The sequence below is a fragment of the Mangrovimonas sp. YM274 genome, assembly GCF_030908385.1.
Taxonomy (GTDB): domain Bacteria; phylum Bacteroidota; class Bacteroidia; order Flavobacteriales; family Flavobacteriaceae; genus Mangrovimonas_A.
Window position 1 is genome coordinate 2,652,844 of the sequence record NZ_CP133091.1, and the last position, 57,671, is coordinate 2,710,514.

53 protein-coding genes and 1 tRNA gene (2 of these 54 only partly in view) are annotated in these 57,671 nt (G+C 39.1%); 36 read left to right on the top strand and 18 right to left on the bottom strand.

Annotated elements, in window-relative coordinates; all coding sequences use genetic code 11:
* The 3 genes from RBH95_RS11405 to RBH95_RS11415 all read right to left on the bottom strand — a co-directional run.
* A protein-coding gene (locus RBH95_RS11405; protein ID WP_307899715.1) for a tetratricopeptide repeat protein crosses the window boundary here: on the bottom strand, positions 1–128 show its beginning. Its footprint begins 1,696 nt before the window's first position; 128 of the gene's 1,824 nt are visible here — the first part of the coding sequence; it begins with the start codon at positions 126–128; the stop codon falls past the left edge of the window.
* 141 nt (positions 129–269) lie between these two features.
* Positions 270–2,198, bottom strand: coding sequence for a RagB/SusD family nutrient uptake outer membrane protein (locus tag RBH95_RS11410; protein ID WP_374047831.1), 1,929 nt, complete (start codon positions 2,196–2,198; stop codon positions 270–272).
* A 10-nt stretch (positions 2,199–2,208) separates the two neighbouring features.
* Entirely contained in the window at positions 2,209–5,322 is a 3,114-nt protein-coding gene (locus RBH95_RS11415; RefSeq protein WP_307899717.1) for a TonB-dependent receptor, read from the bottom strand.
* A gap of 286 nt (positions 5,323–5,608) precedes the next feature.
* Here RBH95_RS11415 and RBH95_RS11420 point away from each other — a divergent pair, with 286 nt between their 5' ends.
* A complete protein-coding gene (locus RBH95_RS11420; protein WP_307899718.1) occupies positions 5,609–6,091 on the top strand; it encodes a hypothetical protein in 483 nt (160 codons plus the stop codon).
* Between the two features lie 450 nt (positions 6,092–6,541).
* The gene (locus RBH95_RS11425; protein WP_307899719.1) at positions 6,542–8,104 is read left to right on the top strand and encodes an arylsulfatase; all 1,563 of its coding nucleotides are present in this window, start codon (positions 6,542–6,544) and stop codon (positions 8,102–8,104) included.
* An 87-nt stretch (positions 8,105–8,191) separates the two neighbouring features.
* On the opposite strand, the gene RBH95_RS11430 is transcribed toward RBH95_RS11425, so the two are convergent.
* From RBH95_RS11430 to RBH95_RS11455, 6 genes are all read right to left on the bottom strand, one after another.
* The gene (locus RBH95_RS11430) at positions 8,192–8,632 is read right to left on the bottom strand and encodes a heavy-metal-associated domain-containing protein (protein WP_307899720.1); all 441 of its coding nucleotides are present in this window, start codon (positions 8,630–8,632) and stop codon (positions 8,192–8,194) included.
* 34 nt (positions 8,633–8,666) lie between these two features.
* Positions 8,667–10,439, bottom strand: a complete 1,773-nt coding sequence (locus tag RBH95_RS11435; RefSeq protein WP_307899721.1) for an efflux RND transporter periplasmic adaptor subunit — start codon at positions 10,437–10,439, stop codon at positions 8,667–8,669.
* A 61-nt stretch (positions 10,440–10,500) separates the two neighbouring features.
* A complete protein-coding gene (locus RBH95_RS11440) occupies positions 10,501–10,674 on the bottom strand; it encodes a heavy metal-associated domain-containing protein (RefSeq protein ID WP_307899722.1) in 174 nt (57 codons plus the stop codon).
* A gap of 3 nt (positions 10,675–10,677) precedes the next feature.
* Complete coding sequence (locus tag RBH95_RS11445; protein ID WP_307899723.1) at positions 10,678–11,913, bottom strand: TolC family protein; 1,236 nt, start codon at positions 11,911–11,913, stop codon at positions 10,678–10,680.
* A complete protein-coding gene (locus tag RBH95_RS11450) occupies positions 11,910–15,617 on the bottom strand; it encodes an efflux RND transporter permease subunit (protein ID WP_307899724.1) in 3,708 nt (1,235 codons plus the stop codon). The genes RBH95_RS11445 and RBH95_RS11450 overlap by 4 nt, the downstream gene beginning before the upstream one ends.
* 105 nt (positions 15,618–15,722) lie before the next feature.
* Positions 15,723–16,136, bottom strand: a complete 414-nt coding sequence (locus tag RBH95_RS11455; protein WP_307899725.1) for a hypothetical protein — start codon at positions 16,134–16,136, stop codon at positions 15,723–15,725.
* 303 nt (positions 16,137–16,439) lie between these two features.
* On the opposite strand from RBH95_RS11455, the gene RBH95_RS11460 reads away from it, so the two are divergent.
* From RBH95_RS11460 to RBH95_RS11490, 7 genes are all read left to right on the top strand, one after another.
* Positions 16,440–17,489, top strand: a complete 1,050-nt coding sequence (locus RBH95_RS11460; protein ID WP_307899726.1) for a serine hydrolase — start codon at positions 16,440–16,442, stop codon at positions 17,487–17,489.
* A gap of 84 nt (positions 17,490–17,573) precedes the next feature.
* Positions 17,574–18,242: a response regulator transcription factor gene (locus tag RBH95_RS11465; RefSeq protein ID WP_307899727.1), complete on the top strand. Its 669-nt coding sequence runs from the start codon at positions 17,574–17,576 to the stop codon at positions 18,240–18,242.
* The gene (locus tag RBH95_RS11470) at positions 18,239–19,609 is read left to right on the top strand and encodes a cell wall metabolism sensor histidine kinase WalK (RefSeq protein ID WP_307899728.1); all 1,371 of its coding nucleotides are present in this window, start codon (positions 18,239–18,241) and stop codon (positions 19,607–19,609) included. The genes RBH95_RS11465 and RBH95_RS11470 overlap by 4 nt, the downstream gene beginning before the upstream one ends.
* Before the next feature lie 137 nt (positions 19,610–19,746).
* The gene (locus tag RBH95_RS11475) at positions 19,747–24,075 is read left to right on the top strand and encodes a CusA/CzcA family heavy metal efflux RND transporter (RefSeq protein WP_307899729.1); all 4,329 of its coding nucleotides are present in this window, start codon (positions 19,747–19,749) and stop codon (positions 24,073–24,075) included.
* A 25-nt stretch (positions 24,076–24,100) separates the two neighbouring features.
* On the top strand, positions 24,101–25,249 hold the full coding sequence (locus RBH95_RS11480) for an efflux RND transporter periplasmic adaptor subunit (RefSeq protein ID WP_307899730.1): 1,149 nt from the start codon (positions 24,101–24,103) through the stop codon (positions 25,247–25,249).
* A 2-nt stretch (positions 25,250–25,251) separates the two neighbouring features.
* A complete protein-coding gene (locus RBH95_RS11485) occupies positions 25,252–25,731 on the top strand; it encodes a hypothetical protein (RefSeq protein WP_307899731.1) in 480 nt (159 codons plus the stop codon).
* A 78-nt stretch (positions 25,732–25,809) separates the two neighbouring features.
* A complete protein-coding gene (locus tag RBH95_RS11490; RefSeq protein WP_307899732.1) occupies positions 25,810–26,562 on the top strand; it encodes a phosphatase PAP2 family protein in 753 nt (250 codons plus the stop codon).
* A 291-nt stretch (positions 26,563–26,853) separates the two neighbouring features.
* Here the strand turns inward: RBH95_RS11490 and RBH95_RS11495 are convergent, their stop codons facing one another.
* The gene (locus RBH95_RS11495; protein ID WP_307899733.1) at positions 26,854–27,021 is read right to left on the bottom strand and encodes a hypothetical protein; all 168 of its coding nucleotides are present in this window, start codon (positions 27,019–27,021) and stop codon (positions 26,854–26,856) included.
* 17 nt (positions 27,022–27,038) lie between these two features.
* Complete coding sequence (locus RBH95_RS11500; RefSeq protein ID WP_307899734.1) at positions 27,039–27,896, bottom strand: VOC family protein; 858 nt, start codon at positions 27,894–27,896, stop codon at positions 27,039–27,041.
* Between the two features lie 251 nt (positions 27,897–28,147).
* Between RBH95_RS11500 and RBH95_RS11505 the strand changes: the two genes are divergently transcribed.
* The 4 genes from RBH95_RS11505 (at position 28,148) to RBH95_RS11520 (ending at position 30,686) form a co-directional block, all read left to right on the top strand.
* Positions 28,148–28,453 (top strand): helix-turn-helix transcriptional regulator, encoded by a 306-nt coding sequence (locus RBH95_RS11505; RefSeq protein ID WP_307899735.1) that lies wholly within the window; start codon positions 28,148–28,150, stop codon positions 28,451–28,453.
* Positions 28,454–28,538: 85 nt separating this feature from the next.
* Positions 28,539–28,775 carry a thioredoxin family protein gene (locus RBH95_RS11510; RefSeq protein WP_307899736.1) on the top strand — a complete coding sequence of 79 codons (237 nt, stop codon included), beginning with the start codon at positions 28,539–28,541 and terminating at the stop codon, positions 28,773–28,775.
* Positions 28,776–28,843: 68 nt separating this feature from the next.
* The gene (locus RBH95_RS11515) at positions 28,844–29,818 is read left to right on the top strand and encodes a permease (RefSeq protein ID WP_307899737.1); all 975 of its coding nucleotides are present in this window, start codon (positions 28,844–28,846) and stop codon (positions 29,816–29,818) included.
* A 355-nt stretch (positions 29,819–30,173) separates the two neighbouring features.
* Positions 30,174–30,686 (top strand): hypothetical protein, encoded by a 513-nt coding sequence (locus tag RBH95_RS11520; protein ID WP_307899738.1) that lies wholly within the window; start codon positions 30,174–30,176, stop codon positions 30,684–30,686.
* A 33-nt stretch (positions 30,687–30,719) separates the two neighbouring features.
* Here RBH95_RS11520 and RBH95_RS11525 read toward each other — a convergent pair whose 3' ends face one another.
* Positions 30,720–31,418, bottom strand: coding sequence for a DsbA family protein (locus tag RBH95_RS11525; RefSeq protein ID WP_307899739.1), 699 nt, complete (start codon positions 31,416–31,418; stop codon positions 30,720–30,722).
* A gap of 456 nt (positions 31,419–31,874) precedes the next feature.
* Here RBH95_RS11525 and RBH95_RS11530 point away from each other — a divergent pair, with 456 nt between their 5' ends.
* Entirely contained in the window at positions 31,875–32,858 is a 984-nt protein-coding gene (locus tag RBH95_RS11530; protein WP_307899740.1) for an AraC family transcriptional regulator, read from the top strand.
* Positions 32,859–32,924: 66 nt separating this feature from the next.
* On the opposite strand, the gene RBH95_RS11535 is transcribed toward RBH95_RS11530, so the two are convergent.
* The 3 genes from RBH95_RS11535 to RBH95_RS11545 are packed head-to-tail and all read right to left on the bottom strand — an operon-like array spanning position 32,925 to position 34,281.
* Entirely contained in the window at positions 32,925–33,224 is a 300-nt protein-coding gene (locus RBH95_RS11535; RefSeq protein ID WP_307899741.1) for a DUF1330 domain-containing protein, read from the bottom strand.
* Between the two features lie 44 nt (positions 33,225–33,268).
* Complete coding sequence (locus RBH95_RS11540; RefSeq protein ID WP_307899742.1) at positions 33,269–34,117, bottom strand: DJ-1/PfpI family protein; 849 nt, start codon at positions 34,115–34,117, stop codon at positions 33,269–33,271.
* Complete coding sequence (locus RBH95_RS11545) at positions 34,114–34,281, bottom strand: hypothetical protein (RefSeq protein WP_307899743.1); 168 nt, start codon at positions 34,279–34,281, stop codon at positions 34,114–34,116. Before RBH95_RS11545 ends, RBH95_RS11540 begins: the two co-directional genes overlap by 4 nt.
* 240 nt (positions 34,282–34,521) lie before the next feature.
* Between RBH95_RS11545 and RBH95_RS11550 the strand changes: the two genes are divergently transcribed.
* The 8 genes from RBH95_RS11550 (at position 34,522) to RBH95_RS11585 (ending at position 43,855) form a co-directional block, all read left to right on the top strand.
* Positions 34,522–34,980, top strand: a complete 459-nt coding sequence (locus RBH95_RS11550; RefSeq protein WP_307899744.1) for an SRPBCC domain-containing protein — start codon at positions 34,522–34,524, stop codon at positions 34,978–34,980.
* 22 nt (positions 34,981–35,002) lie between these two features.
* Positions 35,003–35,380, top strand: coding sequence for a DUF1428 domain-containing protein (locus RBH95_RS11555; RefSeq protein WP_307899745.1), 378 nt, complete (start codon positions 35,003–35,005; stop codon positions 35,378–35,380).
* Positions 35,381–35,631: 251 nt separating this feature from the next.
* Complete coding sequence (locus RBH95_RS11560) at positions 35,632–36,420, top strand: DUF6090 family protein (protein ID WP_307899746.1); 789 nt, start codon at positions 35,632–35,634, stop codon at positions 36,418–36,420.
* A 274-nt stretch (positions 36,421–36,694) separates the two neighbouring features.
* Positions 36,695–37,861: a glycoside hydrolase family 105 protein gene (locus RBH95_RS11565; protein ID WP_307899747.1), complete on the top strand. Its 1,167-nt coding sequence runs from the start codon at positions 36,695–36,697 to the stop codon at positions 37,859–37,861.
* A gap of 314 nt (positions 37,862–38,175) precedes the next feature.
* Positions 38,176–39,084: a hypothetical protein gene (locus tag RBH95_RS11570; protein WP_307899748.1), complete on the top strand. Its 909-nt coding sequence runs from the start codon at positions 38,176–38,178 to the stop codon at positions 39,082–39,084.
* A gap of 114 nt (positions 39,085–39,198) precedes the next feature.
* Positions 39,199–40,635: a hypothetical protein gene (locus RBH95_RS11575; RefSeq protein ID WP_307899749.1), complete on the top strand. Its 1,437-nt coding sequence runs from the start codon at positions 39,199–39,201 to the stop codon at positions 40,633–40,635.
* A gap of 868 nt (positions 40,636–41,503) precedes the next feature.
* On the top strand, positions 41,504–42,463 hold the full coding sequence (locus RBH95_RS11580) for a hypothetical protein (RefSeq protein WP_307899750.1): 960 nt from the start codon (positions 41,504–41,506) through the stop codon (positions 42,461–42,463).
* A 246-nt stretch (positions 42,464–42,709) separates the two neighbouring features.
* The gene (locus tag RBH95_RS11585; protein ID WP_307899751.1) at positions 42,710–43,855 is read left to right on the top strand and encodes an erythromycin esterase family protein; all 1,146 of its coding nucleotides are present in this window, start codon (positions 42,710–42,712) and stop codon (positions 43,853–43,855) included.
* A 161-nt stretch (positions 43,856–44,016) separates the two neighbouring features.
* Here RBH95_RS11585 and RBH95_RS11590 read toward each other — a convergent pair.
* Positions 44,017–44,091: transfer RNA gene (locus RBH95_RS11590), tRNA-Pro, on the bottom strand.
* A 122-nt stretch (positions 44,092–44,213) separates the two neighbouring features.
* On the opposite strand from RBH95_RS11590, the gene RBH95_RS11595 reads away from it, so the two are divergent.
* The 14 genes from RBH95_RS11595 to RBH95_RS11660 all read left to right on the top strand — a co-directional run bounded on the left by RBH95_RS11595 (position 44,214) and on the right by RBH95_RS11660 (position 56,653).
* On the top strand, positions 44,214–45,323 hold the full coding sequence (locus tag RBH95_RS11595) for a PQQ-dependent sugar dehydrogenase (RefSeq protein WP_307899752.1): 1,110 nt from the start codon (positions 44,214–44,216) through the stop codon (positions 45,321–45,323).
* Between the two features lie 17 nt (positions 45,324–45,340).
* Complete coding sequence (locus RBH95_RS11600; protein ID WP_307899753.1) at positions 45,341–45,727, top strand: cytochrome c; 387 nt, start codon at positions 45,341–45,343, stop codon at positions 45,725–45,727.
* A gap of 47 nt (positions 45,728–45,774) precedes the next feature.
* Positions 45,775–46,380, top strand: coding sequence for a uridine kinase (udk, locus tag RBH95_RS11605; protein ID WP_307899754.1), 606 nt, complete (start codon positions 45,775–45,777; stop codon positions 46,378–46,380).
* A 50-nt stretch (positions 46,381–46,430) separates the two neighbouring features.
* On the top strand, positions 46,431–46,709 hold the full coding sequence (locus RBH95_RS11610) for a septum formation initiator family protein (protein ID WP_307899755.1): 279 nt from the start codon (positions 46,431–46,433) through the stop codon (positions 46,707–46,709).
* Positions 46,702–48,054, top strand: coding sequence for a methylmalonyl-CoA mutase subunit beta (locus RBH95_RS11615; RefSeq protein WP_307899756.1), 1,353 nt, complete (start codon positions 46,702–46,704; stop codon positions 48,052–48,054). Before RBH95_RS11610 ends, RBH95_RS11615 begins: the two co-directional genes overlap by 8 nt.
* A 17-nt stretch (positions 48,055–48,071) precedes the next feature.
* The gene (locus tag RBH95_RS11620; protein WP_307899757.1) at positions 48,072–48,734 is read left to right on the top strand and encodes a hypothetical protein; all 663 of its coding nucleotides are present in this window, start codon (positions 48,072–48,074) and stop codon (positions 48,732–48,734) included.
* Between the two features lie 97 nt (positions 48,735–48,831).
* Positions 48,832–50,958, top strand: coding sequence for a methylmalonyl-CoA mutase (gene scpA, locus RBH95_RS11625; RefSeq protein WP_307899758.1), 2,127 nt, complete (start codon positions 48,832–48,834; stop codon positions 50,956–50,958).
* Between the two features lie 144 nt (positions 50,959–51,102).
* Entirely contained in the window at positions 51,103–51,867 is a 765-nt protein-coding gene (locus tag RBH95_RS11630) for a ParA family protein (RefSeq protein WP_307899759.1), read from the top strand.
* Entirely contained in the window at positions 51,867–52,778 is a 912-nt protein-coding gene (locus tag RBH95_RS11635; protein WP_307899760.1) for a ParB/RepB/Spo0J family partition protein, read from the top strand. The genes RBH95_RS11630 and RBH95_RS11635 overlap by 1 nt, the downstream gene beginning before the upstream one ends.
* Positions 52,768–53,382 carry a DUF5683 domain-containing protein gene (locus tag RBH95_RS11640; RefSeq protein ID WP_307899761.1) on the top strand — a complete coding sequence of 205 codons (615 nt, stop codon included), beginning with the start codon at positions 52,768–52,770 and terminating at the stop codon, positions 53,380–53,382. The genes RBH95_RS11635 and RBH95_RS11640 overlap by 11 nt, the downstream gene beginning before the upstream one ends.
* A gap of 3 nt (positions 53,383–53,385) precedes the next feature.
* Positions 53,386–54,090 (top strand): 4-hydroxy-tetrahydrodipicolinate reductase, encoded by a 705-nt coding sequence (gene dapB / locus RBH95_RS11645; protein WP_307899762.1) that lies wholly within the window; start codon positions 53,386–53,388, stop codon positions 54,088–54,090.
* A 55-nt stretch (positions 54,091–54,145) separates the two neighbouring features.
* Positions 54,146–55,687 (top strand): signal peptidase I, encoded by a 1,542-nt coding sequence (gene lepB, locus RBH95_RS11650; RefSeq protein WP_307899763.1) that lies wholly within the window; start codon positions 54,146–54,148, stop codon positions 55,685–55,687.
* A gap of 34 nt (positions 55,688–55,721) precedes the next feature.
* Positions 55,722–56,345: a WbqC family protein gene (locus RBH95_RS11655; protein ID WP_307899764.1), complete on the top strand. Its 624-nt coding sequence runs from the start codon at positions 55,722–55,724 to the stop codon at positions 56,343–56,345.
* A complete protein-coding gene (locus RBH95_RS11660; RefSeq protein ID WP_307899765.1) occupies positions 56,345–56,653 on the top strand; it encodes a DUF6122 family protein in 309 nt (102 codons plus the stop codon). The genes RBH95_RS11655 and RBH95_RS11660 overlap by 1 nt, the downstream gene beginning before the upstream one ends.
* On the opposite strand, the gene RBH95_RS11665 is transcribed toward RBH95_RS11660, so the two are convergent.
* A complete protein-coding gene (locus RBH95_RS11665; protein ID WP_307899766.1) occupies positions 56,642–57,664 on the bottom strand; it encodes an endonuclease/exonuclease/phosphatase family protein in 1,023 nt (340 codons plus the stop codon). The two genes, RBH95_RS11660 and RBH95_RS11665, sit on opposite strands and share 12 nt — an antisense overlap.
* A gap of 6 nt (positions 57,665–57,670) precedes the next feature.
* Position 57,671: a 1-nt sliver of a rhomboid family intramembrane serine protease gene (locus RBH95_RS11670; protein ID WP_307899767.1), read on the bottom strand. The gene runs 863 nt beyond the window's last position; just 1 of its 864 coding nucleotides falls inside the window; the start codon falls outside the window, past its right edge; only part of the stop codon is in view: it crosses the right edge, with 1 base visible at position 57,671.

The window sequence follows — 57,671 nt, forward strand, 5'->3', positions numbered from 1 at the left end:
ATCGACACTCTATGGAATAGTTGATAATCTTCACCATAGCCGGCTATCCTCAATAGCATTTCGATAATCAAAATGAAAATAACCGGTAAAAACACAGCAGTAAATTTAAAGATGGTCTTTTTTTTCATAATCGATAAAAATATCTTAAAGCTTATTTTTTTGTGTTTGTAAACGCAATAATAAAAGTATATAAAAAAAACTGCCCATTGTTTTAGATTCTAAAACAGTAGACAGTTTTTTACTTAAAACTAATTCAAAAATTTAATATTCTAATAGCCAGGATTCTGGTAAGCTGCTTTGTCTGCTTCAGACATATCCAAATTATCCAATTGACCTTGAGGTATTGGTCTTAAATAATGATGAGGCTGAATACTTCTGGTTGTTACTGCTGGTTGGTGATCTGCAGCATCATTACCTCCAATTTCATAAGAGTCTGCCAATTCGTTCCATTTTTGAGTACGAACTAAATCATACCAACGTTGGCACTCTCCAAAATATTCTCGCGAACGCTCAGCTAAAATATAGTCTACATCAATAGTTGCAGGGGTTGCAGCCATCATAGCAGAGCTATTATCTTCCATACGTTCTTGCTGCTCTCCATTATCAAATCTCCATTTTCCAGCACGTGCACGAATCACGTTTACCAAATCTCGTGCAGTATAACTTCCAGATGCCCCTTTAACAGCAGCTTCTGCAGCCACTAAGTACAGTTCTGAAAACTTTGCGATAGGAAAAGGACGGGTTAATGCGCCATTAGGAGACCCTAAACCACTGGTATGGTCGGTACGATAAGTTCCTAACTTCCACAAACCAGGATAAAATCTTCTGTTTATCTCATTTAAATTAATTACGTAATCTGATCTTCCAGGAATTTGTCCTCCTCCAATATTTCCGCCGTTAACACTATAATCAACAGAAGGATCATAATCATCCAAAAATGAAACAACGGGATCTCCAGGAGCTATTTCCATTCCATTAGCTGCTGTTATGGTTGGTGTTGTATCACCACCTTTATCCCAGTTACCTCTATAACTGGTTACAAAAGTACCGTCATAGCGAGAATCAAGTTCTTTTTCGGCAAACGTTTCTGTAAACACTTTAACAGGTGGTGCCATACGGGTCCACGGTCTTCCATAGCTTTGTGCCGCCTCACGTTGTACAGCCGAAACATCATCAACAGAAATAGTTGTATAGTTTGATGTTACCATCCAAACAGCTGTATTAGGACCACGACCATCCGTTGGTCCAGACCATCCTAAATCTGCGCCTCCATTATAAATTTGACTATCCTCAGTATGATCGGCATACAGCATCATTTCACTGTGACGATCATTAGAGGCAAGGTGAACATCATAAAAGTATTCCTGTAAAGAATAAGGACCAGGGTTATCGATTCCCTCAACTGCCATATCATAAGCTTCCTGAAAGTAATAGGAAGCACTGTTACCATCTGGATCTGTTCTAGATGTTTCAGGATACGTAGGAATTCCATTAGGATTCTCCAACCACCATCCATAAGTTAAATAGGCTTTAGCTAAATACAATCGAGCCGTATTTTTGGTTACCGCTCCTGTTACCCTTTGGTTATCAGGTAAATCATTAACAGCTATTATTAAGTCTGGGATAATTGCTTTTGTATAAACTTCGGCTACCGTATTACGTACAGAAGTTCTAACTGCAGATTGATTAAACACCAATTCTCCTGACCCCAAATCCAATGGTACACCTCCATAAGTTTGCACCAACAAGAAATAGTAAAAAGCCCTAAAGAATCTAGCTTCGGCAATTAGAGAATTATCAAGGCCAACGGCTTCTGCATTCTCAATGATGCCGCTTGCTGTATTGATGGCAGGAAAAGCAGACGACCAAACTTGACCAACTATATAACCACTATCAGGAGTTAAACTACCTTGGCCTGCAAAATCCAAATCATAAAAGTTATTATTGGCACTCTGGGCAGGCACATATTCGTCTGTTCCTGTTTCTGCGGTACTCATAAAGTATGCAAACCCGTATATGGACCTTAAGTTTTCATACAAATAAGTCAACCCTCCTTGAACCCCCAATTCAGATTCAAAAAACTCAGGGGTAAATTTCCCTCTTGGCTCTTCTTCCAATATATCATTTGAACAAGAACCTAGCAATAATGCGAGAGATAGCATTGCTACTGATATATATTTTATTTCAATCTTTCTCATCATAATTATTTTAAAATGTTACGTTTAATCCAAGCATAAAGTTTCTTGTTGTAGGAACATTGGTTCCAATTGTCGGTATTCCTCTAGAAATATTGGTCGTATTTACTGCTACGTTTTGACGCGTTCCATTATTATTAACTCCTGAATTGGTTTCTGGATCCATCCCAGATTCGTCATGAAAATCTGAAAATAATACAAATGGGTTTTGTACCGTTGCATATAGGCGAAGTCTTTCGAACCCAGCTCTTTTAAATGCGTCCTGTTCAAAATTATATCCCAATGTCATGGCGCGCACTTTTAAATAAGACCCGTCAAAATACCCTAAAGTACTAGCATATTTTTGGTTATCCCCACTTTGTATTCCTCCCGGCGCCGGATATTTGGCATCGGTATTGGTAGGTGTCCAATAATCAACATCCACATTATTTGTTCTACCCGTTAATAAATTAAGATAACCATTACCAGAATATAAGGTACTTACAAGAATACCGCCGCTTTGGAAAGCTCCTACCATACTAAAATCTAAATTCTTATAAGCAAAACGGGTACTGAAACCACCTTGAAAATCTGGGGTAGGGTCTATAATTTTTCTATCATCTGGACCAATTTCCCTTACAGGAGATCCATCCTCATTATACTCTCCAGTATAGCGCACTTTAATCATACCGGCATTACCACCTGGCTCTAAAGTTTGTAGATATTGATAATCTGGGTCAGATTCATTCCAAAGCCCTATATACTCATAATCATAAATCACATTAATTGGAGACCCCACAAACCAAAGAGCGCCTTCGTTTTCAGTTTGGCCTGTAGTCAATGAAACAATTTCGTTTTCATTGCGATAAAGGTTGAACCCTACATCCCATGAAAAATCTTCATTTTGTATAATGGTACCATTAAGCGCTATTTCAAAACCTTTGTTTTGAGTCTCCGCAAGATTACTGGTTACACTGGATACACCAGAGGTGTTAGGCAGAGGAAGGCTATATAAAATATCGCTGGTATCTGTAATATAGTATTCAAACGAACCTGATAAACGGTTTCTAAACAAATCAAAATCCAAACCAAAGTTATAGGTTTCTGAAAACTCCCAACCTAAACCTGGATTAGGCAATTGGGTTACATAGTAACCTGTAGCATATACGTCATCAAAGTTGTAATTTACTGTACTTAAAGTACCCTGAACTGAATAAGGCTCCACGGCCTGATTAGAAGTCTCTCCATAACCCGCACGCAGTTTAAGTAAGTTTACCCACTCCACATTTTCCATAAAAGCTTCATTACCTATGTTCCATCCTACGGAAACTGCCGGATACGTAAACCACTTATAACCAGGAGCCAATCTAGAAGAACCATCTGTACGCACAGTAGCCGTAATCATATAACGTCTGTCGTATTGGTACATAGCTCTGGCCATGTAAGATAACAACCCATTAACACTGTAACCGGTGCCATAGCTTGTAATATCTTCAGAAAGTGCTGAATCCAAATTATACCATAAGGAATACTCATCTGGAATATTTCGAACCGTTAGGCCTACATTGTCATATTGCGTTTCTTGTGACGAGAACAATCCAACAAAATTAACCTCATGCTTTTCAGCAAATGTTCTATCAAAAATTAATTGGTTTTCTATTACATAATCTCTTGTAATTGAGCTATTGTAGCTTGCAGAAGAAGGATTTTCTGGGTTATAGTTAAACACTCCCTCACCTGTAAAGTTACCATCTCTACTGGTGCGAAAATTCAATCCAACATTTAAACGATATTTTAAACCTTCAAGCCAAGGAATCTTAACTTCCCCATAGATATTGTTGTAAGAACCAAAATCCAGCTGCTCATTAGCTCTACCGTCGCCAATTCGGTTAATTTCATTCCTCGTAGGAATCCATAATTGGTCGGCCTCCGTTTGAAGGCGAACAGATTCAAGAAAATTCCCGTTTTCATCATAAGGACTTAAAAGCGGTGATGCACCTAATGAAATACCAACATAACTACTAGCTTTATTGTAGTTTGTTACCGAATTTAAACCGAAACGGAATAACGTACCAACCTCCTGGTCAATCTGAGCCCGCAAGGAATACCTTTGAAAATCATCTCCTGGCACAACAGAGGTTTCTTTAAAATACCCTAAACCAACATTATAAGACCCCTTTTCGGTTCCTCCCTGCACACTTATATCATGTGAAGTTTGAAGCCCCGTACCATATAACAAATCTTGCCAATCTGTATCATTAGAAAGGGCCTCATCCCCTCCCATGTTAAATAGAGGAGTTCCATTATTGTTAGCTGCAACATCTGCCCGTAATTGAATTAATTGAGCGGCATTCATCATCGGGTATTTAGCAAAAACCTCTTTTGTTGCATAATAGGTATTGTATGAAAACCTTGCTTTTTGCCCTTTAGAACCAGACTTTGTGGTTATCAAAATAACACCATTTGCTCCCCTTGAACCATAAATGGCTGTAGCGGAAGCATCTTTCAAGATGTCCAGACTTGCAATGTCGTTGGGATTAATGTCACTAAGCCCTCCAGAAAAAGGAATCCCATTAAGAACAATTAATGGATCATTGTTTCCCGAAAGTGAACGCACACCACGAATACGGATTTGTGGCGAGGCACCTGGTCTGGTACTGGTATTGGAAATTTGAACCCCAGCAGCACGTCCTTGAAGCGCATCCTGAAAATTAGCCGTTTGTACTTGGTTTAAGTCTTCCCCTTTAATGGAAACCATAGACCCGGTAACAGCTTCTTTTTTCTGAGTACCATATCCTACTACAACAACTTCCTCTAGTTGAGCAAGATCTTCTTGTAAGGTAACATTAATGGTACGCTGTCCATCAACAGCAATTTCCTGAGTAACATATCCAAGATAACTAAAAACTAAGGTCGCATTAGAACCAACATTATTTAGGGTATAGTTACCATCAAAATCGGTAGCGGTTCCTGTTGAAGTTCCTTTTACAATAATACTAACGCCTATCAAAGGGCCATTGGCATCGGCAACCTTTCCCGAAACACTCACCGTTTGTGCGTTTGCTGCCAAAGCAAAGGCCATGAGCAGCAATGTTAATAACCCCTTTTGGAGTTTGTTCCTGTAATTACTTTTGATTTGATCGGTCATTTTGTCAAAATATTAATTTAAGGTCTGTTAATTTAAGGTTATGGTATTTTTAACCTAGTATAATTTTGTTTTTGATAAATATACGCAAATATTTCATTTACTCAATCGGTTGCGTTATTTTTTTGTTAATTTTTTACAACAACGCAATGCATATCAATAATTCAAGCGGAATTAAATTACGATATTCGCATAAAAATCAGTATTTTTACATATGTTAACAGTTGCTGATTTTATCATTTTCTTCTAATTCGTTAACCTTAGTTCAACTTTTTTAAAGCGTTCCGTCATGAAAAAACTACTTTCCTTATTAGCAATTTCTATGTTTATTGTGGCCTGTAACAACTCAAAATCCTCCAAAGTCACGGAAGCTATGGAGCCTTTAAAAAAAGACAACCTAGTCCCAAAAAAATCTTTGGAAGGAGCTTGGGAATTGGTTAGTTTTTATAATTATGAAGACAACAAAATAGTAGACTCCTTTCAAACCCGTGAAGGCTATAGACAGGTAAAAATGTATACCAAAACCAAAGTCATGTGGTGTAAAAATGTGCCCTCAGATTCCTCGGAATGGTTTGGTTATGGCCGTTACGAAATTAATGGAGATACACTCACCGAAGTGCTAGACTATGGCTCTAGAGTCATGACCAAAATTATCGATTTAAAAACCGCATTCAACAACGAACTACATTTGGGAGAAGACAGCTTTACCCAAATTGAGATTGACGATGAAGGAAATCGTATTTATTCAGAAAACTACCGACGTATCGAGTAAATGGTCATATTGACCTCTACCCCTTTAATTTACCCTACAAAAATGTTTGAACCTTAAATACATCGGTTTGACCTTACCCACCTTATTTCTATTTCAAAAAATAACTCTAGGCTTACATTCCTTTTGATTATGCCTTCCAAAAGAAACGCCTTCAAAACCAACATCCCAACACCCTCTTAACAAACACATTATAAGATACTTGAAAATATTAACACATGTTATCAAGTATACTTTTTTAAAATTTTGCAACATAAGCCATTCAAACTAAAAAATTCACAAATAATTCCGATTAAACCAAAAACAACTTCACAATAAGCTAATTATCAACACTTTGCGATAAAAATTTAACTTGATTTGTTTATATTAGACACAGATTACCAGTCCCACTACCATTCTCCCCCCCTACTTTACAGCTATTAATCAATAACCTTTTAATTAATCCCAAAAATCATGAAACAACAACTTCACCCACTAAAGTTGTTTTTATTGTTGTTACTGATGCCTTTATGCTCTTTCAGTCAGGAAAAACCAAACATTTTGGTTATCTGGGGCGACGATATTGGTACCTGGAACATTAGTCACAACAACCGCGGTATGATGGGCTACAAAACCCCAAACATCGACCGAATTGCTAAAGAAGGCCTTGCCTTCACCGATTATTATGCACAGCAAAGTTGTACCGCCGGTCGGGCAGCTTTTATTGGCGGCAATGTGCCCGTAAGAACAGGAATGACCAAAGTAGGACTGCCAGGAGCTGCCCAGGGTTGGCAAAAAACAGATGTCACCATGGCAACCGTTTTAAAAAGTCAAGGTTATGTCACTGGACAATTTGGAAAAAATCACCAAGGTGATTTAGACGAACACCTTCCTACCATGCATGGCTTTGATGAATTTTTAGGAAATCTATACCACCTAAATGCCGAAGAAGAACCTGAAAATTTTGATTATCCAAGAGATATGAAAATGAAAGACGGCAAAACCTTTTTGGAAAAATATGGACCAAGAGGAGTGCTTCATTGTTTGGCCGATGGCAAAGGAGGCCAACGTATTGAAGATACTGGACCTTTGACAAAAAAACGCATGGAAACCATTGATGACGAAACCGTAGCGGCAGCTAAAGATTTTATCAGAAAAGCGGTAAAAGACGGCAAGCGCTTTTTTGTCTGGTGGAATGGTACCCGTATGCACTTCCGAACCCATGTTAGGGAAGAACATCGCCATCCATGCAATGATGAATATACCGATGGTATGATAGAACACGACGGCAACGTTGGAGAGCTCTTGGATTTATTGGATGAATTGGGCATTACTAACAATACGGTGGTGATGTACTCCACAGACAATGGTCCTCACTACAACACTTGGCCGGATGCGGGGACCACACCTTTTAGAGGCGAGAAAAACTCCAACTGGGAAGGCGCTTACCGTGTACCAGCCTTTATTAAATGGCCCGGACATTTCCCTGCTGATAAAACTTTAAACGGGATTGTTTCCCATGAAGACTGGCTACCAACATTTGCAGCCATTGCAGGCGCTACAGACATTAAGGACAAACTAAAAAAAGGTGTCTCCTTAAATGGCAGAAGCTATAAAAATTATATCGATGGCTATAACATGGTTGATTATCTCTCCGGTAAAACAGAAGAGTGTCCTCGCCACGAATTCTGGTATGTGAACGATGATGGACAAATTGTTGCCGCACGATATGATGATTGGAAAATTGTCTTCCTTGAAAATCGTGGTGAAAAATTTGGCGTTTGGATGGAACCATGGGTGGAACTCCGTGTCCCACTAGTTGAAAACCTTAGACGAGACCCTTTTGAAAAAGCTCAACACAATTCCAACACCTATTACGATTGGCTTTTGGACCGCGCTTATGTACTGGTTCCTGTTCAAGGTTTGGCTGCCAATTTCTTAATGACTATGAAGGACTATCCGCCTAGTCAAACTCCAGGCTCCTTCAATTTAAGTTCTGTTGAAGAAAAACTGAAACAAACCATAGGCGGCAATTAAAATGATTTTTAAGAGAGAACTATTCCAGTAACTTCTATTTAACATATCGTTACTGTCAAAAAAAAAGAGCCTTTAAGGCTCTTTTTTTTAGTGATGCATCTCAGAATGCTCTTCTGCTTTCACTTCCCCTGATTGGTTCATTGCCATACTATGGTCGTATTGGCAACAACCTGGCAAATTTTTGTAAGCCTCTTCATCCCCTGATACTTGCTCCGTATCATATCCGGAAGCTGCAATAACTTGATGAATAGCCATTACATCGGTTTTAGAACCATCAAAAGACACATCTATTTTCTTTTTATCCACATCCCAATTGGCACTGGATACCCCATCCACCTTGTTCACCGCCGTTTCAATGGTGGTTTTACACATTCCGCAATTACCTCGCACGCCAAAAGACACATCGGTCATGGCGATGTCTTTGGATACTTCAGTTGTTGTTACTTCAGCCTCTTGTTTGGCCTCTTGCTTACAACTTGTCAATCCCAATGCCACTATAGCGGCAACACTTAAAATTACTTTTTGCATTGTTTAAAATTTATTGATTATTACTTAAGTTAATTTATTCTATGATTTCAGTGACTTCACCACAACTTAGCATGGCATTTCCAAAATAAGGGTTAATGACCCTTTCTTCCTTGCTCAACCAATAACCTCCTTTATTGTCATCAGCCATTGGACAAAATTCCACATACACTTTTTCAGTTACCCCAAAAAGCTGAACGGTATGGATGAGCTGCTGTGATAAATACTTGAAATGATCCCTTTGCGTTTTTAAATCCTTAGATTTTGAAATGGACAAGGCCGAAGAATTCAAAGTCTTTTCCAATGACATCCATTGCGTATGGGCGTTTCCTTTAACCAAACTCATATCTACACCTTCCAATTCATTCAACATAGTTTTCGAGGCAAGGGTAATATATTTTGCATCCTCCTTAACCAAAGCATTTTTAAGGTCAATATAAGCATCGTACACCTGCTGTAACTGTTGCTGAAATTCCTTAGAAACAGTCAATCGTTTGTAGGTCGCCATTTCATTTTCAGGAGTACTTTCTTTATCGCGTTCCAATCCCCCATGACCTCCATGCCCCGTGGGGACCTTTCCTCCTGCCGCATTCATCATGGATTTCTTCCCCTGCAATTGTGCCGCAGCATCCACCGTAAAGGTACCATTGCTTACAATTTCGTTACCTGAATACAGACCTTCCAATACTTCAAATTGGTCTCCACTACGATTGCCCAAAACCACCTCTCGCATTTCAAAAACAGGTTGATTCGGGTTGGTTTTCACATACACCACTGAACGTTTTCCTGTCCAAAGAACGGCAGAAGCTGGGATACTTAAGGAAGTTTTGCCTTCTGCTACTTTATGAATTTGCGCCTCAACAAACATCCCCGGTTTCAGTAGTTTGTCTTCATTATTCAAAACGACTCTTAAGCCAACCGTCCTTGTTTGGCTATTCAAAACAGGATCGATAAAATCTACAGTACCTTGAAATTCTTTATTGGGATAGGCATTACTGCCAATCATCACTTCCTGCCCGTTTTTAAATAAATCCACCTGATTTTCGTACACGTCAAAATTTGCCCAAACCGTTTGGAGATTGGCTATTTTCAATAAAGGCTGCCCTTGTTTGATGTAATCGCCTTGACTTACCAATTTTTCAGTCACCGTACCAGATACGGTAGCATAGACCGGAATATGTTCCTGAACGTTTCCTGAAGTTTCAATGGCATCAATTTGCTTCTCTGAAAGTTTCCATAGTTTCAGCTTATTCCGAACCGCCTGGTACAATGCCGGTTGTGATGCTTTTAAAGACGCTGCCGTGAGAAGTTCCTGTTGGGCAGCATACAATTCAGGTGAATAAATAGTAGCCAACAATTGCCCTTTTTGCACGGTTTCTCCCGTAAAATTTACATTAAGGCGCTCAATGCGCCCCGACACATAAGACACTTGTACGGCATTGGCCGCTTCATTTTCAACAATCCTACCTGATAATTTAGTGGTTCTTCCTTTTCCAGTTCCTTCACCAACAACACTGGTTTGAATATTAGCCAAGGCCATAGCATTATCCGTAAGCTTAAATTGGTCTGCTGTGAGTCCGTCTGCCCCTGCCTCGGCAGGAATTAAATCCATACCACAAATAGGGCAATCCCCTGGTTCTGGTTGCATGATTTGAGGATGCATGGAACAGGTCCACATTTGAGTATTCGCCTGATGTTCTTCTTGACTTGGCTGAGTAAGCTCTTTCGAGCTTCCGCCAAACAAGAGCCAGCCCAACAGTACCCCAGTCAAGAGCACCACAACATATAAGAACAGTTTATTAGTTTTCATTTGATTTTTTTTTAGTATTAATACTAGCCTTCCTCAATTTGATACCTTTCGCCAATAGCTTTTAAGGCCGTTTGAAATAGCTCAACAGAATAGGTTTCTCCATTTCAATTGCGGCCTGTGCTGCTTCCAGATCCACAACAACCTGTACTACCCCATCCACTTTGGAGAGGATTGTTGCCACATGACTGCTGCAACCGCTACAGGTCATTCCTTGTATAGAATATATTTGTTTCATGAGTTACTGAATTAAATAATTGATGATACTGCTTTGTATATAATAACTTCTAACCACCTCTATTTGGGCCATTTGAAACTTTAATTGCAATTCCTGAATATCCAACACATCCTTAAAATCTATCGTCCCCGTTTCATAATTTTTTATAAGAATAGTTTCAGCATCCTTGGCCTGTTGTAAGTTTTTTGATTGTGTCCCATAACTGATTCGCGCTGAAGCCCGTTCAGTAAGGACTTTATCCAACAAGGTTTCCAAAGTATTGAGACGGGCTTCTTGTTCAAATTGAAGCTCCTGTTGTTGCAAGGCATTCTGTTTGGACACAGAAGCATGCTTTCTATTGAAAATAGGAATGGATAGTGAAACCATGGGCATGAAAATATCCTTTCCATTATCGCTAAAATCCATATCCGGACGCTTCTCCACATTGATATAATCCAAACCAAAACCAATCATGGGACTGCGCTCCTTTTGATTCAATAAATTGGACTGCTCAACAGATTGATAAAGCTTTTCAAACTTCAACAATTCCGGGTGCACTTTTAAATCTTCCGCAGATACTTCAAAATCTTCCGACGGAATGTACAATTCATCAACAACCGTAATAGGAACCTCCTGTTCTCTGTTAAGCAAATTGTTTATGTTGCTTTGCTCTGCTATAAATTGTTGCTGCAAAATATCCTTTAACTGCTGTAAATCATTCTGGCGCATTTGCAAACGCAGCACATCCACAGCAGAAGCTTTCCCAACTTCAACGGAGGTCAAGGCCATCGTTTCATAACTCTCCAACAACTGTATTTGCTCCTGTAACACAGCTTGCTTCGCTTGATTGGCGTACAAATTGTAATAGGATTGCGATACCGAAGCCATCAATTTTCTTTTTGCAATAACAATATCCTCATAATTGGCATCGGCCAAAGAGGCGACGTATTGTTCACGAGATGCAATGGAGCCAAACCAAGGCAGCATTTGCTTTACGGACACTTTAAAACGTTGGGCTCCCGTTCTAGTTTCTGGCTCGCTCACAAAGTAACCTGCTCCAAATTCGGTATTAGGCAATGTGTTCACCTCATTCACCTTTTCTGAAACCCTTTGATACTGCAACTCAAATTTTTGAATTTCGGGGCTATTGGCTAGGGCTTCATCAATAAGCGATTGCAATTGTTGTGCATTTGCAAAGAGACTCAGGAAAAAAGCACCAAGAGTCAAGGCGATTTTTATGGATACTACTCTGTATGTCATTTTACTGTTCTTTTAAGTTGAAGTTCCGCTTTCCAGCAATACAATACGGGGACCACAAACAAGGTAATTAAAGCTATCAGCATCCCCCCAAAACTTGGAATGGCCATGGGAATCATGATATCGCTCCCTCTCCCTGTAGAGGTCAAAACCGGCAACAGAGCCAATAAGGTAGTAGCCGTGGTCATAAGGCATGGACGGATCCGTTTTTCTCCAGCTTCCACCACAGAAGTCCGTATTTCCTCTATATTATCTGGGGTATTTCTATGAAACGTCTGGGTTAAATAGGTGGCCATGACCACACCGTCATCCGTAGCAATACCAAATAGGGCAATAAACCCAACCCATACGGCCACACTTAAATTAATAGGGTGCATTTGAAACAAATCCCGAAGGTTTTCGCCAAAAACAGTAAAGTTTAAAAACCATGTTTGACCATACAGCCAAATCATGATAAAGCCACCGGCAAAAGCCACAGCAATCCCTGTAAATACCATTAAGGATGTCCCCACCGAACGAAACTGAAAATACAGTATCAAAAAGATAATAGCGAGAGCCAAAGGCACCACTACCGACAAGGTTTTTTCGGCACGCAATTGGTTTTCATAACTTCCCGTAAATTGAAAATTAATCCCTTTAGGCACTACCAACGTTCCTGAATCAATAGCTTTTTGAATCACATCTTGTGCATTTTCAACCACATTCACTTCGGCATAACCATCTAATTTGTCAAACAAGACATAGCCTACCAAAAAGGTATCTTCACTCTTAATCACTTGCGGTCCCTGTTCGTACCTGATACTAGCCAACTCACTTAAAGGAACAGGACTCCCTGAAGCAACGGGCACATAAATCTGTTCCAAATCTCCTGGGTTTGCCCTCAATTCCCTAGGATAACGTACCCGTACCCCATAGCGTTCCCGACCTTCCACAGTTTGAGTCAATTCCATACCACCTACGGCTACTTTCAATACATTCTGTACCTCTTCAATACTCACACCATAACGGGCCAATTGCTCTCTATCAATATCAATCAACAGGTAAGGTTTCCCTACAATCCTATCGGCAAAGACAGCTTCAGTTTTGACACCGTCCGCCTGTTTGAGAAGGGTTTCCAATTGCATCCCAAAAGCTTCTATTTGTTTCAGCTCCTGGCCTTTTATTTTAATTCCCATGGGAGCACGCATCCCTGTTTGCAACATGACCAATCGGGTTTCTATAGGTTGTAGTTTTGGAGCAGAAGTCACCCCTGGCAATTTGGTCACCCTCACAATTTCATCCCAAATAGCATCTGCCGATTGAATGCTCGGTCTCCAGTTACGGTAATAAAGGCCATCCTCGTCCGGAATAAGTTGAGATCTATCGACCTTCGTTAAAACAGCATTTTCCGAAGTATTCGGATTGGCTATCCAACCACCTTCCTTGAGTTCAAACAAACCTTCCTCATTCACTTTATAGCGTTGGCGCTCGCCGTGTTCATTCAACATATATTCAGGTTTGTATTGAATGATATTTTCATACATAGACAACGGTGCTGGATCTAAGGCGGACTCTGTTCTTCCTGCCTTACCTACCACCGTTTCAATTTCCGGAATGTTGGCCACAGCCATGTCCAATTGCTGTAAAACGCGCTTGTTTTCCGCAACGCCGGAATGCGGCATCGAGGTGGGCATTAACAAAAAGGAACCTTCATTTAAAGAGGGCATAAATTCTTTTCCAGTATGTTTCATAATGAAAACGCCCGCAACAATAATGGCTGTAGGAATACTTAAAAACAATAATTTATGATGTAAGCACCACCTTAAAATACGCGTATAATACCTTAAGAATAGGGTAAACACCCCTAACAATCCAAAACAGATAATCCCGACAAAAACAAGGTTCATTATGAAGCTTTCACCAACACCTAACGGACGCCAATATTCAGCCAACAAAAACACGATGGCTGTTGCTGAAATGAAAACATTTACGAGTTGCTGTTGACGACTATCGATTTTACCTTGCAGATGCAACAAGCTTATAGCCCCAAATGCTATTAACATCAAGCCCAACCAATACCCATAGAAGACAGACGCCAACCCCAAAACGATTAACAGACCATTGAAAAAGTATTTCAATTGTGTTTTAGCTCCTTTTTTTCTAAATAAAAATGCAGCAAAAGGAGGAATTAAAAACAGTGCGACAATAATGGAGGCTGTCAAAGCAAAAGTTTTAGTAAAAGCCAAGGGCCTAAACAGTTTTCCTTCTGCGCCAACCATCGTAAACACAGGGATAAAACTAATAATGGTGGTCATGACTGCCGTAACAATAGCACCGGACACTTCCGATGTGGCATTATACACCACTTGGTTTATGGAAAGCCCTTCCTTATTTTCATCCAAATGCCTTATGATATTTTCCGACAAAATGACCCCTACATCCACCATGGTTCCAATAGCAATGGCAATCCCCGATAGGGCGACAATATTGGCATCTACCCCGAAAAATTTCATAGCTATAAACACCATCAATACAGCCACAGGTAATAGCCCTGAAATCAGTACCGATGCACGTAAATTAAAGACCATTACGATTATTACCAGAACGGTAATCAAAATTTCCAAGGTCAAGGCCTCGTTGAGCGTTCCCAGGGTTTCTTGGATAAGCTCTGTGCGATCATAAAAAGGTACGATAGTTACTTGTGAGGTTCGGCCATCGGCCAAAACCTTGGAAGGCAAACCAGCACTCAACTCCTTAATTTTATCCTTGACCTTAGTGATAACTTCCATAGGGTTGGCTCCATAGCGTGCCACGACCACACCACCAACCACCTCGGCACCTTCCTTATCCAATAAACCTCTTCTAGCGGCTGGCCCCACAGATACTTTGGCGATGTCCTTTATCGTAATTGGTGTAAAATCTTCTGAAGTAACAACCGCATTTTCGATATCTGAAATGCCTTTTACATATCCCAATCCTCGAACCAAATATTCGGCTTGATTAATTTCAAGGGTCTGCGCTCCAATATCTTTATTGCTCTCCTTAACAGCCTTTACAATTTGCCCTAAGCCAATCCCATATTGGCGCATCAATTCTGGATCCACATCAATTTGATATTCCTGAACGTAACCCCCAATGGACGCCACTTCAGACACGCCACTTGCAGACGACAAAGCATATTTAACATAGTAATCTTGTATGCTTCGCAGTTCCTGTAAATCCCATCCCCCAGTAACCTTACCCTGCTCATCGCGTCCTTCTAAAGTGTACCAGAAGATCTGGCCCAATCCAGTGGCATCTGGTCCCAAAGCAGGACTTACGCCTTCCGGCAACAAACCGCTTGGCAATGAATTGAGTTTTTCGAGAATGCGACTTCTACTCCAGTAAAATTCTACATCCTCTTCAAAAATGATATAAATACTGGAAAAGCCAAACATAGAGGAACTACGGATGGTCTTAACCCCCGGTATTCCCAATAACGAGGTGGTTAGCGGATAAGTAATTTGGTCTTCAATATCCTGCGGAGACCGCCCGTCCCATTTGGTAAAAACAATTTGCTGGTTTTCTCCAATATCGGGTATGGCATCTACCGCTACAGGGTTTCGAGGCAACACCCCCAGATCCCAATGAAAAGGTGCATTAACCATTCCCCACCCTATAAATAGAGCCAATAACAAAACGGCTACGAGTTTGTTTTCTATTAGAAATTTGATGCTTTTATTGAGCATTGCTGATAATTAAACAATTAGACATGCGTGTTAAGAAAACACCGGATACAACAAATTATCCGCAAAACATAAAGCTTCGGGATAACAAAGTTTCTCGTTTAAAAATCAAATTAAATAAGTCTCGTCTAGCTTATAGAGTTGCCTTATGACGAGTGGAGGTTTATAATCTTGATAGGAAGTTTCCTGATTCGTGTCCTCGTCAAACAGACTGAGGTATGTAAAAACCAAAGTGGTGATAAACACCTGTTGTTCAAATGAAATTTTATCAACGGACGTATGGAGGGTATCCTGTCCATCCACAACCACCTGTTGATCCTCACAGCAATTTTTTTTGGTGACAGAACAACTTTCCGTACCAAGTTGTTGCATTTCCATTCCACAGCCCTTAGCCTTATGGAACAGAGCAGTTTCTACCAAGGTATCCCCACAATAATGCATGTTTATAGTGAAGGACATTGTAGAAAATAGAACTACAAAGGCCATCAACAAAGACACAGTTTTATGGAATACGCTTTTCATATGTTAAACAAATGTATAAAATTTCGAGAAACCTTATGGTTGTTTAACAGAAGTTTAAAAAGAGTAGACATTTAATTTAATGAGCATTCTGGTTAGAATACCTTTGTATTTTAAGACTTACAGCAACAATTGCAGCACCAGTACGCTCACCACACTATTTGGTACCAACAATACTTTAGACCATTGAACTGGGAGTTTTTGCAAGACAATAAACAGAGGTTAATCAATTCTCTTTAACTATCTTTAAACCAACAATCGCACAATGCTATTTTTCATATAAAACTGACACGTATCACACGCACAATGAACAAGAAAACCATTATTCACATCTTAAGAATCGTAATGCCTACCATTGCCTTGATATGTATCATTACTTTACCACCTTGGATATTGTTAAGAGCCTGGATAGCTCCATTGCCCACAACCGTACAAGAGCAATTGGAAGATGGAATCGATTATGGATTGGATGGAATGATTGTTTATGTAGATCAAGCTGGGAAACCTCCGGTACACTACGCCTCGGGATGGCACAACAGAGAACATGAAATCCCAGCAAATCCGCAAGCCTTGTTTAAAATTGCCAGTATCAGCAAATTATATGTCGCAGCTGCCGTCACAAAATTGGTATCTGAAAAGCGTTTAGCTTTAGATGAAACTCTCGCCTACCATTTCCCTGAACTTACCAACAGAATAGAAAATGCCAACCATATTACTTTACGGTTCATGATACAACACCGTAGCGGCATTCCCAATCTTACCGACAATCCAAATTATCCTTGGGACAAGCCCCCAAAGAGCAGTCGTGAGGCCCTCGAATATGCCTTGGATCAACCTGCAAATTTTGCTCCTAATGAGGACTATGCCTACTCCAACACCAACTACCTATTACTTACTGAAATTATGGACAAGGTTTTAGGCTATAGTCATCAGCAATACATTAAGGAACAAATTTTAACACCTCTTCATTTAACCCACACATTTGGCTCGCTTAACGACGTTGATCCTAATGAGGTCATGAGTGGCTATTATGTTGGATGGGAACCCGACATTAAAATGAACAACCACGGGTCTATGTTGGCGACAGCAGAAGATGTTGGCATATTTTTGCGCGCACTCAATGACGGCTCCCTGTTTACAAATGAGGAGCAAGCCATTTATGCCTCTGTCTATTTTTACGAACATACAGGATTGGTACCTGGCTACCAAAGTATTGCCAAATACCATAAAGATATTGATACCGTAGTCATTCAGTTTGTAAATACCAGCGGTGGTGACATGTGGACCCTTTCAGAAATTCTTTATGACCGTATTGTAAACATATTAGAAACCAAAAAAAACAACGAAACTAAATAGCACTCAACAAGGAATTTGCACATTTTAAGCAAATCTTAAGACAGTCCTAATGAACACTTTAAAAACTCAAAGCATCTTTGTATTATGAGAATACTAGTAGTGGAAGACGAACCTGGCATTGCCTCCTTTTTAAAGCAAGGTTTAGAAGAAGAAGCCTTTGCGGTAGATGTCGCCAATAATGGCAAAGAAGGATTGGATCTAGCACTAACAGGTGAATACGATTTGTTATTGTTGGATTGGATGCTTCCCGGGGTTAGCGGCATTGAAATTTGCAGACAATACCGTAAAGAATCTACAGACACGCCTATCATTCTGCTAACGGCAAAAGACACCCTAGATGAAACCATTTTCGGGCTGCAGTCTGGTGCTAACGACTACATAAAAAAACCTTTTCATTTTGAAGAGCTTTTAGAACGTATCAGGGTGCAACTAAGGCCAAAATCGGGGAGCCATGCCGTATTTACACTTGGCCCTATAAAACTCAACATAGACACCCACCAAGTGTTTAAAAATGAAGAAGAAATCACCCTTACACAAAAGGAATTCGCCCTGTTGGAATTCCTATTGAGAAATAAAGGCAAAGTATGCAGAAGAACCCGCATAATTGAAAGTGTTTGGGACATCCATTTCGACTACAATACCGGAGTTATAGATGTCTACATTAACGCCCTCAGAAAAAAGCTTCTTTTATCCGAAGATGAAAACTACATTCAAACCGTACGAGGGGTTGGCTATATTGCAAAAGAGCTATGAATTTGAATTTCAAAAATAGAATTGCCCTTCATTATATGGTCGCCACCGCGTCCATAATGATTGTAATGTTCAGTACCATTTTCTTTGTGGTAAGGAGTGCTGTATTTAATAATCTCGATAGCGACCTATCCTATGAAGCCGAAAAACATGCCGGTGAAATCAAAACAATTGGAGACAGCATTCATTTTATCAATAAAGCCGAATGGGAAGAACGCGAACATCGTGAATTGCAAGTCAATCCCGTCTTCATTCAATTAATCAATAAAGAAGGGGGCGTGATGGATAAGTCACCCAACCTTAAAGAAGCCAAACTTCCATTTAAAAACATTGAGTTTGGAGGCCATTTCAATACGCAACTCAACGATAGAAGAATTAGACAGGTACAGATACCGGTTGAAAAAAACGGAAAAATCCACGGCTATATCTTGGCCGCCATGTCTTCTGAAGCCGCCTACTCCGTTATCCAACAATTAAGAAACATTTTATTGGTGTCCTTTGTTATTGTCTTAATTGGAATTTACTTTACGTCAAGGTTTTTGGCTGGGAGAAGCATTATTCCCGTCCAGGAAATCACTAAAACCATTACCCATATTTCTAAGGACAACTTGAAGGAACGAGTATCCCTACCCCAAAACCAAGATGAACTCTACATGCTGGCAACAGGTTTCAATGCCCTGCTTGAACGCATTGAAAATGCCTTGGAAAGGGAAAAACAGTTCACATCCGATGCCTCCCACGAACTGAGGACTCCCTTGGCAACCCTTAGAGGAACTTTGGAAGTGCTGATTAGAAAACCTAGAACCCAGGAGGAATATGAAGAAAAAATCAAGTTTAGCCTTAAAGAAATAGAAAGGATTACTTCCACCTTGGAGCAACTGCTTCATATTGCCCGATTGGAGACCTCCACTACCCAACAACGTACGGATGTAGTAGAGCTCATCAGTTTAATTAACGAATCCGTACTTAAATACAAAGCCGATATTACTGCTAAAAACATCCAAATTAATTTGGAAGCAGATACCTCCAACAAATTATTGGTGCCTCAGTATTACAGTAAAATCATCCTTGATAACATTTTAAGCAATGCAGTAAAATATTCTCATCAAGATGCTACGGTAAACATTAAGGCCAACATAACTCAAGAAAGGGTAACCTGTACCATTATCGATCACGGAGTTGGTATTAAAAAAGAAGATTTAAACAAAGCTTTCGACAGTTTTTTCAGATCAGAAGCCCTTAACCACAAACAAATTTCCGGTAATGGATTGGGACTTTCCATAGCCAAAAAATGTGCCGATGCCATTCAGGCTCAACTAAATATTGAAAGTGAGGCTGGCAAAGGGACTTCGGTTACCATTCTTTTCTAAAAAGATCTTCCTAAAACCCCACATCTTCAATCATAAACCTGCAGATTATCAAAATCTTAAGACAATCTTAAGAAAGCCCTCAGACAAGCTTTAGGTTCCTCCTCTACATTTACATTGCAAAAAAATAAAGCACATAAATGTTAGAGAAAATTATTCAATACAGCATTCACCATAAATTAATCATTCTACTGTTTTCTGCGGGAATCATTGGCTTTGGAATCTATTCCCTTACGGAAATCCCTATTGGAGCCGTACCAGACATCACCAATAACCAGGTGCAAATCATTACTACTTCCCGCAACTTGGCCACAGAAGATGTCGAAAAATTCCTGACCTACCCTGTAGAACTGGAAATGGCCAATTTACCGGATGTCAAAGAAATTAGATCCATTTCAAAATTTGGTCTTTCGGTAGTTACGGTAGTGTTTAAAGACAAAATAGGCACCTATCTGCCCAGACAACTTATCGCAGAAAAACTAATGGCTGCTGAAGAAAAAATTCCTGCAGGCTTCGGCAAACCTTTTATGGGCCCCATAACCACCGGTTTGGGAGAAATTTATCAATATGTTATCGATATAGACCCTGCCTATAAAGACCAATATACCCTCACAGACATAAGAACCATCCAAGACTGGGTGGTCAAGCGGCAACTATCGGGTATCCCCGGTGTGGTAGAAGTAAACACTTGGGGCGGTTACCTAAAACAATACGAAGTAGCTATCAACCCCGAAAAATTAAGAAGCTTAAACATTTCTCTATCTCAAACATTTACGGCTCTTGAAAAAAACAACAGTGTTGCTGGTGGCGGCTATATAGAAAAGACCAATCAAACCTACTTTGTGCGTGGGGAAGGGTTGATAGGATCCTTGGAAGATATAGAACATATTGTGATCGAAAACCGCCATGGCACCCCTATTTTCATAAGGGACGTCGCCACTGTAAAATTTGGGCATGCCACCCGATTTGGAGCCATCACGGGAAATGGTGAAGGCGAAAAAGTTTTGGGCCAAGTCATGATGTTAAAAGGTGCCAATTCCAAGGCAGTAATTGAAGCCGTGAAAGACCGTGTGGACCAAATTGCCCACTCCTTGCCTCCAGGAATCCGCATCAATCCCTTTTTGGAAAGAAGTGAACTTATTGGCAAAACCACTTTTACCATTGCTGAAAACCTCATCTTAGGCTGTTTAATTGTCATTTTCGTGGTAGTCCTATTGCTAGGTAATATCCGTTCAGGCTTAGTAGTGACCTCGGTCATCCCTATGTGTTTGCTCTTTGCCTTATCCCTTATGTATATTTTTGAGGTAGATGCCAACTTAATGAGTCTAGGGGCTATCGATTTTGGAATTATCATCGATGGAGCCGTTATTATCGTAGAGTACATTGCCTTTAAAATCACAGCAGAACGCAGCAAGCTTTTAGCGCTTCCTGCTTCCAAAAAGCAAAACTTCATCGATAACATTACCTACTTGGGAGCCAGCAAAATGATGCATTCGGCCGTCTTTGGGCAACTCATCATCATAATTGTATTCATCCCTATTTTATCCTTAGTTGGTGTTGAAGGTAAAATGTTCCGGCCAATGGCTTTGGTATTTTGTTTCGCCCTAATTGGTGCCATGCTGCTCTGCTTCACCTATGTACCAGTAATGGCCTCCTTGTTCATCAAACCAACAGATCCTAATAAATCTACCATTTCTTCCAAATTGGTAAATTTCTTGGAAAATAAATACAAGCCAACCATGGCTTGGGCCCTTAAAAGAAAGCAACTCGTGCTGGGCCTAGCGTTCTCCCTACTAATAGGTGCCGCCCTATTGTTTTCCCAAATGGGAGGCGAATTTGTCCCTACTCTAGATGAAGGTGATTTTGTGATTCAACCGGTTCTAAAAACAGGAACTTCACTGAGTAATACAACCCAAATTACCACACGATTGGAGAAGATTTTAAAAACCTTCCCTGAAGTGGAACAGGTAGTAAGCAGGATTGGTGCTGCCGAAGTACCTACCGACCCAATGTCTATGGAAGAAAGCGATGTCATCATCAAACTCATCCCGAAATCCGATTGGGTCTCTGCCGATTCTAAAGATGAATTGGCCGATAAATTTAAAGAAGCTCTATCGGAAATACCGGGAGTGGACTTTGAATTCACACAACCCATCGAAATGCGCTTTAACGAATTGATTACAGGGGTTCGGGCTGACCTGGCAATTAAAATTTTTGGGGAAGATTTGGATATTCTGTACAGAAAAGCTTTGGAAGTGGAAAAAGCCATCAAACATATTGATGGAGCGGCAGACATTACCGTTGAAAAAGTCGCGGGACTTCCACAAATGTCGGTTACATACGATAGAATGAAAATAGCAAAATACGGCCTCAACGTAGCCGATTTAAATAATATTGTCACTACTGGTTTTGCAGGCACCCCAGCTGGAACCGTTTTTGAAGGCGAAAAACAGTTTGATTTAGTAGTTCGTTTTGATCAAGACCACCATAAAGATATTCAAGATATTGAATCGGCCACTATTTTATTGCCCAATGGGAATCAGTTGCCCCTGAGTGAATTTGCCAGCATCCAATACACCAAGGGACCGGCCAAAATTTCACGTGATAATACCAAACGCCGCATCGTTGTGGGCGTTAATGTAAGAAATAGAGACCTTGAATCGGTTGTAGAGGATGTCCAAAAGGTGATTAATAGTCAAGTGAAACTACCTGTAGGCTATACCATTGAGTACGGTGGGCAGTTTGAAAATTTAAGAACAGCCAGAGAACGTCTTATGATTGCCGTTCCCATTGCCCTGATCCTCATTTTTGTATTGTTATACTTCGCCTTCGATTCGGTAAAAGAAGCCCTTATTATTTATAGTGCCATTCCAATGTCTGCCATTGGAGGGATCATATTACTCTACATCCGTGACCTTCCCTTTAGTATCTCGGCAGGAGTTGGGTTTATTGCCCTCTTTGGAATTGCCGTACTCAACGGAATTGTACTTATTGAAGAGTTCAAGGAACTTAAGGCACATGGTATTACCAAAATCAACGATCGCATCCTTATGGGAACAAAAAACAGATTACGCCCTGTATTGCTTACGGCTTCAGCTGCAGCCTTAGGGTTTCTTCCAATGGCCATTTCCAAATCGGCCGGTGCAGAAGTTCAAAAACCCTTGGCCACCGTGGTTGTTGGGGGCTTAATATCTGCCACGGCTTTAACCCTTATTGTACTGCCTGTACTCTATGCTCTATTCGACAGAAAGGGACACTTTACGAAACCAAAAACCAATACCATTGCCATAATAGCCTTGTGTATTGGGTTATGGCCTCAGGTATCAAACAGTCAAAATACCGAGTTGTCACCACAAGAAGCAGTAAGCATTGCTTTGGAAAATAACAAAGGCCTACAAGCCTCTGCCCTCAAGGTAGACCAAAGCGACCGGTTAATAGGTAGTGCCATTGATATAGGAAAAACCGAAATTTATTACAATAAAGACAATAATAATATTGCTGCCAACAACCTTCCCCTACACGTTTGGGGGATTAGCCAATCCATACAATTTCCTACGGTATACGGGGCTCAACGCAATGTTATGAAAAGTCAATACCAATTGACAGAAGACCAATACAAGATAGATCAATACGTTTTGAGCAAGGAAGTTTTAAAAACCTATTATGAAATTGCCTACTGGCAACATATGAAGCAAAACTTCACGTATCTAGACAGTCTGTACACGGCCTTTGAATATGCAGCTAACAGAAAGTTTGAGTTAGGAGAATCTAACTATTTGGAAAAGCTAACGGCCGAAACCAAAAAGAAAGAAATTGCGCTACAGTTGCAACAAGCCCAAGAGAATATTGTTAAAGCCAACATGGTTTTGGGCCAATGGCTTCAAACCGATACTACCTACACCATACCGTCATCGGCTTTGGTAAAGCTAGAATTAAAACCTATGGACACGCTCAATAATCCCGCATTGCAATATTACAGGGATGCCGCAGAACTCAGCCATTCGCAGCTGCAACTGGAAAAACAAAAATTACTGCCCGATCTGAGTGTTTCAGTTTTTAATGGGACCAACAATGGCCCAGATGCCAAATCTTATTCTGGTTTTCAAGTAGGGGTCGCCATTCCGGTTTGGTTTGGTTCGCAACGCTCTAAAATACGTGCCGCCCATACAGCCAATGACATTTTAAGCGCTCAAAGAGCCAATCAAAAAATACACTTGGCTTCTAAATTCCAATCGCTGCAATCTGACCTTAAAACATTCGAACAAAATCTTAGCTATTATGAGGAATCTGGCAAAGAGCTGTCACAACAAACGGTATTCCATGCTGTTCAAGCCTTTCAAAATGGAGAGATTAACTTTTTACAGTACATCCAGTTACTCGAAAATGCCAAGACTATAGAAACCAATTATCTAACCGCCCTCTTCCAATACAACATCACCGTTTTGGAAGCCAATTATTTGATCCCTTAGAATGAATACCCATAAAAACGCAATCATGAAAACCAAATTCACATACATCCTTTATACAACGGCCTTTTTAGTATTAGCGTCTTGTAATTCCAATAAAAACCAAACTGTAGAGGAAGAGACCGTTCCCGATATTGGAAACGACACCATTCAATTGTCTAAGGTACAATTTGAATCTTCCAATATGGTACTTGGCACTTTGCAATCGCTACCCTTCCAACAATATGTAAAAACCATGGGGATGATTGACGTTCCACCTGAAAATAAAGCCTCCATTAGCAGCTACTTTGAAGGCACGGTAAAGAACCTTAAATTACTTCCTGGCGAATATGTAAAACGCAACCAAACCTTGTTCACCTTGGAAAATCCTGAGTATGTACAAATCCAACAGGAATATCTCGAGGCCAAAGGACAACTTACCTATTTGAAATCTGATTACGAACGTCAAAAAACACTGGCTAAAGAAAAGGTTACCTCCCAAAAAACATTTCTCAAAGCCGAATCAGACTATTTGGTAACCAAAGCTAGGTTTGAGTCTATTGGCAAAAAACTTTTGTTGATGAACATTAATCCAGCAACCCTTTCCTTGGACAATATCCGTACGACCATTGCAATAACCTCTCCTATCGATGGTTATGTCACTAATGTAAATATTAGCACTGGAGCCTATTTAAATCCAACGGAAGTAGCGGCAACTGTGGTCAATACCGAGCATTTGCACCTAGAGCTCAATGTTTTTGAAAAAGACCTTCAAAAAATACAAATAGGTCAGCCTATCCTGTTCAAAATTCAAAATGACAACGAAGCCATTTATAATGCCAAAGTACATATCATCAATAAAGCTGTAGACCCAGAAAAACGCACTATTGGTATTCACGGTCACCTCTCTGAAGAGGCCGAAAAAATAGGTCTTGCCCCAGGCATGTATGCAGAAGCCAGTATTGTAACCAATTCGGTTTCCAAACAAGCCCTACCCTCTGAAGCCATTGTAGAAATGGATGGTAAAAATATGGTCTTGGTGCTTCAGGAAAAAACAGATTCAGGTTTTAGCTTCCTTCAGAAAGAGGTGCTTTTGGGTGATACGCACGACAACCAAACTGAAATTTTAAATGTTCAGGATTTTAATGGCAATACGCAATTTTTAGTGAGAGGCGCTTTTAATTTAATTACAGAATAATTATGAACTCGGCACAGTTACACTTGGCCTTGACCCACTTACCTTTAGTAGGCATACTTTTGGGAATAATGGTATTGCTAACTGGCATGATCCTTAAAAAAAACACCCTAAAAATTACAGCATATGCCATGTTCGCTTTTAGTGCTTTGGCTTGTGCTGCCGCATATTTTACAGGTGAAGGTGCCAAAATCGTCGTAGACAATACGTCCCAGGTTAGCGAAACCCTCATCCATAGACATGAGGAATATGCCGAAGTTTTTCTGGTCGCCACACTACTATTAGGATTACTCTCCTTATTAGCTTGCCCTGTAACTGTAAAATTCCCACAATATGCTAAAATAATCTTAGTATGTATCTTGCTACTAGCCATTATAAACGGCATTTTGGCCGCCTATGTTGGAAGTAGCGGCCATGCTATAAGACATTCGGAAATTAGAACCCACACCAAAGTAATTCCCTTAGAAATGGATAACTACCAATAAACTAAACATTGTCAAAATTCACATAAAAAGTAAAAACCATAGTAACCTATCTTCCATTTCATAATAAGTTTTAGCCACATGCCCCCTCTAAAAACCCTGATATTTATTCTTGCAACGCTACACATTAAGGCACAGACGCAAACACAAACTTCAGACAGTCTACAAAACAGTAAAAACTTAAAATTTAAATATGAGTCATTAATCATTCCTACAGCCTTAATTAGCTATGGCGTGATTGGTCTGGAAAGCCGTTCTATAAAACAACTCAATAGCACTACCAAAAACGAATTGACCGAACATATAGACTCTAAACTCACTATTGACGATTTTTCCCAATATGCGCCCTTTCTATCTGTTTATGGACTTAATGCCGCTGGGATAAAAGGTAAAAACAACTTCAAGGACCGTACAGTTATTTTGGCCACGGCTTATCTAATTATGGGTGGTACAGTAAACATTTTAAAAAACACGGGGAATGTAGTAAGGCCCGATGGTTCTTCCAAAAATTCTTTCCCCTCCGGACATACCGCAACCGCCTTTATGGGTGCCGAATTCTTATACCAGGAATATAAAGATGTGTCTCCGTGGTACGGAATTTCAGGTTACTTGGTTGCCTCCGGAACTGGAATTTTTAGAATGTACAACGATCGGCATTGGCTTACCGATGTAGCCGCCGGTGCCGGCATTGGCATATTGAGTACCAAAATTGCCTATTGGATTCACCCTCTGATCAAAAAAACCTTTCTAAAGGATAGCGAACAGGTCAGTGGCATTTTAATGCCGTTTTACAATGGGAAGGACTACGGACTTGCCTTTTCCATGACATTCTAAAAACATATTACATTGAAGTAAGCTATTTATTTATCCATAGTCATTTCAACGAACACCTATTCTATTATAAAAGAAAGCGCCTAATTAGGCGCTTTCTTTTATATCGCATATATAAACATGACTGTTTTGCTTTTCCAAAGCAATTGATTTCCTTGTTTTGGATATTGCAATAACAATCTGTCTTTTTTTAAACTTCTTCCAGTAACAGTCCTAGATGGTGATTCTCTCTTCAGTCATGGACCTATTGGCTTTAAACATACCATCTACTTTTGTTATAAAAGTCTCCTTGCTTTAATGGCGCCCTCCGCCATAAAAATCGACACCTACATGGGGAGACACATGAGGTCCATTAGGACCGAATCGCATATCAACCCCCACATTGGTATGGGCAGAGCCACAAGCCACTAAAAGAAAAAATAAAAAAACAACGAGTACGGAAAGGATTCTTTTTATGTTCATTTTAAGATGATTTAAATTTATTTATTCCAAATTTGAATGGCAAAAGGTGCCCCATTGGGATCTTGGATGATGGCTACAGAACCATTTCTAATGTTGTTCTGAGGTTCAAGCATTATTTTGGCTCCTAGGGAAGCTGCCTTTGTAGAAATGCTCTCTACATCAGACACTTTAATATAGGGCAACCAGGCCGATCGCATATTGGCAACCGGGTTTTTCATAACACCACACAATTTCTCATCTCCCGATTTTAACATAAAATAAGGTACCTTTTCTTCATTGTTTTCCACAGCTGCGTAAGGAGCTACACCCTTATAATAGTCCAGAGAACCTGACACATCGTTGGTCCAAAGTTCGTTCCATAGCCAGGAGTTATTGTAAGCTTGAAAATTAGGATCGCCACTTTCCGAGTGGACATAAGCAACGTAGGCGCCCTGTGGATCTTGAACAAGAGCTGAACGCCCTCTCCCCTTGAAATTGGAAGGCTTAAACAAGGTTTTCCCTCCTTTTGCAGTATTATAAGCAACCGCCTTATCCACATCGGCAACAGAAACAGAACTCAGCCATTCCCCAGAAGGATGGGTTGTTACATTTAAAGGAATAATCCCTCCAATAGCATGGCCACCACTAAATATAACATGGTAGGCCATATCATCCGTACCCAAAGACTTGTAGGTCCAGCCAAAAAGATCTGAATAGAAACTCATGGCCTGTTTCGGGTTAGGTGTGATCAAATCATGCCAAACAATCTGACCGTGATTGTATTGAATTGAATCAGTTGAGGACAAAGTAGGGTACTCCGTCTGATCGCATGAAAAAGTAAACAATAAAAAGAACAAGGCAATTAACTTGGGGACCAAATTTCGACTAATTTCCATATTTACAGAGTTTTACAATGAATATTTACACATATAAAGATAAGGATTTTGTTACAACAATTAAACGCGAATAAGATTAAAAGATTGATGGTGCCAAATTCAATGGAAAAGACAATTTTGCCTAGTAAAAAACTACGGGGTTACTATTCTGTAGAATTGAAACTATACATTGGAAATAAAACTATTAAGAACCCCTCAACAAAAAATATTTCGCAATGTTCGTATATTAGCGAATAAAACCACTCACAAGCATGCCGAACATACCTAAAAAGGAATACTTCTCAGCAGAACAAGAACTCACGGCAAGATTTGCCAAGGCATTGGCACACCCCGTAAGGATTGCCATTTTGGAATTGTTACATTCCCAAGCCTGCTGCTACCACGGTGATATGGCCGAAGAGCTTCCTATTGCCAAATCTACCCTTTCACAGCATTTAAAGGAGCTCAAAGGGGCTGGACTTATTCAAGGCGACATTACACCACCTTCTACCAAGTACTGCATACACAAAGAAAATTTTGCACTAGCCAAGTCCCTTCTCAACAAAGTCTTTGCCTAAACTTTTCCGAAAAATCTGTTCGTATTATTACGAATTATCGAACATTGTTCGTATCTTTACGAATAGAACCATTTTTAATAACAAAATGACCCATATAAAAGTCTTAGGTCCTGGTTGTGCCAAATGCAAAACCACCTATAACAATGTTCTGGAAGCCCTTAAACAAACCAATAGGGAAGCCCAGGTAGAAAAAATTGAAGACATTGAAGAGATGATGAAATACAATGTCATGACAACGCCAGTGCTAATAATTGACGATGAAATAAAAGTTAAAGGAAGAGTGCCGCTATCCAGTGAGATAGTTGACATTTTAAAAAATTAATTCCCTTTTCCAGAGTAAGAAGGGACACTAGATCTTTGTATGAATAGCGAAGATACAATACATTGCCCATGTTCCATTGGATACAACAGTTAGCGGACTGGCTCATTTATGCCGTTTTTGGCTTGACACCTGAAACGCATTTGGCAAAGGCTCTCAACTTCTTTGTCTACGACACCTTAAAGATTTTGATACTGTTGTTCCTAATGGTATTCTTAATGGGAGTTATTAATGCCTATTTCCCTGTAGAACGGCTAAAAAACTACCTTACCCAAAATAAACTCTTTGGCCTAGAATATATGTTTGCGTCCTTTTTTGGGGCCATTACACCATTTTGCTCCTGCTCTTCGGTGCCTTTGTTTATAGGATTTGTACAAGGAGGAATCCCATTAAGCGTTACCTTAGCCTTTCTCATCACATCCCCATTGGTAAATGAAGTGGCTGTAGCCATGTTTCTTGGCATGTTTGGTCTAAAAACCACCCTCATTTATGTAACATCTGGAATTCTATTGGGCACCATTGGCGGTTGGATTTTAGGAAAATTTCATTTAGAGCCTTTGCTCACAGATTGGGTAAAAAAACTAGTCGCCCAGAACCAACAACACATCCCATACCAAGAAGAAAAAACAAGCTTTAAGCAACGTTTGCCAAACATAACCAGAGGTGCTTGGCAGATTGTTAAAAGTGTAATGGTCTATGTTATATTGGGCATTGCCATTGGAGCCGCCATGCACGGCTACGTACCTGAAAACTTTTTCGAACACCATTTAGGTGGGGCTCAATGGTGGACAGTACCATTGGCCGTCCTACTCGCCGTACCCATGTATGCCAATGCAGCAGGTATTGTTCCGGTCATTCAAGTATTTGTGGCCAAAGGCATTCCCCTAGGCACTGCAATTGCCTTTATGATGGCTACCGTGGGCCTCTCCATTCCAGAGGCTACCTTACTCAAAAAAGTAATGAGTACAAAACTTATTGCTATCTATTTTGGCACGGTAACGCTGTTCATTATTGTATCTGGATTTTTGTTTAATGTCTTGCTATAAATATTTTTCCTGTTCATTTATATGGATTTCACTTGAACAATTCCAAACAATATAGCCACTGTTACAAATCCAATTATTTGTCGTCTTATAATCATGGAAACAAATAAGATGGCATTTTCAACAGAACAATTCTTATAATCCGGGAAAGATATTGAATATTCCAAAAAATGACTACATCTTATGTCAATTTGGCCTCTCGAAAAAAGTGTTTTTTACCAAGAAAAGTGCGGTTAGGCATTTTGCAATCGATTTAAAGGAAATAAAGAGAACAAATCACTTCAAGAAGCATCATTTTCTTATATTTAATCATGTCTTTTATTAAAACTTTTACCAACATTACTAAACCAACCTTTATATGAAACCTCAGTTTAACGAGCATCAAAAATTCACCCAATGGTGGCTTTGGCTTATTTTAATCCCCATAGGTGCCCTGCCCTTAGTGGGCATTTACAAACAAATTATACTTAATGAACCTTTTGGAGACAAACCCATATCTAACCTTGGTCTTATAGGGTTTGCTTGTTTCACATTCGCTTTACTTACTCTCTTTTTTGTCATGAAATTGACAACCAAAATCAACAAAGACGGTATTGAAATGCGTTTCTTTCCTTTTGTAAAGAAGACTACCAAATGGAGCGATATTAAAACAGCCGAGCTAATCAATTACGGATTTGTAGGTGGCTGGGGCATTAGGCTTTGGACTAAATACGGAACCGTCTACAATATGAAAGGCAACAAAGGCTTGGCAATTGAGCTATTAAATGGCAAAAAATTCCTTATTGGCACACAAAAGGAAACGGAATTAAAGGAAGTTCTAAAAAAACTTAAATTAAGTTTAATATCTCATAAACAGGAAAGCTCATTGTAAAAAACAACCGCCTTCCTGTTCTCTATAATATAATTACTTACAATTACCATCTGTATCGCAAGAAGCGCTATCATTAGCAATTACATGTATTTCATTTTGATGCTTCTCCCAACTTTCTTTAAGTGCACGTGTAAATACGTCTGCTGGTTGCGCTCCAGAAACACCATATTTGCCATCTATAACAAAAAACGGCACTGATGAAATCCCCAGGTTTCTAGCCTCCATTTCATCTTGTCTCACATCATATTTAAAATCATCAGATGCCAGCATTTGGTTAACCTGATTGACGTCCAAACCTAAAGATTTTGAAATGTCACTAAGTACATTGGTATCGTCTATATTTTTACCTTCACAAAGATGCGCTTTAAGCAAAGCTTCTTTGGTTTCGTTGGCAAGCCCTTGTTGTTTTGCTAAATGCAACAATCTATGGGCATTTAATGAATTAGCAGGAATGGATTGCTCTAAATTAAAATCAAGACCTGTGTTAGCCGCCATTGCCGTTACCTGATCAAACATTTGTTGGGCACGGTCTCTGTCTATGCCTTTGCTTTCAACAAAATGACTTAGCGCATCTGTGTGTGCTGCGGTTTGTAGTTTAGGATCCAACTCAAAGCTTTTCCATTCAATAGTGATACTGTCTTTATGAGGGAAACTATTTAAAGCCGTTTCAAAATGTTTTTTTCCAATATAGCAAAACGGGCAACGTATATCGGACCAAATTTTTATTTGCATATTTTTTTATTTCAAACGTTGGACGTAGGTTCTTTTTAAAACTTTCAGTAAAAACTGATAATTTTCCTTTCAGTTTTAGAATATAAAATTCAATTACAAGCTGGGCAAAACTAACATTTGTCGAAAAAACATAAAAACATCTCTTTCTGAAAGCAATAAATAACATAGAAATTAGGGCAATTTATGTAGGTTGTATTGAATTAAAACACATCTATCCTTACTAGTAATTATAATTTCGGAGCAAATTCTTCAGGTAATTATGAACTGAAATTCAAATCAAGTTATATGGTTAATTTGAGTATGGATTAAAACTTTAAAACAACATACAACACGTGTCTCTATAAACATAAATCAAAAAGTAAATTTCCTTTAACTATCTTTACCCTTTCCTAGAAACAAAATTAGCATTAACATTAGACCTTAAAAACAACCAAAAACCAAAATGGTCTTTTTAGCATGGAAACAAAAGCACCTTCAACAATTTCTTATCCGTTTCTAGTACCAGCAGAATGGTACTCGTTTCTGGAAAACCAACATCTAGGGGCATTTCAGCAGGAGACCTTTGAACTATACCCAACAATTGGGAAGGGGTATTTGCAATACCTAGAGTTCCAAAAAGGATTTTGGGCCCAGCAAATGAACTTTAGGCTTCAAAACGCATTGCCCTTAATCCAGACTCCCAGTAAAATAAACGACCTATTTATCATCAATTTTTACCTTACCAGCACATCTATTCATCAAAAAACCAACAAAAACCGGTTTGAATTTAATTTCGACAACATAAGTGTGATGCTAAGTTCGTCCGCTGCTGTTTTTCATTACAACATTCCAGCCAAGGAAGACGTGAAAATATTTCAGATAGGATTTACTAGAGAATGGCTACTTACCAACGCCTTTGAAGAGGTCTCTTCCGATCTTAAAAACATATTTATGGGCAACGACCCCATCTATATGGCGGAAAATCTAGATTACCAGTTCAAATATTTGGTGGAAGAAATGGATCTGCGCAATGCCAATCGCTTGTTTTTGTTTTCTGGAGCACTGCAACTGCTCAATACCTTCTTTACGAAACTGGAAAACAGGCAGCTAAACACAAAAGACCTTTCCAATATTCATCATACCGACCTCGAGAGCTTATTGCAGATACGCACCTTTATGGATGAAGATCCTTTAAAAGCCATTAGCTTGGATGCCCTTGCACAACAATCTGGTATGAGCCTTTCTAAATTTAAGCGTTATTTTAAGCAGGTTTTTGGTGTGACTCCATATCAATACCACCTGCAAAATAAACTGGCTGTAGCCTTCAATCGATTAGGTCAGAATTACAGTGTTTCAGAAGTCGCATTTCTATTGGGCTACAATAACCTTAGTCATTTTTCAAAAGCATTTAAAAAACAATATGGATTTTTACCCAGTGAAGTACAAAAGGAAGTCTCTTGACAAAAAAGGGCTCAAACAATTACTTCCTCATCGAGCCTTTTAAAATGCCCTTTTTGTTATCAACAATTATGTATTGGGATTGAATGCCTTCGCCAAAATTACGGTATTGTCTTTCGTCGAGTTGATTCTAAACGGACGAACCGATTGATATTCCTCGCTATTAAAACACTCCATTGCTATTTCCTGTGAAGGAAACTTAATGATGGAATGCATCATTTTCCTGTTACCTTCTATAACTACTGCTTCGGTATCAGACACCAGCAACTCACCGCCATATTGCTGTAATATTTCCCATACTGCTGGCGGATAGTTTTGAAACGTTTCAAAATCAACAATATCGTAACTGATTATAAAATAGGCTTCCATCTTATCTACTTCTGTTTATTGCTATGTGTTAATGTATTCTTTAATTATGCCTCGTTCAACAAAGCTTTACTGGTTATAATGCCCAGCTCATTGGCTGCTTTAGGACCATCTCCCGTTATCAGTTTTCTATCAACAATTACCTTTCCATTCATGGTTTTATTAACAACTTTAATGCCTAAACGGTTCAACCTTTCTCCAAAAAACCAAGGCATAGCTCCCGGTAGATACCCCGTAGCTGGCAGCAGTTTATCCATACCATCGGGACAAGCCGAAATGTTATACCCTTCATAAGGTGAAGGCTCACCAGTTGCCAAGAACGCCGAAGGCCCGTGGCAAATACTAATCATGTATTTGTTGTGTGCTGCCGTCCAATTAACCAACTTTGCAACAGCACTGCTAAAGGGCAAATCACCAACAGCGCCATGTCCTCCAGGAAAATAAACAGCTACATAAGGACTACTGTCATCCAATTGGCGAACCAATTCCCAAAGATTTAATGGGGTTTCTAGTCTTGTTTTATAGCTCTCATATAGCTCCATCACCGCCAGATCATCTGTAGGCATGGCCCAATGCTCCAAGGCCAATTCGCCTCCTGTTGGTGTTGCAATATCGATGGCAAAGCCCGCCGATTCCCAATGTAGCATAGGTATGAATAATTCAAAAGGATGGTTGCCTGTGTGGAACAATTTACCATTGGCCATTTTCAACAATTCTGTTTCAGTTCCAACAATTAAAATTTTCTTTGACGCATCTTGATTCCTTTTTTCAAAATTATAGGGAGCATAATCCGTCTTTGTATCTACCGCCAGTTTCAATGCCAAATTAGAAGGCGAATAGACATTGGGACTCTCTTCATAAGGTGCTACCCCAAATATTTGCTTAATGCAGCTCATGTAACTTCTTTTAATCGTTTTGTAGTATTCCTATCAATAAGCAGCAATGATAACACCATTAAACCATCAATAGTTACCCCAAGAAGACCAAGGACTAACGGTAAAGGGTTTATAAAACCATAAACATCATCAAATGCAACCTGCTCTAATAAGGTTGTATTCATGACATGGCAAGGAATGGGAATATTGAAAATCAGTCGAATCGAACAAAAAAACACTTAAAATATCGCGGTTTTACTACAGGTATAAAAAATTGCTCTAAAAACACGACTAATTAAGAGTTGTAGAACTCGTTCTATAAATACAGAACAAAAACACTATCTTTAACTAAGCATGACAACTACCCTTATCATCTCCTAAACAGCACCCTACCAAAGCAAAATACTTGAAAACAGATACAAACCATGAAAAAACTGCAATACAAGATCGATATTAAGGCATCAGCCGAAAAGGTCTATAATACCATGCTTGGTATGAACAATAAAGAGACCTACCAGCAATGGACAGCCGAATTTAATCCAACCTCAACCTATGAAGGCAGCTGGGAAAAGGGATCTAAAATCTATTTTATCGGGACGGATACCAATGGAAAAAAAGCTGGTATGGTATCTGAAATTGTGAATAACATTCCGTTCCAGATGGTTTCCATTCGCCATTATGGAATATTGGATGGTGACAATGAAATTACCGAAGGCCCAGAGATTGATCAATGGGCAGGCAGCATGGAAAATTATGCATTCCAAGAGCATGATGGCATAACAACTGTTACCGCCGAATGTGATATGGCTGAGGACTACATAGATTATTTTAACACTACTTGGCCGAAGGCCTTACAAAAACTCAAGGAACTTTCGGAAAGTTAAAATAATAACACAACAACAAAACATGACAAACTATATAGATGCCTTCGTCTTTCCAATTCCTCGAGTTTATTTGAATGACTATAAAAAGGTAGCGGAAAAAGTAGCTGACATTTGGAAAGAATATGGGGCCATTGCCTACTTCGAATTTATTGGAGACGAGTTACATTTAGAAGGCACCAAATCCTTTATTGAAACCGTAAATGCGAAAAAAGACGAGATAGTTATCTTTGGATGGACTGTATTCCCGTCAAAAGAAATACGTGATTTGGCCAACCAAAAAGTGCCAACCGACCCAAGAATAAAAGAATTGGTAGAACCCTTGACTAATCCTGAAAAATTGATTTTTGATGCCAGCAGAATGGTCTATGGAGGATTTAAACCATTTGTGGAATCAAAATAGTTCCGTTTAAAATATAAGAAACAATAGATACGCTGTAATAATTAAAAATGCTGCTATGTATCATAACATTCTTTTTTCAAGCTCTTCCCACTCCTCCAAGTAAAAGCAAACTCGCAGCAGAAAAATCACTAGCAAATACTAAAGTTGGTTCCATTTACCTATCTTTAATACAACCAACACTTCATCATGAATCTAGCCATCAAGCTTATAATCAATAAAAAATTTAACCGTTTCCAACCAACCACCAACCCATGATAAAATTCTTTAGGAAAACACGCTACAATCTGATGCTGCAAAATAACACCACTAAATACTTGAAATACGCCATAGGAGAAATCATTCTTGTGGTCATTGGAATTTTAATTGCCCTAAGTATTAACAACTGGAACCAAAACAGGATTGAACGCAAAAAAGAAAAACAGATTATCAAAGAACTCGTTGTAGACCTAGAGGATCAATCAAAAGTCCTGGCAACCTATATAGAAGTAGAATCGAGCTTTTATCAAAATGGCAGGGATCTTTTAAAATACTTTTCGGCAAATCAAACATTTTATGGTGCCGACAGTATTTATGGCAAACTGAATTCTTTGGCGTCAAGGCAAACCTTTAACCCTATAAATACCACCTTTCAGGAACTCATCGCAACTGGAACCATTGGAATCTTAAAAGATGAGACCACCAAAAGAAAAATCATACAATATTACAACGAGCTAAAAAGAATTTCCTTGGTAATTGGGAATAACAACATTCATATTGTAGATGCTATTTACCAACAGGAACTGTTGAAACAAACCACTTTTATTTTGGATGAAGACGATAGCGATTTAAAAACAATAAACGATGCTATTTTTAATGAAAAATCATTGGGCCGTATACGTCAAATATCGAAGAATGAACTGTCAACAGACAGCAATATGTTACACCTCTTCAATTTGTTGGAACAACGAACCATTGTTGCCATGTCGCATATGGAACTATACAAAACAGTCCAGAAAAATACAGAGCAATTACTTTCAGACATAAAAACACCAATGGACTAGCAAAGGAATAATAACATGAAGGCCTGCTTAAACATTTTTAAAAGTTAATGATCCTAATCGATAAACCAGCTCCCATTTCTTAGAGTAGGATTAGGGTTAAAACCGAATTTGATTTTTCTGCAATAAAAAGAAACAGGCTAAAAAAAAACAGACACCATTGAAGACATCCAACCAACAAGCAACCTAATTACCTGAAAGGTGAATTTAATTAACTATCTTTTAGCACAGCTAGGGCACATCCACCACTTACTTCTCATAAAATAAAAAACAACAGATGAACAGCGCAACAAATAATAACGAAAAGTACCTGTATCAGGCTATAAAAATAGTAAAGCATCATCCAGACACCTCAAAATTACCTTCTTTAAAAAGAATGTGTTTTTTCTTTTTTACAATAATAGTACTGGTCAATTGTTCAAATCAAAAAAGCACAAAGACAGCTACGCTTACCAAATCTCCAGAAGAAATTGGTAGATTGGTAATTGAAGACCTTCTCTCAAGAGATCAATTCTATCTCTATAAAGTGGAGGATGTAGAAGCTCTTCATTATGCGGAGGCTTGCACTGCTTATGGCGCCATCAAATTGGCAACGTCCTTACATGACAAAAACACCCTTCAAAAACTTCAAGAAAGGTACCATCGGATTGAAAGTGAAAATATACCTAATACAGCCAATCATGTGGATGCCAATGTGTATGGCATTTTACCCCTTCAGCTCTACCTCTACAACAATGAGAAGAAATATCTAGACCAAGGTATAGAGTTAGCAGATGGACAATGGGGCACTCCCTTACCCAATGGCATGAGTTCGCAAACTAGGTTTTGGATAGATGACATTTACATGATAGGAAGCCTACAGGTGCAGGCATATAGAGCTAGTGGAGAAATAAAATACCTCAATCGCGCCGCCCTGCAAATCGATGCCTATATTAAAAATTTACAGCAGCCTAATGGTCTGTTCTTTCATGGAGAAGAGGCTCCTTTTTACTGGGGACGCGGTAATGGTTGGGTGGCTGCCGGACTTGCAGAATTGTTGTCGGAACTACCACAAAGCAATCCTCATTATAATGCTATCCTAAAGGGGTATCAAAAAATGATGAAGACACTCCTCGAAAGTCAGGGAGCTGATGGTATGTGGCACCAGTTAATTGACCAACCGGCAACCTCATTTGCCGAAACGTCCTCTACTGCTATGTTCGGATTTGCCATGGCCATGGGCGTCAAGAATAAATTATTGCCAAAAAATCCATATCAAGATTCCTATATTAAAGCATGGAATACCCTAACACAATACATTGATAACGAAGGGAAAGTTAGCGAGGTGTGTGTTGGAACAGGACAAAGTAAAGATGTAAATTATTACCTAAACCGTCCAAAAGTTGTTGGAGACCTGCATGGACAAGCGCCTATTCTTTGGTTTGCAAATGCCTTATTGAAGTAGTTCTTTAGGCCCAAAATTATTGATAGAATATCAGTTGCACTCCACAACATGGAGTAAACCGACATACTTTAGGCTCGAATATAAACTGTGCCTTTTGAACAAACAACAATCCCTAATATACCCAACACAAGGTAGGGTATATTTTTACATCATGACCTACATGTAACCGCCAACAATAAATCAATGTATTTTCTTACATATTATAAAAAAACAACTAACTTTAGCCTGAATAAAAACCAACACAACATATAAAGAGGAATAGACATAATACTATTAACCCCTTTATTAGAACCAATTCAAACCCCAAAGATTAAATGAAAAAATTGAAGTTGCTAATTGTCCTTTTAATAGGACTAACAATCTATTCTTGTTCTTCAGACAACGGTACTATCGAAAATTCCAACAACGAAAAAGTTCTTACACAAATAATATATCAAAGTAACCCATATCAATTCACTCAGAACATAGAATATGATAATAATGGAAATGTTATTAAGATTGTAGACAGCAATGGACTTGTTTTAAGTTCAAACACATATAATTCATCCAACCAATTAACTAAACATGAATTTCATGAATATCAAAATGGAGCGCTATACTTCAAGGAAATTGATAATTTGTTATACAACGGTGATGGCAAAATTTCCAATATTGAGCACATCAGCCATTTTTACGATTCTGATGAAAATATTGAAAGTCAAAGCACTGTAAATAATAGCATAAGTTATTCAAACAACACTATGACTAAAGTTTCTGATGATGCATGGAACACCACAGTTGAATACGGTTTGAACAATGAATTAATTACGTCAATAAAAGTATACAAAAATGATGTCTTGAAAAGTGATATGATATTTAACTACGATGCCGACGGAAATTGTATTTCTGGTAGTGGCCCAATAGATGAAGGCTCTTTAGACACTACAACAGATGATATCAACTTAAATGTTACGTATGGCACTGAAGAAAAAAGTCAATTCTTCAACATGTTCTTCGATTATGAAATTTTGACTTATACAAGTTTCCATAATCTGAGGCAAGTTCTTGTAAATAAACAGGGAAACAGATACCCGGAAATAATTCAATGGTACCAGTTTAGTGACTATATCCATACAGAAACGAATGAAAACTTGTTTGATAACGATGGGTATATTACCTCTAGAATTCTAAGCGAATTTCCGGATTACCCAAATTACGGAACTATGAACTTTATCTGGGAATAAAAAAACAGGTGCTAACCACGTGTATAAATTATTGTTTCCCAATGTTCACGCAACCTAACCATATACAAACCGTAAGTATTTATTAATAACAAACCAAAAAAACCAATTTATTTTATGAAAAAAACATTAGTATTCAAATTATTAATCATTTTAGTCACATTAGTATCATGTGAGAGTGGAAGTGATGATTCTACGGACTCTTCAAATTTAACTATAGAAACAACAGAATTAAACTCTAATTCAGCAACTATTTCTTGGAATGCAATAACTGGCAGCAGTGAAGTGTTATATAATGTTTATTTAAATGAATCGTTAGTAGCCGAACTTATTCCGGAGCTAAGTTATTCCTTCATCAGTCTATCGGAAAACACAAATTATAACGGAACTGTTGAAGCTGTTGAGGGCTCAGTTATACTGGCATCTTCTAATGTTACATTCACTACTTCTGAAAACAATGCTAGTGAATTTTCCCCTTCAGATTTTGATGCATCTGTAAAGCATTTGGGACATATTTCAACAACTATTCAATGGACTAGCTCTTCAACTCCAGACAATTCTCCTATTACGTATAGCGTTTTTCTTGAAAACGACTTAATTGCATCTGATTTAACGGATTTAGAATTATATATACCAAATTTAGAAGCAAATACTACTTATAGTGGTTATGTAAGAGCTTATAATGGTGCTTTATTTACAGACTCTAGCTTCAGTTTCACAACGGTGCCTTCTAATTTGTTTGATGGAAGAGTGTACTTAAGAACACAACAAGAAGTTGATGATTTTGTGGCTAACCATTATACCGAAATAACAGATTGGTTAATTATCGGAAGGGATGATGAGGTATCAGATATCACCGATCTAGGTGGTTTACAAACTTTGGTTGCAGTAACGGGTTCTCTAATTGTTTCGTATAATTTCGACTTAGAAACTACACATGGATTACAAAACATCTCCAATGATCTAAATGCAATTGCCATAGTAGATAATCCATTGCTACACGATTTAAGTGGTTTTTCAGGTATAAATAAACTCCTAGGGTATATAAATATTGTTGATAATCCTGAAATAACAACGCTGGATGCTTTTTCAAATATGTCAAATGGCGTTATCCATGTCAATGTTGAACTTACAAACAATGACAAATTAGTAGACATAGATGGACTAAGTCAATTAGACCTTTTTTCTGTTTATATTAGAGACCATGAAATACTAAGTAATATAGATTTAATTAATAGTTCGGATAGTAACTCGCTAGGCCAATTATACATAGCGAATAATGCGAGTTTAAATGATTTTTCACCATTAAGCAATATTACGCTAATCAAAGGAGACCTGACTATTGCGTTTAGTAATCTAACCAACTTAGATGATCTTAGTAATTTAAATAGAACTTATGGAGATGTAAACATATTTTACAACAGTGAACTTACTGATTTTTGTGGTTTGCAAAATATTGTTCAAGCCGATAATATAGATGGAGAATATGATGTTCACGATAACGCCTATAACCCAACATTTCAAAATATAATTGATGGAAATTGCTCTAATTAAGAGGATCTAAAATAAAGAAATGCAGATAATGGTTATGAGTAATTACTAGTTTAAGGCATCTACAGAAATACTTACACCCCGACAACAATTGGGGTTCAGTTGGGTATTTTGGCCAAGGTAACTTTTACAAAATCAACTACTCATAGCCATTGTTGGCATTCATTTCATATCAAACTCTGCTTAAGGAACAAGGAATTTTATAAAACTAATTTGGGATACATGAAAAATAGAATTCAAACCAAATGGAAAGTTCTAACTTTAATTAGTTTAGTCTGTTTCATGATTCCTTTTTCAATTTTTAGTTTATGGCTTTACACTTTCAATTTAATGCCTACACAAGCCGAAAGAGTTTCTATTTTTAATACTTACTTTCCGGATTTTCTTCATGGAAGATGGGATACAACAATTATTAGTATGCTCTTCAGTATTTCAGCCGTGATTTTGAGTAGTATTAATCTAAAACACTTAGATAAAATATGGAAATTAGTTAACATACTTATTCTAATATTAAGCAGTCTGTTGTTATTTGTAAATCTATTACCCATGATGTAACATTTACTTATCACATTCATATAACACTGATAAACAAACAATTAAACCTTACCAATTAAGAAAATCTAAAGAATAAATCCCTGACCGAATTCTCTCAAACACTGAATAAGCTCAAAAAGTGGATTCTTAAGTATTAAAACTCTACACACCCCCTAAAAAGCAACATGGTGCATAATTCACCGCTCCTACCCCCTACTAAAAACCCTCGCACACTTTCTCTCAACTACAACATAAATAGCTAGTTGAACTCAATTTCGAATCCGATAACCAAATCTATTTTGTAATTTTAGGTAATACTAACCAATGAAAACACAACATGAAGATGATCAACAAAAACCATTACCTGTATTTAGGATGCATTTTATTAGTGTTTTTAACAATTGCCTGTAAAACTGACAAAAAACAAAACACATTAACAGAAACTGAACCCCAAGAGAACCATATTATCGAAGTGGTTACTAGAGGTATGGATTTTCAAACAGCAGACACCTTAAAATCTGGATGGAATACCTTTGCTTACAAAAATCTATCGGATGAAGTTCATTTTTTCCTAATGGATAAATTGCCGTCCGATTCTATCGCAGAAAGTGATATCAAGGAGGATTTATTACCTCCATTTGATGATGGCATGAAGTTTCTAATGGAAGGAAAATCGGATAGCGCAATGGCCGCCTTTGGAAAAATCCCCGCATGGTTCAACGATGTAAAGCGTTATGGTGGTACAGGATTAATATCTCCTGGTAAAACAGCCATATCCAGCATCCATTTAAAACCTGGAAAATATATGATGGAATGCTATGTGAAGGCTGCTAATGGTGAATGGCATACATCACATGGAATGTGGAAGTTTATTACGGTCCTTGATGAAACTACACATTTTTCTCCAGATGAGGCCAATCACACCATCAGTGTATCAAGTACCAATGGCTATGTTTTTGAGGCCCAACCTAAATTAGGCATCAATAAGTTTAAAGTAGAATTTATTGACCAAGTTCCTCATGAGCATTTATCTGGCCACGATGTCAATGTCATTAAATATGACGCTTCCGCAAATATTGATTCTTTGGTCCACTGGATGAATTGGATGAACCCAACGGGGTTAAGAACGCCAACACCTAAAGGCTTTACTTTTTTAGGCGGAATGAATAATTGTGAAGCAGGAAAAACAGGTTATTTTGAAGTTGTCTTAGAACCTGGCAATTATCTTTTAATTTCTGAAACGCCAAAGCCTGATGAAAAAGGCATGCTCAAAACGTTCGTTATAGAAGGTAATTAAAAAATGCCCCATAACAACCGCTGTCTCCATAGACATCCAACCTCTCCATCACTTTGAATCCTGCCGACGCAGGAAACATTGTATCGAGAAGGCACTACGCCGTCACCATGAGCTTGCCGAAGGGGCCAGTAGTCACTACTCTTTACTGGCAAATTTTAAGATTTATTTATAGAATTTTCTTACGTATCATTAATAAAAACGACTAATTTCATCAAAAAAACATACAACACATATATCTCCAACAATATGAAAAAAGCACCAACTACCCTATTAATGATCTTTGCTCTAAATTCCATTTTTGCTCAAATCGAGAAAAACATTCACGAATTGAATTCAATGGAAAGTCTTTTAACCAAAGATGTCAAAGAAATTTTAGACTCAAATTTAGCAGGCAAAAAAGTTGTTTTTTTAGGAGAAGCAGAACACCACATTGGCTCAGATTTTTTAGCTAAAACTCAATTTGTAAAGTATTTAGTTCTAGAAAAAGGATATAAAGACATTGCTTTTGAAGCCGATTTTTTCGGGCTATATTTTGAGCACGATAAAATTAACCTGTACTCCTTTTGGTCTCGCTCCGTACAATGCGAAGAACTATTTGATTTTTTAAAAGAACACAATGTAACAATTTGGGGGTTCGACAATCAAATGGGCTCTGGATATACTTGGGATAATTTCACCAGAAAACTGACTGAATTCCTAAAAACTAACTCGATTAGTTTTAAAGAAAATTTCATTGCAACAACTGAAAATTACATCAAAAACAGACAAAAGGCCAACAGCGTTCTTGGTAAAACAGATCTAGAATATTTAGTCTATGAAGTTGAAAAACTATTAAAAGATGACAAAGTTATTCAAGACAAACTTTGGCATCAATTTTTAGAAAGTTTCAAAAGTGATATTATCATAAATTCGACACACTCCAGAATTGCAAAAGCAATCCCTGTTCGGGATAATCAGATGGCAAAAAATCTTGATTTCTTGGTTAAAACAATGCCCGAAAAAAAATTCATTGTATGGTTAGCCAATGCCCATATGGCAAAATATGAATACGATTTTATGAAAGGCCAAACTATGGGAGGCCAGTTTGTAAATTTAAATCCAAATATCTCGTATCATATTGCAATTTCATCAATCCATATGCCCTACAGAACAGGAAAAAAAATAGAGAAATGGAGCAATGACCAAGAAAACCTACTGAACCTCCTACCATCAACTGAAAACAACTACTTCATCGATTCCAAACAGCTCATTGCTGATCATCCAGATTATGTAGAAAAGAAATTTGAGGGAATGTTCAACCTTGAAGAAAACAAAACCAATTGGTTCAAGCATTTTGACGCCCTAGTTTTTGTTGGAAAAGGAGAAAAAGTAAAATATCCTGAAATAAAATAAAATATTATTGCCAACCCCACTGGTGCACGAAATCGAAGGTTCAGCGAAGCTAATGTATCGCATTCCATAATTATATCCGAAGAACTCAATACCCAATACTCACATCTAACCACTAAAATTCAATCCACAAAAAAAGCCGAACATGTCTGTTCGGCTTTTTGTCGGGGTGGCAGGATTCGAACCTGCGACCTCCTGCTCCCAAAGCAGGCGCGATAACCGGGCTACGCTACACCCCGAGTGGTTATCTAATCCATTAAGAACATCACAATGCCCTTAAATTGGGTGTGCAAATATATAGCTTTTCTTGAAAAACCAACAACATTTATTCATAAATTTAAAAACCTAAGAAAATTGCCTAATGACACTCAAAAAACTAGTAGCTGTAGGAGTGCTTATGTTTACCCTATACTCCTGTGCCCAAAACAATACGCAAACTAATGACAACCATAGTTATGAGCTGGTAGTTCCCGACCTTCAGATTCCATGGGGGTTTGTGTTTTTACCGGATAACGCGATGCTCATCACCGAAAAAAAAGGAGATATTATTCATTTTAAAAACGGTGTAAAAACCATTATCGAAGGTGTCCCTGAGGTCTACAACCGTGGTCAGGGAGGTCTTTTGGATATCCAACTCCATCCCAATTACAAAAACAATGGTTGGATTTACATCACTTACGCTTCCTCTGAAGGAGACGACAAAGGAGGCAACACCGCCCTAATGCGTGCCAAACTTAAAAACGATACTCTAGTTGAAAAGCAATTATTGTATAAAGCAACGCCCAATACTACGAATGGCCAACATTTTGGGTCACGTATCCTTTTCGACAACAAAGGAGATCTCTATGTCTCCATAGGAGAACGCGGCAACAGAGACGAAAACCCTCAAGATCTGAGTCGCGATGGGGGAAAAATATACCGATTTCATGACGATGGAAGCATTCCTTCGGACAACCCTTTTATCCAGACGCCAAATGCCAAACCCGGCATCTATTCTTACGGCCATCGCAACCCGCAAGGAATGGCCCTACACCCTAAAACCGGAGAAGTATGGATCCACGAACATGGCCCTAAAGGAGGAGACGAAATCAATATCATAAAGCCTGGAGCCAACTACGGATGGCCAAAAGTAAGCTATGGTGTAAATTACAGCGGCACTAAATTTACCAAGCATACGTCGCTACCGGGTATGGAACCTCCCAATCATTATTGGGTACCTTCAATAGCCCCTAGCGGAATGGCCTTTATCACAAGCAATAAATATCCTGAGTGGAAAGGAAATTTATTGGTAGGATCCTTAAAATTTCAGTACCTTGACAACTGTTACTTGAACCACGATAAAGTTATCAAGGAAGAGCGTCTATTAGATGGATTGGGGCGTGTGCGTTCTGTGGTTCAAGGACCGGATGGCTACATTTATGTAGGAATTGAAAACTTAGGAATTGTGAAACTATTACCCTCAAAACAATGAATCTTTACACACTCTTTATGGCACTCTTTCTCTCCTTGGGAGCAAACGAGTATACTTCCGTTCAAAATGCATCACACCAAGAAAGTATTAAAAAAGGTAAAGTGGTATATGAAAACTTTTGCATGACTTGCCACATGGCCAATGGCGAAGGTATTCCTAGAGCCTTCCCTCCCCTTGCAAAAGCCGATTATCTTATGAACAATAGAAAAGAAAGCATCAAAGCTATAAAATATGGACTCTCGGGCACAATTGTGGTTAATGGCGATACCTTTAAAGGTTCCATGGCGCCCTTAGGACTATCTGATAAAGAAGTGGCCGATGTTATGAATTACATTACCAATTCATGGGGCAACAAAAATGACAAAATGGTGACCGAAAAAGAAGTTTCGGAAATTCGCCCTTGATTATTCTTGTAAATATTTAAATTTGCTTCATCAATTAAAGAGGAATTATGCTAATTATAGGGATTGCAGGAGGAACCGGCTGTGGCAAGACAACGGTAGTAAACCAGATACTCGAACAATCACCTGATGGGGAGATTGGTATAATATCGCAGGATTCTTACTACAGAGACACCTCGCACCTGACTTTTGAGGAGCGTTCCGCCATCAATTTTGACCATCCAAGGTCCATCGATTTTGAATTGCTGGAGGAACACGTAAAAGAACTAAAACAAGGAAACGCCATCGAACAGCCAATCTATTCCTTTGTAAAGCATAACCGTACGGGCGAAACCCTAAAAACCTACCCTACAAAAGTGATGATTGTTGAGGGCATTTTAATACTCACGCACCCAGAATTGCGCAAACTGTTCGATATTAAAATCTATGTGCACGCCGATAGCGACGAACGCTTGATTAGACGTTTAAAACGGGATATCTCAGAGCGAGGAAGAGACTTGGACGAAGTCCTGTCACGCTATCAGGACACCCTAAAACCTATGCACCAACAATTTATTGAACCTACCAAGGAATATGCCGATATCATTATTCCTAACAATAAATACAATACGGTGGCCATAGACATTGTAAAATCCATTATCAACCAAAGTTTATAATCGCGTTGACCTTTAAAATTAAATACCTTAAGCCCCTAAAAAATCCATACGTGCTCCTGCTTTTGGGCTTTGCTGTTTGGATGCTCTTTTTTGATGCCAACTCTTGGTTTATACATCATGAACTTAATACCGACATAAAAGAATTGGAAGATGAAAAAGAATACTATAAAAAAGAAATCGCCAAAGACAAAAAAGCGATCAAAGCCTTAAGTACCGAGGAAGGACTTGAAAAATTGGCTAGGGAAAAATATTATATGAAAAAAGCTGACGAAGAAATATACATCATTGAATATGAAGACAGCTTAACAAAACAATCTTACCATGACTAAATTGGCGTTTAACGAATTTAAGGAAGTTTCGTCTAAACAATGGAAACAAAAAATACAGGTAGACCTCAAGGGTGCCGATTATAACGACACGCTTATTTGGAACACCAACGAAGGTATCGATGTTAGGCCGTTTTACCACTTGGATGAAATGGAACAAGCATTTCCAACCCCTGAAACCCAAGCCTCACAATGGACCATCAACCAGACCATTTTTGTGGCAGATGTAGAAAAGTCCAATGCCAAAGCTAAAGAGGTTTTAGAACGAGGAGCCGAAACCATTACCTTTATCATTCCCTCTTCAGGAATTAATCTTTCCACCTTAATGCAAGGCCTGCTCAATACGCACACAGTCTTTCATTTTACGCTACAGTTTTGTTCCGATGCATTTGTCAAAGACCTTAAAAAGCTCTTGGGCAATACTCCTTTTTTCGTCCATATAGACATTATAGGCAATTTGGCAAAAACAGGAAATTGGTACCGTAACCTCAATAGTGATTTTGAAGCCTATAAAAGCATTGTAGCTTTAACTAATGGCATTTCCATTAACGTGGGACTTTATCAAAATGCAGGAGCCAACCATATACAGGAGTTAGCATATGCCATAGCACATGCCACCGAATATCTCAACCACTTGGAAGGTCACAAGACCATTACGCCCACATTTCATGTGGCCATTGGCAGCAACTACTTCTTTGAAATTGCTAAACTTAGAGCCCTGCGCCTACTTTGGGCTTCCCTCGCTGCAGAATATGGTGTTGCGGAGTCCTGCTACATTGTAGCCACCCCTACCAAACGCAACAAAACCTTGTACGATTACAACACCAACATGCTTCGTACCACCACGGAGTGTATGGCAGCTGTTTTGGGTGGAGCCAATACTGTAGGTAATTTAGCCTACGACGCTATTTACCACAAGGACAATGAATTTGGCGAGCGTATTGCGCGCAACCAACTCTTGGTACTGAAACATGAAAGCTATTTCAACAAAGTAAACAACCCTGCCGATGGCGCCTACTATATAGAACAACTCACCGAACAATTAGCTGACAAGGCATTGGAGTTGTTTAAGGACATAGAACAACAGGGAGGCTTGTTACAACAATTGAAGGAAGGCACCATTCAACGAAAAATTAAAGAAAACGCTACCAAGGAACTGGAAGCTTTCAAAAGCGGCGAATTGGTACTATTAGGCACCAACAAACACCCTAACCCGGAGGATAAAATGAAAGACGAGCTGGAACTTTACCCTTTTGTAAAAACCAATCCGGTAAAGACCCTTATTCCACCAATCGTAGAAAAGCGTTTGGCCGAAGCTTTGGAACAACAACGAATCAAATCAGAATAACCAAATCATTTTACATTATGAAATTTAAATTAGTGACCTTATCAGTAATCTTAAGTTTTACATTATTCAATTGCAAGCAGGAATCCGCTGCTCCGGAGTTCCCATTACTATACGCCAACCGCAACGAAATCACACAATGTGCCACAAAGGACTCCTTACTGTTGAACGAGGCTCTGCAATCTTTCGAAACAGACCTTTTGGACACCTATGGTGACGAAAGAAAGAACAGTAACAGAGCGTATACCCAATTCTTTAATGCCATAAGAACCAAAAGAATTGACTACACCGTAATGGCCTCTGACCACACAAAGCAAATCATGGAAGCCTTAAAAACCCAACCTGGGTTATGGACCACAGATGGCACCGAATACAATTTAAACTATAGCAACCCTATCGTTGAGTGTATCGCCACAAACATGACGGACTCTGGTTTTAAAACCACCTTTAATGCCTTATTGGACACTAACAGCATGAGCTACAGAATGTACAGTGAAGCCATTAGAAAGCAAACTACAATGCTAAACAAAGACAAATATTTAGCGCTTTTTGTAGCCTTGGATATGTATTACGCCAAATTATTTAATGTAGATTTTGCCAAAGCAGAGGCAGCTGCATCAAACATCGATTTTAATGCAAAACCTCCTAAAAAAGAGGACAATCACGAAGGACACAACCACTAATTAGGTTAAAATCGCTGCCTCACAAAGAAAGCATAAATAAACACCCTGCTAAGAAGCAGTACCTAATGAAGTAACAGGTCTTCAAAAAAGATACGAAATGCAAAGAAAAAATCTTCAACATATCACCCTTAAAAGGACCACTAAACCTCAAGAAAAGAGCGGCCAGGATGCTTTTCAAACAGCCGAAGGGATCCCAGTAAAACCCACCTATACCAAAGCTGATTTAGAAGCGGTAGACCACCTAAACTTTGTCGCTGGAATAGCGCCCAATTTAAGAGGTCCTTACAGTACCATGTACGTAAGACGCCCTTGGACCATACGTCAATATGCTGGTTTTTCCACAGCACAGGAAAGTAACGCCTTTTACAGAAGAAATTTGGCCGCTGGACAAAAAGGGCTCTCCGTTGCCTTCGATTTGGCGACCCACAGGGGCTATGACTCAGACCACGAACGTGTGGTAGGTGATGTAGGGAAAGCAGGGGTAGCCATAGACTCCGTAGAAGACATGAAAGTGCTTTTCGACCAAATTCCATTGGACAAAATGAGCGTTTCCATGACCATGAACGGTGCTGTATTGCCCATTATGGCATTTTATATTGTCGCGGCCGAAGAACAGGGAGTAAAACCAGAACAACTTTCCGGAACCATTCAAAATGATATCCTTAAGGAATTTATGGTGCGTAATACCTACATTTACCCACCTACCCCTTCCATGAAAATTATCTCGGATATTTTTGAATATACCAGCCAGCACATGCCAAAGTTCAATAGCATTAGTATTTCCGGCTACCACATGCAAGAAGCCGGAGCTACCTGCGATATTGAATTGGCATACACTTTGGCCGATGGATTGGAATACATAAGAAAAGGATTGGATGCCGGTATGGACATCGACACCTTTGCGCCTCGCCTATCCTTCTTTTGGGCCATTGGAATGAACCATTTTATGGAAATTGCCAAGATGAGAGCTGCCAGAATGCTCTGGGCAAAACTCCTCAAACAATTCAATCCTAAAAATGAGAAATCACTGGCATTGCGTACCCACTGTCAAACATCCGGATGGAGTTTAACAGAACAAGACCCCTTTAATAATGTAGCTAGAACCTGCATCGAAGCAGCCGCAGCAGCGTTTGGAGGCACACAATCCCTGCATACCAACGCTCTAGATGAGGCCATTGCCCTCCCAACCGATTTTTCGGCACGAATTGCAAGAAATACGCAAATTTATCTTCAAGAAGAAACCCATATTACCAAAACGGTCGACCCTTGGGGCGGTAGCTACTATGTAGAAAAGCTTACCCATGATATTGCTGAAAAAGCTTGGGCACTAATTGAAGAAGTAGAAGCCCATGGCGGGATGACCAAAGCCATCGAAGCCGGTATTCCTAAAATGAGAATCGAGGAAGCAGCCGCTCGCAAACAGGCGCGTATCGATTCTGGACAAGATATCATTGTTGGTGTCAACAACTATAGACTAGAGCATGAAGCGCCAATACAAACCTTGGAGGTTGACAACCAAACAGTACGAAACCAACAGATAGATCGTTTAAATAACCTAAAGGCAAATCGCAATACCAACGCTGTAGAACAGGCGCTAGTCCAATTGACGGATGCTGCCCAAAATGGTTCTGAAAACCTTTTGGCATTGGCAGTTCAAGCCGCGCGCGAACGTGCCACTTTAGGAGAAATCAGTGATGCTTTGGAAACCGCATTCGGACGCTACAAAGCTCAAATAAAATCTTTTTCAGGAGTGTACAGTAAAGAAATAAAAGACGACAATTCCTTTAATAAAGCTAGGGAATTAGCCGATAAATTCGCCGAACAAGATGGCCGAAGACCCCGCATCATGATTGCAAAAATGGGACAGGACGGTCACGACCGCGGTGCTAAAGTAGTAGCAACCGGTTATGCCGATATTGGTTTTGATGTAGACATTGGTCCTCTGTTCCAAACACCTCAGGAAGCAGCCAAACAAGCCGTTGAAAATGACGTGCATGTGCTGGGAGTTTCTTCCTTAGCTGCTGGGCACAAAACCTTGGTTCCACAAGTAGTAGAAGCCCTAAAAGCCTATGGAAGAGAAGACATTATGGTTATTGTAGGAGGTGTCATCCCAAAACAGGATTATCAATATTTATTTGATGCAGGAGCCGCAGCCGTGTTTGGCCCCGGAACAAAAATTAGTGATGCTGCTATTAAAATATTGGACATTTTGATGAACGAATAACAATTACATCCCACATATTGCCCCAAAAACACCTTGCGAGCCCAAGACTACATTGAAAATAAACGTTTAACGTTTGTTAACAATTTCCGTTTTTTAAACTCGCAAATAATCGTATTTTTACCATGACAAAAACCAAATCAATTAATGGGTAAAATCATTGCAATTGCAAATCAAAAAGGAGGCGTTGGAAAAACAACGACCTCGGTAAACTTAGCCGCTTCATTAGGTGCTTTAGAGAAAAAAGTATTGCTTATCGATGCTGATCCACAGGCCAATGCAACCTCAGGACTTGGTATTGATGTTGAAGGCATTGAAGTTGGAACCTACCAATTATTGGAGCATACATTGTCTGTTGAGGAATGTATCATGCCCACCGAATCTCCGAATGTTGATATCATTCCTGCGCATATCGACTTGGTAGCTATCGAAATTGAATTGGTAGATAAAGACCAACGCGAATACATGATGAAAAAGGCCATTGGCCATTTAAAGTCAACTTATGACTATATCTTGATTGACTGTGCCCCTTCTTTGGGCCTTTTGACCTTGAACGCCCTTACTGCTTCCGATTCGGTGGTAATTCCTATTCAATGTGAATATTTTGCTTTGGAAGGTTTGGGCAAACTGTTGAACACGATCAAGAGTGTTCAAAAAATCCACAACCAGGATTTGGATATCGAAGGCATGTTATTGACAATGTACGATGCCCGTTTGAGATTGTCCAACCAAGTGGTTGAGGAGGTTCAAAAACACTTTAGCGATATGGTGTTTGAAACCATCATCCAGCGTAACGTACGTTTGGGAGAAGCGCCTAGTTATGGTGAAAGCATCATCAACTATGACGTGACCAGTAAAGGAGCCGTAAATTATTTAAATTTGGCGAAAGAAATCATTAAAAAGAATGAGTAATGGCGAAGGCAGTAAAAAAACAGGCCTTAGGAAGAGGACTTTCCGCACTTCTTAAGGACCCCACTAATGATATAAATTCAGTTCAAGATAAAAATGCCGATAAAGTTATTGGCAATATTGTGGATTTGGACATTATGTCCATTGAAATCAATCCATTCCAACCCCGTACCAATTTTAACGAAGAGGCCCTTCGAGAATTGGCCACTTCTATCAAAGAACTTGGGGTCATCCAACCTATCACGGTTAGAAAGTTAGATTTCAACAAATACCAATTGGTATCTGGAGAGCGTCGTTTTAGAGCTTCCAAACTATTGGGCTTGGAAACCATTCCTGCCTACATCCGTATTGCCAACGACCAAGAGTCTTTGGAAATGGCTTTGGTGGAGAACATCCAACGTCAGGATCTGGATCCTATAGAAATAGCTCTGTCCTACCAACGTTTGATTGACGAAATCAACCTGACTCAGGAACAAATGAGTGACCGCGTAGGAAAAAAACGTTCTACCATTGCCAACTACTTGCGTTTGTTGAAATTGGATCCAATCATCCAAACAGGAATGCGTGACGGCTTTATTTCTATGGGACATGGTCGTGCGATCATTAACATTGAAGACCAGAACGCCCAATTGGAGATTTACGAAAAAATCATTTCCAATAAATTATCCGTACGTGATACCGAAGCTCTGGTAAAAACTTACCAAGAAGAAAAAACCGTTAAAATACCAAAAAGTAAATCGGCTCAGCAAGAATTACCGGTGTTCATCAAAGATGGTATTAAAGAGTTCTCGGAATACTTTGGACACAAAATTAACGTTAAAGTTTCCAAGAATGGTAAAGGAACAATTTCCATCCCCTTCCATTCCGAAGAAGATTTTAACCGTATGCAAAAATTAGTCAAAGGTGTCAAATAAGCTTTTTTATAGTACGCTTTTTTTCATCCTATGTCATTTTTCAGGTAACGCTCAAACTCAAACGGACAGTACCGCTGTAGAAACCGACCTTATGGTGGTTCAAGACAGTGTAAAACGACGTCCGTTGAATATTTTGGCGCCTTCAAAGGCTGCTTTCTATTCTGCTGTGTTGCCTGGTTTAGGACAGGCCTACAATAAAAAATACTGGAAAATCCCTATTGTTTATGCAGCATTGGGAACCGGTATTTACTTTTATGTGGACAATAGCAAACAGTACGATCGCTATCGCGATGCCTACAAACGCCGGTTGGCCGGTTTTAAGGATGATGAATTTTGGGGAGAAGATAGCGAGGGCAATCCCCTAGACTCGCCTCGCCTGTCCAACGATGGCCTTGTTAGAGCCCAAAAAACGTTACGAAGCAACAAAGAAGTGTCACTATTGGTGACCTTGGGACTCTATGCCTTGAATATTATAGATGCCAATGTCGATGCGCATTTACTGCAGTACAATATCGACGAAAACCTGGCATTAAAACCGCACTTTAAATATAACGAACAAGATAATAGTTCCGATTTGGGACTTACCCTCAATTTTAAATTTTAGATCATGAAAATAGCCTTATTGGGATACGGAAAAATGGGAAAGGCCATCGAAGCCATTGCCATAGACCGTGGACACTCTATTGTAATTAAAGCCAATGCCGATACCGATGATTATGATATTACCGAAGCTGATGTAGCCATAGATTTTAGTGTTCCCTCTTCGGCATTTAAAAATATTTCAAGGTGCCTTAGCAACGGGGTGCCTGTCATTTCTGGAACCACAGGATGGCTACAGGACTATGACAAGGCAGTTGAGCTTTGTAATGCCAATGAAGGTGCCTTTATTTATGCGTCTAATTTCAGCCTTGGTGTCAACCTCTTTTTTGAGTTGAACCGTGTGTTGGCCAACTTGATGAAAGGACAACCGCAATACCAAGTGAGCATGGAGGAAATCCACCACACTCAAAAATTGGATGCCCCTAGCGGAACGGCCATTACACTAGCCGAAGGAATTATCGACAACAATGCCACCTACAACAATTGGACTTTGGAAGCGCCTCAAGAGGACCAAATCCAAATTGAAGCGAAACGTATTGCCGACGTTCCGGGAACCCACGTAATCAACTACGATTCTGAAATTGATTCCATTCAAATTTCACACACGGCGCACAACCGTCAAGGGTTTGCTTTGGGAGCTGTGATTGCTGCGGAATGGATTGTTGGAAAAAAAGGTGTATTTTCGATGAAAAATGTGTTAAACATTGGTTAAGGAGCGCTTTCTTCTTACCATTTTCAATACATTTTAACCCACTAAACTATAAAACATGACATTATCACAATGGTTTATCTTTTTCCTTGCCGTACAACTAATTCACGGCTTGGGAACCTGGAAACTTTATGTTAAAGCAGGACGTCAGGCATGGGAAGCATTTGTTCCCGTATATAACGCCGTCATCCTCATGAAAATCATTAACAGACCTTGGTGGTGGACCATTTTGTTATTTGTTCCTATTGTGAACCTAATCATGTTTCCGGTAGTTTGGGTGGAAACAGCCAGAAGCTTCAAAAAAAATTCTACCACCGATACCCTTTTGGCAGTTGCCACTCTAGGATTTTACAATTACTATTTAAACTATGTAGCGGACGTTACTTATGTTGAAAACAGAGATTTACATCCACGAACTGCTTTAGGAGATTGGGTGAGCTCTATCTTGTTTGCCATTGTGGCTGCAACCATTGTGCACACCTATTTTATCCAACCCTTTACCATTCCTACCTCCTCTTTGGAAAAGACTCTTTTGGTAGGAGATTTCCTGTTTGTAAGTAAGGTAAACTATGGAGCTAGAATCCCAATGACAACAATTGCCGCGCCTATGGTACACGATACCATTCCTGGTGCCAAAATAAAATCGTATATCCCAAAATTTGAATTGCCCTATTTAAGGCTACCTGGTTTTGAAGATATTGAGCGTAACGATATTGTGGTGTTCAATTGGCCTGTAGATACCATGTTGGACATGTATCACACGGACAAGTATTACTACAAACCGATCGACAAAAAGACCAACTATGTAAAACGTTGCGTGGGAATTCCAGGGGATTCTTTGGAATTAAGAGATGGCTATGTTTACATCAACGGAGAGCAAAATGACCTTCCAGATCGTGCCAAGCTGCAATTCTCTTATGAAATCTCTTTTAAAAGAGGCCTTCAAACCCAAGAAATTCTATCATTACTAAATAGATATGACATTTCTGATGGTTTCCGAATGAGAACTAGAGATATCACAGATTGGATTTGGGTTCCTGCAGCAAGTGATGAAGCCATCGCACGCTTAAAAAATCATCCGGATGTAGCCAATATCGCCACAACAAAACAGCCTAAAGGAGAACGCTCTCCCGGGATTTTCCCGAGTAATGTTGCCTACAACTGGAACAACGACAATTTTGGACCATTGTATATCCCTAAAGAAGGAGCGACCATTGATTTGAACCTTGAAACATTGCCACTTTACAAACACTTAATTACCCATTACGAAGGGCATAAATTGTCTGTAAATGGAAACCAAATCCTTGTAGATGGACAACCTACTACTAGTTACACTTTTGCCAAGGATTATTACTGGATGATGGGAGACAACCGTCATAATTCACAAGATTCACGTGTTTGGGGCTTTGTACCGTTTGATCACGTGGTTGGGAAACCTGTATTTATCTGGATGAGCTGGGGCAATGGCAAACCGCGTTGGGAACGTTGGTTCACCACTGTTGAAGGCAGTGGTAAACCTACTTCCTACTTGATACCATTTTTGGTATTATTGGCTGGCTGGTTTGGCTTCAGCAAATGGAGAAAACGCAAATCACAATAAGCATTCTCTAGCTTTTAATAGATTTTTAGGTAATATGGATATTGTTATACACCCCACCTATTTTCCCAATGTAGCGCATTTTGCGGCCATGTTGCAGGCAGATAATGTTATCTTGGAAAGGTGTGACAACTATCAAAAACAGACCTACCGAAACCGCACCTATATTTATGCGGCCAATGGTAAGTTACTGTTGAACATTCCTATTAGGCATACCCAAAAAAACAGACAGCTCTATAAAGATGTAAAAATTGCCAACGATACTGATTGGCAATTGCTACATTGGAAATCATTGGAATCGGCTTATCGCACCTCTCCGTATTTTGAGTTTTACGAAGCCGATTTGGAACCTTTGTTCAAAACACCTTTTGAATCGCTTTTAGACTTTAATATAAAATGCCTAGAAGCCATTTGCGAGTGCTTACAGGTTGAGATTGCGTTCACCAACACTTCTGAATACCAAAAGGAACTCGTAGCTCCTGTAGAGGATTTCAGAAATTTGGTAAATAGCAAAAAAGAACCCTCAAGAAAATTTGAGCCCTATACCCAAGTGTTTGGAGATAAACACGGTTTTATTTCTAACCTCAGTATTTTGGATTTGTTATTTTGCGAGGGCCCTAACTCCATTACGTATCTAGAGGCTCAGAAACTTCAAAAATAATGCTACAATCATTGATACATTATGGGATTCACTTTGTGCTTCCCCTGCTGGTTGCTGTGATCTTCTTTAAACCCAAATGGTTATTGGCAACAGGTATTATGTGGGCCTGTTTTGCCATCGACCTGGATCATCTATTGGCAACCCCCATGTTTGACCCCTCGCGTTGCAGCATCAATTTCCATCCGCTCCACTCCTACTATGCTATTGCAGTTTATGCCGTACTTTCGTTTTGGAAACCAAGTAGAATTTTGGGTATAGGTCTACTCATTCATATTTTGGCAGACTCGGTAGACTGTCTACTGATGTAATTTCAGTTTCGCCATAATGGGATAATGGTCTGACAGTTCTGCGTCAAAGGTTTTAAAGCTATTCACTTCAAAATCCTTATCGGCAAGAATAAAATCGATGCGAACAGGAAAAAATTTAAAGTTGAACGTCCTCCCAAACCCGTTACCGGCCTCCACAAAGGTATCTTGAAGCTCTCCTTTTATTTCTTTATACACATAGGAATAAGCTGTATTGTTGAAATCGCCACAGACAATCATTTTATAAGGGCATTGGGCCTTATTCCTTAAGAACAGTTCCGTTTGACTTTGTTGTTGCTTAAACGTACCTCCAACGCGCTTAAACAAGTTCTCGGAAGATTCATTGGCCAACTTCTCCATGTTGGGATCAATTCTTAAAGATTGTAGGTGTACATTGTAAATGCGTATGGTATCCTTCAATTTCACAATGTCCACATATATGGCGTTGTTGGAAGAATTGGGAAACTCAATGGAGCCCGAATTAACGATGGGGTATTTAGAAAATATAGCTTGGCCACTCTTTACCTTATTTCCTGAAACCTCTTCAAACTTATGGTAATTTTTGAGCTGCATTACCTCCTCGGGACGATACTCCTGAAGCGTTATAACGTCAGGCTGCTGCTCTTGAATTAAACTTAAAATATCGTGTTTAACATCTCTATCCTTAATCCATTCAAAAAGATTAAACAAACGAACATTATAAGTCATCACAGACAAGTTACCCGCATCTTCCACATCTTTGGATGCCGAAAATTTATAGAGTGAAAACAGATAGGTGTATCCAATACTAAGCACCAAAAGCGATAAAAGCATTTGCTTTTTCACCTTAAGCAACCAATAGATGACAAATAGAATATTGAGAATGATAAGTACCGGCACAGCTAAACTTAGCACGGATAAAAAGGCAAATTTACTAGGAGAAACGTAGGGTAAAATATAGGACAGCAGCAACATGGTTGCAACCACAGAATTAATGAAGAATACTAATTTTTCAATTATTTTTAGTCGCTTCATACTGTGC

Bases quoted from the DNA above. Each gene is read 5' to 3' on its own strand.
- RBH95_RS11410 (WP_374047831.1), bottom strand. From the start codon at position 2,198: ATGAGAAAGATTGAAATAAAATATATATCAGTAGCAATGCTATCTCTC.
- RBH95_RS11415 (WP_307899717.1), bottom strand. From the start codon at position 5,322: ATGACCGATCAAATCAAAAGTAATTACAGGAACAAACTCCAAAAGGGG.
- RBH95_RS11420 (WP_307899718.1), top strand. From the start codon at position 5,609: ATGAAAAAACTACTTTCCTTATTAGCAATTTCTATGTTTATTGTGGCC.
- RBH95_RS11425 (WP_307899719.1), top strand. From the start codon at position 6,542: ATGAAACAACAACTTCACCCACTAAAGTTGTTTTTATTGTTGTTACTG.
- RBH95_RS11430 (WP_307899720.1), bottom strand. From the start codon at position 8,632: ATGCAAAAAGTAATTTTAAGTGTTGCCGCTATAGTGGCATTGGGATTG.
- RBH95_RS11435 (WP_307899721.1), bottom strand. From the start codon at position 10,439: ATGAAAACTAATAAACTGTTCTTATATGTTGTGGTGCTCTTGACTGGG.
- RBH95_RS11440 (WP_307899722.1), bottom strand. From the start codon at position 10,674: ATGAAACAAATATATTCTATACAAGGAATGACCTGTAGCGGTTGCAGC.
- RBH95_RS11445 (WP_307899723.1), bottom strand. From the start codon at position 11,913: ATGACATACAGAGTAGTATCCATAAAAATCGCCTTGACTCTTGGTGCT.
- RBH95_RS11450 (WP_307899724.1), bottom strand. From the start codon at position 15,617: ATGCTCAATAAAAGCATCAAATTTCTAATAGAAAACAAACTCGTAGCC.
- RBH95_RS11455 (WP_307899725.1), bottom strand. From the start codon at position 16,136: ATGAAAAGCGTATTCCATAAAACTGTGTCTTTGTTGATGGCCTTTGTA.
- RBH95_RS11460 (WP_307899726.1), top strand. From the start codon at position 16,440: ATGAACAAGAAAACCATTATTCACATCTTAAGAATCGTAATGCCTACC.
- RBH95_RS11465 (WP_307899727.1), top strand. From the start codon at position 17,574: ATGAGAATACTAGTAGTGGAAGACGAACCTGGCATTGCCTCCTTTTTA.
- RBH95_RS11470 (WP_307899728.1), top strand. From the start codon at position 18,239: ATGAATTTGAATTTCAAAAATAGAATTGCCCTTCATTATATGGTCGCC.
- RBH95_RS11475 (WP_307899729.1), top strand. From the start codon at position 19,747: ATGTTAGAGAAAATTATTCAATACAGCATTCACCATAAATTAATCATT.
- RBH95_RS11480 (WP_307899730.1), top strand. From the start codon at position 24,101: ATGAAAACCAAATTCACATACATCCTTTATACAACGGCCTTTTTAGTA.
- RBH95_RS11485 (WP_307899731.1), top strand. From the start codon at position 25,252: ATGAACTCGGCACAGTTACACTTGGCCTTGACCCACTTACCTTTAGTA.
- RBH95_RS11490 (WP_307899732.1), top strand. From the start codon at position 25,810: ATGCCCCCTCTAAAAACCCTGATATTTATTCTTGCAACGCTACACATT.
- RBH95_RS11495 (WP_307899733.1), bottom strand. From the start codon at position 27,021: ATGAACATAAAAAGAATCCTTTCCGTACTCGTTGTTTTTTTATTTTTT.
- RBH95_RS11500 (WP_307899734.1), bottom strand. From the start codon at position 27,896: ATGGAAATTAGTCGAAATTTGGTCCCCAAGTTAATTGCCTTGTTCTTT.
- RBH95_RS11505 (WP_307899735.1), top strand. From the start codon at position 28,148: ATGCCGAACATACCTAAAAAGGAATACTTCTCAGCAGAACAAGAACTC.
- RBH95_RS11510 (WP_307899736.1), top strand. From the start codon at position 28,539: ATGACCCATATAAAAGTCTTAGGTCCTGGTTGTGCCAAATGCAAAACC.
- RBH95_RS11515 (WP_307899737.1), top strand. From the start codon at position 28,844: ATGTTCCATTGGATACAACAGTTAGCGGACTGGCTCATTTATGCCGTT.
- RBH95_RS11520 (WP_307899738.1), top strand. From the start codon at position 30,174: ATGAAACCTCAGTTTAACGAGCATCAAAAATTCACCCAATGGTGGCTT.
- RBH95_RS11525 (WP_307899739.1), bottom strand. From the start codon at position 31,418: ATGCAAATAAAAATTTGGTCCGATATACGTTGCCCGTTTTGCTATATT.
- RBH95_RS11530 (WP_307899740.1), top strand. From the start codon at position 31,875: ATGGAAACAAAAGCACCTTCAACAATTTCTTATCCGTTTCTAGTACCA.
- RBH95_RS11535 (WP_307899741.1), bottom strand. From the start codon at position 33,224: ATGGAAGCCTATTTTATAATCAGTTACGATATTGTTGATTTTGAAACG.
- RBH95_RS11540 (WP_307899742.1), bottom strand. From the start codon at position 34,117: ATGAGCTGCATTAAGCAAATATTTGGGGTAGCACCTTATGAAGAGAGT.
- RBH95_RS11545 (WP_307899743.1), bottom strand. From the start codon at position 34,281: ATGAATACAACCTTATTAGAGCAGGTTGCATTTGATGATGTTTATGGT.
- RBH95_RS11550 (WP_307899744.1), top strand. From the start codon at position 34,522: ATGAAAAAACTGCAATACAAGATCGATATTAAGGCATCAGCCGAAAAG.
- RBH95_RS11555 (WP_307899745.1), top strand. From the start codon at position 35,003: ATGACAAACTATATAGATGCCTTCGTCTTTCCAATTCCTCGAGTTTAT.
- RBH95_RS11560 (WP_307899746.1), top strand. From the start codon at position 35,632: ATGATAAAATTCTTTAGGAAAACACGCTACAATCTGATGCTGCAAAAT.
- RBH95_RS11565 (WP_307899747.1), top strand. From the start codon at position 36,695: ATGAACAGCGCAACAAATAATAACGAAAAGTACCTGTATCAGGCTATA.
- RBH95_RS11570 (WP_307899748.1), top strand. From the start codon at position 38,176: ATGAAAAAATTGAAGTTGCTAATTGTCCTTTTAATAGGACTAACAATC.
- RBH95_RS11575 (WP_307899749.1), top strand. From the start codon at position 39,199: ATGAAAAAAACATTAGTATTCAAATTATTAATCATTTTAGTCACATTA.
- RBH95_RS11580 (WP_307899750.1), top strand. From the start codon at position 41,504: ATGAAGATGATCAACAAAAACCATTACCTGTATTTAGGATGCATTTTA.
- RBH95_RS11585 (WP_307899751.1), top strand. From the start codon at position 42,710: ATGAAAAAAGCACCAACTACCCTATTAATGATCTTTGCTCTAAATTCC.
- RBH95_RS11595 (WP_307899752.1), top strand. From the start codon at position 44,214: ATGACACTCAAAAAACTAGTAGCTGTAGGAGTGCTTATGTTTACCCTA.
- RBH95_RS11600 (WP_307899753.1), top strand. From the start codon at position 45,341: ATGGCACTCTTTCTCTCCTTGGGAGCAAACGAGTATACTTCCGTTCAA.
- udk (WP_307899754.1), top strand. From the start codon at position 45,775: ATGCTAATTATAGGGATTGCAGGAGGAACCGGCTGTGGCAAGACAACG.
- RBH95_RS11615 (WP_307899756.1), top strand. From the start codon at position 46,702: ATGACTAAATTGGCGTTTAACGAATTTAAGGAAGTTTCGTCTAAACAA.
- RBH95_RS11620 (WP_307899757.1), top strand. From the start codon at position 48,072: ATGAAATTTAAATTAGTGACCTTATCAGTAATCTTAAGTTTTACATTA.
- scpA (WP_307899758.1), top strand. From the start codon at position 48,832: ATGCAAAGAAAAAATCTTCAACATATCACCCTTAAAAGGACCACTAAA.
- RBH95_RS11630 (WP_307899759.1), top strand. From the start codon at position 51,103: ATGGGTAAAATCATTGCAATTGCAAATCAAAAAGGAGGCGTTGGAAAA.
- RBH95_RS11635 (WP_307899760.1), top strand. From the start codon at position 51,867: ATGGCGAAGGCAGTAAAAAAACAGGCCTTAGGAAGAGGACTTTCCGCA.
- dapB (WP_307899762.1), top strand. From the start codon at position 53,386: ATGAAAATAGCCTTATTGGGATACGGAAAAATGGGAAAGGCCATCGAA.
- lepB (WP_307899763.1), top strand. From the start codon at position 54,146: ATGACATTATCACAATGGTTTATCTTTTTCCTTGCCGTACAACTAATT.
- RBH95_RS11655 (WP_307899764.1), top strand. From the start codon at position 55,722: ATGGATATTGTTATACACCCCACCTATTTTCCCAATGTAGCGCATTTT.
- RBH95_RS11660 (WP_307899765.1), top strand. From the start codon at position 56,345: ATGCTACAATCATTGATACATTATGGGATTCACTTTGTGCTTCCCCTG.
- RBH95_RS11665 (WP_307899766.1), bottom strand. From the start codon at position 57,664: ATGAAGCGACTAAAAATAATTGAAAAATTAGTATTCTTCATTAATTCT.